A 57356-nucleotide genomic window follows, 5' to 3' on the forward strand; every position below is an offset into this window, starting at 1 on the left:
TACTGCTGGCTGACATTGTCGGACGCCTCGTCCTTTATCCCAATGAAATGGAGGCCGGCATCGTCACTGCATTCATTGGCGCGCCAGTACTGATTTTTCTGGCACGGCGCAGACAAGCGAGCGGGCTATGAGTATTACTCCTGCTCGACTAATCGCCTTTGACCGCGCTACCGTTACGGTTCGCTTACTTCGTGGTCGGGTGTCGTTCCGGCTCGACGGTCGCAGGCTTATCATGGCTTTGCTGCTTTTCTCGGGCTCTGCAGTCATAGCGCTCACCACACTTTTGACTGGTAAATATCCAATAGCCTTGCCTGACGCCCTCAATGCCCTGGTCGGGCAGGGCGACGATATGGTGCGCATGATTGTTTTAGAATGGCGCCTGCCGCGTGCAATACTTGCCTTTCTGCTAGGAGGTGCGCTCGGCATGAGCGGGGCTATTTTCCAGAGCCTTACGCGTAATCCGTTGGGCAGTCCGGACATTATCGGCTTCTCTGCTGGTTCCTATACGGGGGCGCTTGTTGCGATCCTTCTCATGTCAGGCGGATATTACGAGACAGCGCTTGGCGCGTTGGTCGGCGGTATCATTACTGCCATGGCAGTTTATATGCTTGCCTCGCGCCGTGGTGTCCAAGGCTTCCGACTGATCATAGTTGGGATCGGTGTTGCGGCGATGCTTTCAGCCTTCAATAGCTGGATGATACGTGAGACGGATCTTCAAGTAGCCATTGCGGCGGCAATTTGGGGCGCCGGATCGCTCAATGGACTTGGCTTCGAGCAGCTTGTGCCGGTTGCAATTGCGTTGTGCATCATCACGCCCCTAACGCTTCATTTCTCCCGACCAATGCGCCAGCTCGAGATGGGAGATGACGTTGCGATGGCCTCCGGCGTAAATGCCAATATGACGCGTGTTTTGTTGATCGTGTTTGGTGTGGCGTTAACGGCAATCGTAACTGCCGCCGCAGGTCCAATCTCTTTCATTTCCCTTGCTGCCCCGCAGATTGCGAGGCGACTGACACGATCGGCTGGTGTGGCGCTCATACCATCAGCTCTGATGGGAGGGCTGTTGTTGCTTTCCGCTGACTGGCTGACACAGCATGCCTTCAGTGTTCAACTGCCCGTTGGTGTCATGACAGTGAGTGTCGGTGGCGCATATTTTTTATGGATACTCGTCAAGGAGGCGCGCAAATGACTATTACTCGCTTTGACCGGACTCTCGCCCGCCTTCAGTCTGAGGATTTCCATCATCTGGGATCAGGTTTCCAAGATGTCGCCGGTCGCCCAAAAAAGGCGACGGGAAGTACGTGTCGAGCGATTGAACTCGTGCATTTATGTGAGAAAGGAGCGTTGTGGTGATTGGCCTGTTAAAGCGCTTTACTGCCTACTACCGCCCGCATCGTGGCCTTTTCGTGCTTGATTTTTCCAGTGCGATCGTAGCCGGCTTGCTAGAGCTGGCTTTTCCGATTGCTGTAACGCTGTTTATCGATCGGCTGTTGCCGTCGAACCAGTTTGGCATGATTGCACTCGCCGCGCTTGGTCTGTTTCTCATCTATCTGATCAATGCGGGTCTTCAGGTGATCGTCACCTATTGGGGCCACATGCTCGGCCTCAAGATCGAAACCGAAATGCGCCGGAAGGCTTTCGACCATCTGCAGAAGCTCTCCTTCGGATTCTTCGATAACCAGAAGACAGGCCATCTCGTAGCAAGGCTCACCAAGGATCTCGAAGAGATTGGTGAGATCGCCCATCATGGACCCGAAGACTTGTTCATCGCGCTGATGACCCTGATTGGCGCCTTTATGCTGATGATGTGGGTTCATGTACCACTTGCACTGCTCACCGCGACAATTGTTCCAATCACGGCTGTGTTCACCACGTTTTACGGCAAGCGCATGACTGCGAATTCACATCAGCTCTATAGCCGCGTTGGTGAGTTCAATGCCCGCATAGAAGAAAACATCGGTGGCATCCGCGTGGTTCAGGCATTTACCAATGAAGATCATGAGCGTGCTCTGTTTGCCGAGAATAACCGCAATTATCTTCTGACCAAACTCAAGGCTTACAAGGTGATTGCTGCATCTATGTCATTATCCTACCTCTCCATGCGCTTTGTGCAGGTGATCGTGATGTTGGCAGGTGCCTGGTTCGTCGTACGCGGCGAACTGACGGCAGGTGGCTTTGTTGGTTTTCTGCTGTTGGTCGGCGTGTTCTTCCGCCCCATCGACAAGATCAATTCGATTATCGAGACTTATCCCCGCGGGATTGCCGGCTTCCAGCGCTATACGCAGTTTCTCGACACCAGAGCGGATATTGCAGACCAGACGGATGCGCGGTCGGTCAAACGGCTTGAGGGAGACATCAACTATTGCGACGTTGATTTCGGATATACCTCTGGCAAGCCAGTCTTTGCCAAACTCGTTCTTGCAATCAAAGCCGGAGAAACAGTAGCTTTCGTCGGGTCCTCAGGAGCCGGTAAAACGACCATTTGTTCGCTGCTGCCACGCTTTTATGAGGTGACCGGCGGCGCAATTAAGATCGATGGTATAGACATTCGAGATATGACGCTTAGTTCGCTGCGTGCCAATATTGGTATCGTTCAACAGGATGTGTTTCTATTTGCAGGCACCATTCGCGAGAACATCGCCTATGGCCGCCTAGATGCGACTGAGGCAGAGATCATGGATGCGGCCCAGCGTGCAAGGCTGGATGGTGTGATCGCATCGCTTGCTGATGGGCTCGATACGGTCATTGGCGAACGCGGTGTGAAGCTGTCAGGCGGGCAGAAGCAGCGGATTGCGATCGCCCGCATATTCTTAAAGAACCCACCAATCCTGATCCTTGACGAAGCAACGTCCGCGCTCGACACTGAGACAGAGCGGGCTATTCAACAATCGCTCGCCGATTTGTCCGAAGGCCGCACCACGTTGGTGATTGCACATCGACTTGCGACAATCACGAATGCCGACCGCATCGTCGTGGTTGAGGATGGGCAGATTACCGAACAAGGCGATCATTCCGAACTCGTCGCTCGTAAGGATGGACGTTACCAAAAGCTTCACAGGGCGCAGCATGGGGGAGCCATCATTGTCGCTTATGATGAGATAATGCCGGCTGCGTCCTTCGTGACGAATGATAACAGGAAGAAAGGGCTTCTTTGAAGCTCATATCGTCATGAAATGAGCCGGCAGATTGCGGGTTCGTGCAATCAAAAATGTTCTTGATTGGAAATCTGAAAAGCGGATGGCTGCCGAGTATCCGAAACAAGGCAAGGTATTCGCGTCACCTAGCAGCGTCGTTTAAGCTATTGTCTTGCAAGTGTCGGACCCGATCTCCCGTCAACACCATGGGGGATTCTGCAATCTGCTCCGAGCGTACGGAGCAGGGCCAATGATGGTGTGGTGGCCATTCTGGATCTGGAAGACCAGATGAGCCTGGCTGATTGAAAGATCGGCAGTATCGTCAGGATACGCAAGTCCCATCTGTCCCTCGGAGCCAAGGAAATAAGCTCCATTGACGACGTGATTGATGGAAGTGCGCAAATCCGAAACAACATTACGAAACAAGCGCGGGTAGCCTGTGGGAAGCCGTGCACCGCTAAGCAGTGTAACTCGGTCATAGGCTAGACCTGCCTGAGACTGGCCGGGCCGCACGCGGCCCTAGTTTGCAAGATCCGTAAAGGCTCTTGTTGCGGCGAAGGGTGCAGTTAGCAAAGTGCACTAGGCCTCTCTCACTTCATCGAAACCCAATCTTCAAGACATTCGCAGCGAACTTTGGTCCGTCGCTGCAGTCGGGTAGATGCCTGTTTTGAGAGGTGTGGCTCTCTTTCATGAACTTTACGCAAAATTGCTCCAAGTGCTTTCCGGCTTTCGCCACACCATTTTTCACTCGAATGCGTCAGACTTCCGAAGTTGAATTATCCAAGCGATCGTGTTCGCGTCGCGGTTGTGTTAGGAAGTGACATTATATGACATTGTCCTTGCGAAAGAAGACGATAATACTACCTAACCTTGTAGGGATTGTTTGCATTTCGGCCGGTGCTTGAGGGGAATCGAGCCCATTGAAATCAGGAATAGTTGTCAGAAGCCTTTTGGGCTTGTTTAGATTGAGGACCGCAATAGCCAGTCAGTCGCAAATTCGGCGACGGGTGGGGGCGGTAAAGCTATTTCCTAAATTAGCTAGAGTGCACATTATGTCTGGAAAGACGCTTTTCAGGCCCAAGAATCCTGTCAAGCTCATCCAAACCCTCATCAGAGATAGCTTCCGCAAACTTTGCGCGTTGCAGGAGAAGCAATGTGCTGTTCGCGCCATCAGTTTTAGTGGTAGCGATCAAAGTTTTTCGCCTCAGTTTTCGGCTGCTATAGGATTGTTATTGAAGTGCTGTCCTGCGAGGGTGATGCATTTTTCAGTCTCTTTAGATCGTGATGCAATCAAGGTGCCGATGGATGGCTGGTTGTTGTGGTCCCTTACCCTTGTCTTAACCTGCTGTATTAATCGTCGTACTATGCCCGTTACCAACGGCATCAAACCTGCTTCCAGATTAACGGGGAAGCCCGGGCATTCAGCGGATTTGAGCCGGGCGATTGTGCCCACCCCTTATGCTTTAGGCGAGCTCCGCGTAGTCGCAGACGCATGGCGAATGATAGCGCCGCGGAAAATTGCCAGCTGTTCGATAATCATGCCTTCCCGCCGGAACAGTGGTCTTTTACTCGCTGGCCGGTGCCGATTGGAATAACCGTCCGACCAGAGTTGGTCGCATCCGCTCTGACTGTTGATAAACTTGGAGGAATTAATGAAAAAATCAAATCGCCATTCCCGACGGCAGAGTGCATTACCTGGGTTTTTCCCCGCTCTCATTGGGCTTGGAACTTATGGAATGGTGTCGATCTCAGGGGTCGCGTTGTTTCCTACAACAGCGCAGGCGGCTAACGAATGCGGTGTTGGCGCTGATGTGACTTGCGGACCAGGCGGCAATCCCTATGCTACAGGCGTCATCTATTCGAACAATGTCGACCAGACTGTGAGAGTGGGAGCCGGGGTCGTAATGGACACGCCGGGGTATTATGGTATTGCATTGACCGGCGCGGGCGCCCAAACTGTGATTTTTGAAGGCCCAGTCGAGCTTAATGTCGAAGGTGGTTATGCCACAACTTCGGGTGGAGTTTCATCATCATATGCAAGTCGATTTGATATCGACACGAGGCTCGGCACTATAAATATAAATCAAGTATCATCTGCTATAAATATCTTCTATCAAGGTGACGCGACCGACAATCGGGTTCTCACCGGAAATATTAATTCTTACCACTCTAATGCTCATGCAATTACCATTGCATCTCAATCTCCGTATTCCAAACTTCTACTTGATACCACAGGTGGAACTGTAAGTAGTGGGAGCGGAGGTGTTTATGTGTACTCGGCGGGAACAGCCGATGTATTCACTGGTGATATTACGACCGGCCTAGGTTACTACGGGAGGGCTCTCGCTCTACAAGGACGAGCCACGTCGGTACTGAATGTCGATACTACAGCAGGCAAGCTTGAAACCACTGGCGTTGTCTCGGACGCTGTCAGCATCGCCAGTAGCGGCACAACACGACTTACTGCTGGGAACATCATTACAAAAGGTCAAGGCTCCAACGCAATCAGCGTTACGTCTGAAAGTCAGTTTTTTTTCCCGTCTAGCGAGTTCCTCCCTGCTGGAGACGTGGCCATCGACACGACTTCCGGCGAGATCACGACTGAAGGTGATCAGTCGATCGGTATCCAGTTCACAGGCGAAATCGGATATATATATGATGCTGGATCTAACCTCTCAGGTTACACGGATCCGGCGGATCTGACCTTGCGCAGTGGCGCCCTCTCTACTACAGGCGATTTGTCTTCAGCAATTGTCGTGAATGGCGGCGGCATAGTTGACATTGATACGACTGCCGGCCAGATCAAGACCACGGGCGACGGTTCCGGTGGGGTTGTAATTTTTGGCGACCGCAATGTCGGTGAAAATGTGGCTGGAAGCTTGTCCGTCACGACTGGTCAAATAGAAACCTCAGGCAACGCAGCATTTGGCGTCGCTCACTACGTCTATGCGGGACTGGTAAGCACTGAAAATATATGGCATATCAACGCTCCCGGTGTTTTCGATACGCCAACAGTCATGAACCTCAACGGGGTAATCAACGCAAGCGGCGCTAATTCGGGCGGTGTGGTGTCGCTTCAAGCAGATGTCACGGCTCCGATCACCATCAATGCCAACGCCAACATTACAGCAAAGGGGCAGAATTCGGTCGGCATTGCCGCCGGATCCTATGATGGATCGGTAGAGATCAATGTCGCACAGAATGCCGTGATCGAAGGTGGTTGGTCGGCTACGCCCGGTGATCTGTCGCCAGGCTTCAGCGATACAGAGATTAATCAGACTGGTTTTCAAGCATACTTTGGATCGTATGGGGGGGTCGGCGGTGGCCTGCCGGCAGCTGGTGTCGTCTTGTGGTCCGGAGCAGAAGGAATATCTGCTGTTCTCAACAATAAGGGTACAATTGGCGCACTTAGCGATCTAGCAATCACCCAAGGCATCTCCTGCGGTAACAGCCGGTATGTTTCGCCACCTGCGCGCTTAGCGTCGCCTTCAGGAGGTGCCGCCAGGGCAATCCCGAGCAGCAACGGATGCACCACAAGCGGTGTCATCGAGGGATGGCAGGCGGATCTTCCTGTCTACGATGTTGCCTACCCAAGCACGACGGGTTCGGTTCACATCGTCAATGATGGTGAGATCAATGGCTTTGTGACCCTTTGGGGTGGCGCGCCTCACACGCTCGATAATGCGGGCAGTTTCAACATCCGCAATTTCTCCGATACCGACGGTGACGGCGTTCGTGATACCAAACGGGTCTCTGTCTCCGATTTCGGCGGACCGCAGGCTACCTTCAACAACCTTAATAGCGGTGTCGTGCAGCTCGCTGCGGTTAAAAATGCACCCGTGACGGACACAACTGGCAGCTATGTGCCAACGACCGGCACCGACAGCCGACCTTTGGATCCATCGTTTTACACAATCACTCGCGAAGGCGTGGCCCAGGGCCAGTTTGTCAATCTTCAGACCTTTAACAATGCAGGCACAATTGATCTGCGTGGAGAGGAAGTTGGCAACACGTTGATCATTACCGGCAGCGACACGGTTGGCGGTGCGGCAGGTGAAGGGGTCTTCGTGTCTCAAGGCGGCAGGTTCCTCACCAACGCCGTACTCAATGATGGCATCGCACCCGGAGGTGCATCGAACACTTTTGCAGATGTGCTCATCGTTGATGGCACGGCGCTTGGTTCTGCTGCAACGAGCATCTTCGTGGGCAACAAGGGTGGTACCGGCGACCTGACGCCTGGCAACGGCATCATGTTGGTTGAAGTGCGTGATAAGAGCCGGTCTGAAGATGGCGTCTTTGCACTTGGCGATCATGGTTATACCGTTGATGGCCGTTCCGCTGTCACGCTCGGCAAGTGGTCATACTTGCTCTATCACAACGGCGTTAATGCTGGTGGTGTCGATGATACCGCGGACGGTAACTGGTATCTGCGTTCTCAGCTTACTCCAGTCGATCCGAGCGACCCTGTTGAGAACCCGACAACACCTGTTTACGAGAAGATTCCTTCTCACCTCGAGCATCTCATCGCACCTTCAACTATGCAGCAGCGTGTGGGCAATCGCTACTGGAACAATCCTGTAGCACCGGCGGAAACCGTATTTTGTAAGGATCCATCAAAGAATTTTAAATGTGAGATCACATCCAACCAGGCTCAGTACTATCTCGATAGCAAGAACAACATTTTCATTGAGCAGAATGGTCTGTGGGGGCGTGTGGAAGGTGGCTATGGCCGGTTCAAGCCTAGCGTTTCTCATACCGCACAAGATAGCCGCGACAATTGGTGGAAGTTGCAGAGCGGCATCGACGGCCTGCTTTATGAGAGTGATGCTGGCAAGTTCATTGGCGGGATCAATGTCTCCTATGGCCAAGTTCGCAGCCGGGTGGATTCATGGCTTGGACGTCCCACCAATGGCGGTTCGACCGGCGAACTCAGCACAACAGGCTGGGGTGTAGGCGCTAGCCTGACATGGCTTGGTGAAAACGGCTGGTATGTTGATGGTCAGGCTTCCGCTACCTGGTTTGATATGGATCTCGATTCCAATGCACTTGGTATGACGCTGGTTGATGGCAACAACGGCATGGGTTACATGGCGAGTATCGAAGCGGGCAAACGTATTGCCCTCAACGAAGCTTGGACCCTTATCCCGCAAGCTCAGTTCTATTGGTCGCATGTTGATTTCGACAGCTTCACCGATCCACTGGGTCTGAATGTATCGATGGACCGTGGTGACAGTTTTGTCGGACGCTATGGCCTGGCGCTCGAGCAGCAGGAAACCTGGAAAGACAAGGACGACAAAACCCGTCGTTCCAGCATCTATGGTATCGTCAATCTCTATAACGAGTTCTTAGGCGAAACCCGTGTCAATTGGGCTGGAGAAACACTTGAACAGCGCGATGCCCGGTTCTGGGGCGGTGTCGGTCTGGGTGGCACCTATAACTGGAACGACGACAGGTATTCGATCTACGGCGAGCTTGCCGCTGAAACGAGCCTAGAGGACATCGGTGATAGCTATAAGCTTGGAGGCACCCTGGGGCTGCGCGTGAAATGGTAAGGCATTGCGGCTCGAACTGATCTCTTCTATTGGGGCGGAGCGGACAAGGCAAATGTGTCCGCTCCGCCCCAATAGGCGTTCTTCAGGCTGAAGGCAGTGAGGAGCCGACGAAGTTCGTAGCTGGATAGTTACTTGAGTTCTCGTGTCGACTTGATGTTAACGACAATCACTCAGAACATTTAATCGATCTCGCAAATAGGAGAGGCTGGAGCGGGCAACCTCTACTGGATCAACGTTTCTATCGCCAAATCCCGTTTCTACCGTGAAATAGCCTTTATACTGATGTCTCAGCAGCGCCTTAAGCAGACTGTCCCAGTCTGCTTTACCCTTTCCAATCGCGGTGCGTCCTGTGTCGGCTGCGTGAAGGTGTATCAATGCATCGCTCATCGCGTCGACATAAGACGACAGGCTTTGTCCTTCAAAGTCTACATGACAACTATCAAACATGAGCCCGACATTGGTGGCTTCGCACTCAGCCATCATGCGTCGCGCGTCTGCAGCGCTATCAATCAGATTGGTGTCTGCTGTGGTGGGTTCAATGGCAATCTGGATTCCGGCCGCATTTGCATAAGCCGCAACCTGTTGCAGACAATTCAGACTATACGCCCAACCGTCAGACCGCGACATGCCTTGCGCGCGCCAGCCGCCGATATAAAGAACCATTCCGGCATCAAGCTCATGTGCGAGATCGATGATTTTTTTGTAATGATCGATTGTAGCCTGTCGTTCAGCTGCCAGAATTGAACAAGGGTTGCAGCCGAACCCTCCGCCAATTGCCGGTAAGAGGCTTGATATGGCAATACCTTCACCCTTTGCGGTCTTGGCGATTTCCCTGCGATCATCATTGGAAAGGTGATCTGGCCAGGCGTGGGGCGCACAGCATCCTATCTCGATAGCATCATAGCCAATTGCGGCCAGGATACGGATCGTCTCTTGAAGCGAATAGGTTGGCAAAAATGTCGGAAAACTGCTGAACGCGAAACTATTGAAGCAAAATTTCAAGCTACACCTTTTAAGCACGCAAAGTTACGGATGCCGGGCACAACGTGTCGGGCGTCACGGATCAATTTAATGACGTCACTGCAGCATTTCAGATGAGGGTTGCATGGCGCCGGTCATCATTGCCACCACATCTGACATTGAACATTCCGTCGGGCGTACCACGGCTAGTCGTTTTCCCAGCCGATGGATGTGAATTCGGTCCGCCAGTTCGAAAACGTGGGGCATGTTGTGGCTGATGAGCACAATTGGTACCCCGCGCGAGCGCACGGTCTTGATCAATTCAAGAACCTTTTGAGATTCCTTGACGCCGAGCGCTGCTGTCGGTTCGTCCATAATGATGACCTTTGACCCGAAGGCTGCGGCGCGTGCAACTGCAATCCCCTGACGTTGACCTCCCGAAAGCGTTTCGACGGGCTGAGCGATATTCTGAATTGTCATCAGGCCCAGCTCGTTGAGCTTTTCGCGTGCTACACGGTCCATTGTTTGGCGATCAAGTTGTCGAAAGTACTTGCCCATCAAACCCTTGCTGTGAATCTCGCGGCCAAGAAACATATTATCGCTGATCGACAATGCAGGTGACAATGCCAGTGTCTGATAGACCGTTTCAATTCCTGCATGACGAGCTTCCATCGGGGATGAGAAATTGATCGGCTTGCCATCTAACAGGATCTCGCCACTATCGGGTTTAAGTGCACCAGAGAGAGCCCGGATCAGACTCGATTTGCCCGCACCATTGTCGCCGATGACTGCCAGAATTTCTCCCGGCATAAGCTCGAAATCTGCTCCATCTATGGCGACAACGCGTCCATATTTTTTGGATAGGCCTTTTGCCTGCAGTACCGGAGTGAGGGTCATGCTGATACCTTTCTGATCCACTGGTCGACAGCCACGGCAAGCAGGATCAGCCAGCCGATTGCGAAGAGTTGCCAAAGCACGTCGACGCCCGCAATGCGTAGTCCAGATTGGAAGACGCCTACAATGAGAGCTCCAATCAGGGGACCAAGGATGGAGCCGCGACCGCCAAAAAGGGATATTCCACCAATTACTACGGCGGTAATTGACTGCAGATTGCCCTCGAAGAAGCTGGTAGGAGATACTGAGCCCACACGCCCGATGGCAGACCAGCCAGCAAGGGCACAGATGAAGCCAGCAACGCCGTAAACTGAGATCAGGACGCGATCAGTGCGAATGCCAGCCAGCTTTGCAGCCTCAGGATCGTCACCCACTGCATAGACATGACGTCCCCAGGACGTACGTGAAAGCGCGTACCAGAGTATTGCAAACAGGGCGATCAGCAAAAGGGAACCGTAGCTGATCTGTGCCCCGAAAATAGAAACGGTTTTTCCAAAGAATTTGAGCGCTGGCGCTGCAGCGTCAATTTCAGTTCCCCTGATAGACTGCGCGCCGGATAAGTAAAGATTGAGTGCATAAAAGATGTTCCAGGTACCCAACGTCGCAATGAAAGGCGGCAACTTGACTTTGGTGATGAGAAATCCGTTGAAGAGACCAATTGCCGTGCCACACATAAAGGCGATCAGGAGTGCAAAACTGATGGGAACGCCGAGCTTGACAGCAAGATTTCCAGCAATAACGGAACTAAGAACCATAACAGCTGCAACAGATAAATCGATGCCAGCAGTCAAAATGATCAAGCTTTGGGCGGCTGCGAGAATGCCAATAATCGAGACTTGCTGCACAATCAGCGACATGTTGTAGGCGGAAAAAAAGCGGTCCCCAGCCACAATTCCAAAGCCAATCAGGGCCAGAATGAGTACGACGAGTGGTACTGAAGTAGGGTAGCTGTGGAAGAACCGCTGGAGGCGGGTGAGAAGCCCGGCATTGGGTGTTTCAAACCGCGCATGATCTGGTTGATCGGTTGCGACTTTAGGCAGGACTTCCTGCGATGTCTGGGCGTTTGACATGACAACCCTCTGTGTTCATGGCCTTGGCGATCGCGGATGGCCGTTGAAAAACCACCCGCATTCGTCGTCAGAATTTTATGGAATACCGGACTAACCCCAGCATTTTTTGAGCGCTTCTTCCGACGAAATCGATTTCGTACCTTCGACAGGATGGTCGGTAACAAGCTCGGTGCCAGTGTCGACAAAATCCAGTCCATCTGAGGCTTGTGGCTTCTTTCCACTATCGACGTATGTCTTGATAGCTTCCACACCCATCGACGCCATCTGCAATGGGAACTGCATAGATGTCGCTCCGATAATGCCTTGTTTGACGTTATTGACGCCAGGGCAACCACCATCAATGGACACGATGGTAATCTGGTCTTCAAGCCCTGCGGCCTTGATCGCTTCATGTGCGCCGGCTGCAGCGGGCTCGTTGATAGTGTAGACCAGATTTATCTCCGGATTGACTTGTAACAGGCTCTCCATAGCCGTGCGTCCACCCTCTTCGTTGGAGTTACTGGCTTCATTTCCAACAATCCGGCTGTCGTCCTCATCGCCAATACGGGTCTTGTCTTTGATGTCGATCCCGAAACCAGACATGAAGCCCTGATTACGCATGTAATCGACTGTAATTTGTTGGGCATTAAGATTGAGAAGGGCAATTTTCGCATCGCTGGCTTTCTCTCCCATACGACCTTTTGCCCATTCACCGATCAGGACACCCGCTTTAAAATTGTCGGTAGCGAAGGTCGCATCGGCTGCGTCGGCGGGTGCGAGTGGTGTGTCGAGTGCGACAACCAATACACCTTGATCGCGCGCCTGCTTTACCACAGGTACAAGTGCACTTGAGTCATTTGGCACCAACAGGATGCCTTTTGCGCCCGCCGCAATGCAGGACTCAATCGCTGAAATCTGTGTGTCGACATCTCCTTCCGCTTTGCCCGCATAGCTGAGTAGTTTCATACCCAGTTCTGCAGCCTTAGCGGTCGCGCCTTCCTTCATTTTTACGAAGAAAGGATTGTTCTCTGTTTTCGTTACTAAGCAGACGCTTGTTTCGTTGGCGTGGGCATTGCCATAACAAAATGTGGCGATCGCCAGGGTCGAAGCGATAAGTGTGAAATGTTTGCGCATCATTCCTCCCAGTGCCGGTGTAGCCGGCTTCAAAAAATTGCGACCAGACTGACAGTGCCTCCTCCGCAGCGCTGGCTCCTAAATGCAATCAGCTATCTCCATCTCTGTCAATATATAATACCGGATGATTTAATAAAAAGCGAAACAGTATGAAAAAGCGCCTATATAGGAGCTTCTAATCCGCCAAACGCGTTAATAATCACACCGGATGATTTAAATATTGACGTGTTGATGGAAATCTCTAATTATCGATGCTAACATTGAGATCGGTAAAAACGTGAGGTTAGTCGCGGGTCGCGGACCAAGAGGATGGTGCACGAATTTGCGCAATCGGCTTGTATGATGCGATTTTTGAACGGGGAGGTGGCATTGTTTAAGATGGATGGACTTGAAGAGTTTCAGCCAAGCTTGAGTGATCCGAGCCGGGGAACAAATCAGACCGGGATGAAGCTTTATAATGAGCGGCTGGTGCTTTCGCTCATACGCTCTCATGGACCCCTATCGAAAGGGGAGGTTTCACGCATGACCGGGCTTTCCGCGCAGGCGAGTTCGGTAATCATGAGCCAGCTCGAAAGTGATGGCTTGCTCTTGCGTGGCGAGCCACAGCGCGGCAAAGTTGGCCAGCCGTCCGTACCAATGTCGCTTAATCCAGAGGGTGCCTTTTCGATCGGTGTGAAAGTTGGGCGCCGGACAGCTGAGCTCGTGCTAATGGATATGGCTGGACAGGTGCGTCGCCTAATCAGTCTTAATTTTGCTTATCCCACACCCTCATTGCTGGTCAATTTCGTTGATAAAGGCATCAACGAAATCATCGATAACATGACGCGGATTCAGCTGGGGCGAGTACGGGGCATCGGAATTGCGATGCCATCTGAAATGTGGAGCTGGGAAGAAGAGGTTGGTGCGCCCCACGCCGTTGTTGACGCTTGGAGGGCCTTTGATCTCAAGACGCATATTGAGCAGACCTTCTCTATGCCGGTTCATGCCTATAACGATGCCACAGCTGCATGCGCAGCCGAGATGGCCTTTGGTGTCGGCCGAAAGTATCAGGATTTTCTTTACGTGTTTTTTGCCACGCTTGTTGGCGGTGGCGTGGTGCTCGATGGTGCTTTGTATCCAGGGCGCCGTGGTTATGCGGGATCAATCGGTTCCGCGCCTGTGCCTTCACCTGTTGCAGGCGAAGCACCAAAAAGGCTCATACAATGCGCTTCAATCTATCTGCTTGAACGCATGATCGTCGAGGCGGGTGGAGATCCCAGCTTGATCTGGCATAAATCGGAGGATTGGAGCCATCTGGGTGTGGTGCTGGATCGTTGGACGGAACAGGCCTCTGACAGTCTTGCCTTTGTGATCGCTTCAGCAATTTCGGTAATCGACTTCCACAATGTGGTGATCGACGGTGGGTTCCCGCCCCATGTGCGTGCTGAGCTTGTCCGCCGGACCCGCGAGAAAGTCGCGCTGATGGAAGTTCAGGGGGTTGCGCCGGTTGAAATAGTTGAAGGCAATATTGGCAGTGACGCTCGTGTGTTGGGCGCGGCGAGCTTGCCGCTTCTTGCCGAATATGCCCGGGACAGGGATATTCTATTTAGTTAGCCGGCAATTATAAAATTTTATAAGTCTGCGGCAGTTGGAGGTGCAACTGCGGGAAGGGAGGAACATGCTGATTGGAATTGACTGGGGTGGCACTAAGATTGAAGGTGTCGCTATGGAAAGAGATGGTCAGGAGCTTTTGCGCCTGCGTGCCGATACGCCACGTCACGACTATTTTGGCTGTATCAGCGTAATTAAGGATATGATTTCCGCCCTGGAACAGCAGACAGGAAAAAACGGGTCCGTGGGCATCGGTATTCCTGGATCACTTGAGCCAGTCAGTCGTGTCGGCAAGGGAGCAAGCTCAACTTGGTTATTGGGCAGACCGGTCGAGAAGGATCTTCATGATTGTCTCAAGCGTGATCTCAGAGTTGAAAATGACGCGGATTGCTTCGCTGCTTCAGAAGCAATGGACGGGGCGGGCGCTGGTTACAACGTAGTTTTTGCAGTCATTTTGGGATCCGGCGCGGGAGCAGGTATTGCGGTCGCAGGAAAAGCCCATCACGGACCCAATAATAGTGGCGGCGAGTGGGGACATAATCCGCTGCCGTTTCCTGATGTAACGGAGTTGCCAGGTCAGCCATGCTATTGCGGCCGCCATGGATGCATGGAGACTTGGGTTTCTGGCCGTGCGTTTGAGGCTGAATACCGCCGCCACACTCAAGAGGAATTGAAAGCGCGTGAAATCATAGAACGCAAGCGTTCAGGGGATCGTTTAAGCGGCATGTTATGGTCACGTTATATCGACAGGGTTGCCCGTGGACTTGCGACTGTCGTCAACACACTTGATCCAGATATTCTTGTTATGGGTGGCGGCATGTCGAATGTGGACGAACTTTACGAGGATCTGCCCGCGGCGCTTGCCAAGCGGACTTTTTCGACGGTGTTCCACACCCCTATTCGCAAAGCGATCCACGGGGATTCCAGCGGCGTGCGCGGAGCCGCCTGGCTCTGGAAAGATTGAAAAATTGCCCATGTCGCACTTCAAAACAAGGGAAACCAATGTGACCGACTCTCATGCAATCGATGAACGTTATAAGTTTTCACTCGCACTAATCCGCGAGGCTGGCGATCTTGCAAACCAGTATTTTAGCAATCGGGAGGCACTGACAATTCAGAGCAAGGGTCTTCAAGATATGGCAAGTGAAGCCGATCTTCAGACCGAACTTCTCATCAAAGAAAGACTTGCTAAGCATTTTCCCGAGGATGCCTTCCTCGGAGAGGAAACTGGCATCACTGCCTTCGAACCTAGTCAGGGTATCTGGGTTGTAGATCCGATTGACGGCACGCAACCGTTTATTTCCGGCATGACGAGTTGGTGCGTCTCGATCGCTTTTGTCAAAGACGGAGCGCTCAAGTTTGGGATGGTTTATGCACCCGCGAGAGACGAACTGTTCGCTGGCGGCGAGAGCTGGGCTGCCACACTGAACGGTAAAGAAGTTGAGCGACATCCAGCGCGGTCTGTTCGTGAAGGAATTGTGGGTGTTGGTTATTCCCCGCGTGTTACACCCGACGAGTTTCTGCCGATGTTTGAGCGGCTGCTAAAGGCAGGGGGAATGTTCAGTCGCGAGGGTTCGGGCGCTTTGACGCTCTGTTATGTTGCAAGCGGTCGCCTGATTGGATACATCGAGCCACATATTAATTCCTGGGATTGTCTTGGCGCGATCGCAATAATTCGTGCAGCCGGGCTTATCACCAACGATTTCCTCGCTGGCGACGGTCTGAGGAAAGGAAATCCTGTCATTGCCGGGAATGAAGCTGTCTATGCTGAACTTTCAGACATTTTCGAGGGTAACTAGGCGCTCATGTAAATAAGTTAGCGACTGGGATCTCATCAATGAATTAGTTCAGCGGGGGGCGATCAAGTTGAGCAACTCGGGTCCTGACGGGCAATCAGTTGAATGGATAGTCTCGTTTCATAATGAATTGTGAAGCGGCTCGTAAAGGTGCACGCCGGCTTTCTCAGCCGCAACCTTTAAGCTCTTGTCCCGTGTCCATAGTGATGTTCGCTAGTCGAGAAGAACTGAGGCCAACAGATGGGCATCTGTATAACCAATGCCCAAGCTGAAAATGCAGTGCTTTTCAATCATGGCCATGACTTCGTCATGCGTTGCAACTTGAGCTTCCCGCGGCGCATTAAAAAAATCCAAGACACTAGTGATGTCTCGGAGACTGCCCAACGCAAGTTCGCCAATAATCATTGGATGGCAAACCAAAAGATCATCTCCGGTAATCTTAATCAGCTCATCATCGCCGCCGCGAAAATGGTCAATCCAAATTGAAGTGTCCGCCAATATCACTTCTTTACTGAGCTCCGGCGGCGAGGAGCTGCTTCAACGTCAGGCATTGTGCCTCCAAGGGCGATAAGACGTTTACCAGTCTCCAGTCGCACAAGTGTTTCTAGCGCTTGTCGGACTAGAGCGGCTGTCTCTTTCGTGCCGGTCAATAATCTGGCTTTTTCTAAGAGATTGTCATCAAGGTTGATGGTTGAGCGCATAAACTATGCCAATATCAACATGCGTCTATTTGCGCACTCTGACGATCATGGTCCGCGATTTCAAACATGCGCACTCAACTGCTTACAGTCGCCCGAACTAGTTATCAGCACACCGTTCAACGACAAGGGAAAGAGGGTCGTATCCTTCTAAGACGAAAAACGCATCGGCCTGGCGCACACGGAAATCTTCTATAGATGACGTCATTCATATGCATTACAAACGACATTAAGTAGGAGATGCCTTTGGCTTCGAACGCACTAGTTCAAACTCGCATTTATGCTGAAGTTCGGGGTCGTGCCGCCGCGGTGCTTGAAAGTATGGGCTTACGGTTTCGGACGTAGTTCGTATCTTACTCACCCGGACGGCGAACGAAGGGGAATTGCCGCTCGAACTTATATAAGGCAGCGAAGCGCATGATGCTTGGTTTCGCAGCAAGGTCTTTGAAGCAATTAACGACGAACGACCGGACGTTCCAGATGATGAAGTTCCGGTACATTTCGAAAAACAGCGAGCGAGCCGTGAAGCTCACCTGGTCCGCGGTTGCGTTATCAGACTGAGATGCCATCTCCACCTTTATCGAGGTGGATACCTGACACGGCGTTGCCAAATGTAGGCGTCTTTTCTGCTAAGGTCATATTACTAACTCCTGTCGCATTTTCCTGTTCCAGTGCGCGGGAAGCAAAGTGGATACGAAGGCTTCGGACAATAGGATTTGATATTTTGTGGCCAGAAGCCATATCTGACGGACTTCAAAGGTAAACAATATCGGAGATCGGTTCTCCGACTTGGGCAATGTTCCTCATCTGACCCACTGCCGCAAGCGGGTAGTCTTGGCGGGCCATATCCAAGGGCGGTTGACCTGGATGGAACCTATAACGACGCCCATTAATGTAGCTTGGACTATTTTTAACCCTGCTTGGATGGTTCCAACGTTGCTCGTTGGCGGGTTTTCCGGTGTACTCGAACCGATCCACTCCCAAAAGTTCCGAGGGAACAAGGTTTCTGCCGGGCCAGCGGGATGCGTTGAATGCTTTTTCAGCGACATTGCTACTCGGCCGGTAAACTTCAGTGAGAAATCCGTCGACAGTGGTTTTCGTTTGTGTTGCCAAATGGGCTGCGAAGCTTTGGTCCCCACTCATTGCTGTCCAGGGAGCGTCGAGATTGATCCGATCTACATTGGATTGTATCCTCCAGCCGAGTTCGCGTGGGGAATAGTTGATACCATTTATCTGTATTTCTGACACGTAACGTTGGCCTGCCGCACGGAATGAACGGGCTGCGATATGCAACACGTCCACAACCTTGTCAGGCGTTTCAGCTTCCCATGACAAATACACGTGCGTGTTGTCGGGAAATGCATGGAAGTACTCTACATAAACCAGATTTCCGGGATCTGTGCTTCGGGTTGAGGTCGCAAACGGCGGTGCTGCCGGATGCATATTAGAGCTGGAGGGCGTATCGAAGAGTTGCCATGGCCCCTGGCTTGTTTCAAACGATGAGACAAAAGCCTTCCATTCCCAGTCAAACATGCGCTGCTTCTCCTCTGACGGCCATGCTGGACTATAGATTGTTCTGAACGGCTAAACAGCTGTCAGTTCTAGCAGGCCGGTTCCAATTGCCTAGACGATGCACCTTGTTGAGCGCGCCAGCGAGCAATGAGACGAGAGCTCCGATGATCGTTTGTTCTGAATGAAAAGTAGTGTGATGGAGAGAGATGGGTTCAATGTGTTGCATGTTATTGCCTGCGGGATAACTTACAAAACTTTCCGATTTCCTGGTCGCAGGATCACGACAAGGCTTGTTTGCGGCTATTAAAGTGGCCGCATACGCGGTTGCGGCTTGCCTATTGTGCGTTGACTTTTTTATTCGCACTACAGCGTGCAGGTCTCTGAGGCAACGCAACTTAGCGAAACTGATCTTGACCAAGCTGCTTGTGATCGTTCACATGGCGTCAAAACATTCCAGCGATAGGACTTTTTTCTAGAGGTTCAATCCAAGGCTCACGGAAACGAATATGCACGAAATTATCTGCCCGCATTGCAAAAAGGCTTTTAAGATAGACGAGGCGGGTTACGCCGATATTCTTAAACAGGTGCGGGATAGTGATTTTGATAAACAGTTGCATGAGAGGCTAGAGCTAGCCGAGCGCGACAAACAGAACGCCGTTGAACTTGCCCAAGCGAAAATCGCCAGTCAGTTGCAGAAAACAACGTCGGCAAAGGACTCTGAAATTCAAGAGCTGAAAGCAAAACTTGAAGCCGGCGAAGTTGCCCGGAAATTTGCAATTGCCGAGGCTTTGAATGGTGTTGAAAAGCAACGCGATATGCTGGCGAACGAACTTGAGAGCGCGAAACGGGATCAGGAAGCAATGTCGAAGCTGGCTGAGGCTAAGCTCGTTTCTGAATTGCAGAGAGCTGCCTTAACGAAGGACGCCGAAATCCAAAGCTTGAAGGCGAAGCTCGACGCGGGTGAGCTGTCACAGAAACTCGCCGTCACTCAAGCTGTCAGCGCAGTCGAGAAAGAACGCGAAGAACTCAAGAATGGACTTTCTCGCGTTGCACTCGAAAAGCAGCTGGCCGAAACAGCGCTCAGGGACAAATACGAGACACAGCTTAAGGATCGTGACGACGCTATTGAACGCTTGAGGGATATGAAGGCGAGATTGTCGACAAAGATGATCGGCGAGACGCTCGAACAACATTGCGCCACCGAGTTCGATCGGCTTCGCGCGACCGCATTCCCGCGGGCGTATTTTGAAAAGGATAATGACGCGCGCAACGGCAGCAAGGGCGACTTTATCTTCCGAGATTTGGACGATTCGAATTCGGAAATCGTTTCGATCATGTTTGAGATGAAAAACGAGAACGATGAGACGGCCACCAAAAAGAAGAATGAAGACTTCTTCAAAGAGCTCGACAAGGATCGCAGTGCGAAGGGATGTGAGTATGCGGTGCTGGTTTCACTGCTTGAGCCTGACAGTGAACTTTATAATACGGGTATCGTAGACGTTTCACATCGCTATCCGAAAATGTATGTCGTGCGGCCGCAGTTCTTTATTCCCATCATCACGCTTCTGCGCAACGCCGCGATGAACTCGCTAAAATACAAGACGGAGCTGGCGCTGGTGAAAGCGCAAAACGTTGATATCACGAACTTTGAAACCCAGCTTGACGACTTCAAGTCGGCATTCGGGCGCAACTGGCGCTTGGCTTCTGATGGCTTTGAGGAGGCAATCAAACGTATTGATGAAGCCATCAAGGATCTGGAAAAAACGAAAGAAGCGCTCCACAAATCCGCCAACAACTTGCGGCTTGCGAATGACAAGGCTGAGGATCTAACAGTTAAGCGACTGACACGCGGCAATCCGACTATGGCGGCAAAATTTGCTGAACTTGACTAGGCAATGGGCTCCGTTCGCGCAATGGAAACTCATCCACGAAACTGACTGGGCCTAGAAGGCTCTTCAATTTCCTTTTGAACTAAAGAAAATCATCATTCAACATCCCGCTGGGGGCTAAATTTTTAACCAGCTCTAAATCACAGGCCCCCGACAAGAAACCTTACCGGCTTTGCCCCGAGCGATAGAGCGCGGTTCTATGGCTCGGATATGGCAGAGAAAATGAGCTATAGAAGTCGCGCCTATCGCTCATGCATTGTCGCTCCAATAAGCGTTAGCATGGCTCTTTACGCGGATCTGCGCAAATGACGGCTGCAGCGCTTACAGGCAAGATTGGTCTTGTTACAGCGCTCATGCGCGCAAACCTATTGTGGATGAGAAAAGTGATAAGGCGAGCGAGCGCGTTAAGTGAGGCGGCAGGGCTGGGCGGGCAAATGTCGACTGTAGTTGCGTTCGCCCAGTTAAAGGCGCATGGTGTTATTCTCTGCGGCAATTGATAAGGGCGCTACGGAAACGGGCCAGACCCAAGCCCCTAAATGAAGGAAGACCGTTATGCCTTCCAGTGCCTATAGACGTTTCATGCAAAAGTTGGATTTAAAGTCGTCGAGAGAGGCAATCCTCCGCGCGCGAGCTCCGAGCTCATCGAGGGCGGCAGCGGTAAAGCGCCTATCCAAGGACGAAGGAGGATTGATGTCGGCTTTTCTGGCGACCCGACGAGATCCGATCAAAATGCTGGACCTTTTAAGCTTTGAAAAAATCGAGAAAGCTGATCGTTTGCAAACTAGTTTACCAGGCGCAATAGAAAAGGCAGGGCGAGCGATTAAACCGCGCCTGCCTATTCCAAGTATAATTGTTGAACGCATTGTCAGAAAAGCGCGACGCGGTCGGGGAGGAGAAGCAAGAGACCATCAATCTCACTGATGTGCAGAGTTTTCTGGGCAGGACGTTCATTCCTAGCCCAAACAGCGGCACAAGCCTCAATGTGCGCTCTGGGTTGCTTGCTCTCTTGTCCTCTCTGCTTCCAGGACATATTGCAGCCTTAGTTGCTTTCTCTTCACAGATAGCGCAAGGTGTTTATCTCGGCAGCATTTGAAACGGGCGCTGTCGATTGCGGGTGGAAACTCGCCCCCATGAAGGAGGCATTATGTCTTCCAAAACTACCAAACCTTATCGGGGCCCTTCCGATTTCCGCATGATGCGAGAAATAGTGAGACGCGCTGGCTATCGGCTCAATGATACTGCAGTGAACAGAGCCGCCCATCTCGCTGCAGCAAAGATGCTTATTCTAGAGTTCCGATTGGTCCGCCGACCCTATCAATCCTTCTTGACGCATCCCGAGCCGCCAAAGGTGGATAATCTGGCCTTTTTTGCAACTGCAAACTAATCCCTTCGAGGAGCGGTTTCATTCTCACGAACTCATAATTAACGTTAAAGAAGGAAGTATAAGTATGGCCAAAGGTCAAAAGAAGAGTAATCGAGAAATCCGAAAGCCAAAGCAGGATAAGTCGAAGGCCAAGGCGGGAGTCGCTGAAGGCGTCGCAGGACGATTTGCTACACCTGCAAATGACTTGGCTAAATCCAAGCGGAACTAGAGCGAACCTCTTTAGTTTTATGTCACAACCAACGCCGCGAAGTTTTTTGCGGCGTTATTCATTTCGATCAATCAGCCGACTTGTACGAAAATAACTCCTGGCCATCGGAGACTGTACTCTTTTTTTGCACGTAGATGCGCTTTCGATCTGTCTACTTGTGCTGACGTTCGCGCCGAACCCTCATTTCTTGGGGTCCAGCCCGCAGATCCCGCACAGAGCATCGGGGTCCTGAAAGTCTTGGCAACCGGATGTGCGACCTCAGAAGGCGACCATGGGCCTGCCTTTAGTCATGCTATTTTTGTGAGCGCTATGCCCTGATAATACCCTCCTTTCCTCATGCTTGCTGGAATTTGACTGAATGAAACTCTAAAATTCTGCGCTTAGGTGTTCACTTTGAGCTCAGGAAAGCCAGTCCGCCAACATAGGCGTTGTATTTTGTTTGATTTCTTGCGAGAAAATCATCAGCCGGCAAGGGGGACGCAATGCAATGGCCAATATTCCTTTGACACGTGGCCAGTTTCTTCTTCCCTTCATCGGAATACTCGATGAAATGGGCGCACCCACTGGTTCATTTTTAAGGAGATCTCAGCTGCCTTCGTCGCTTGAGGCGAAAAGCGAGCTTTACGTTCCGGTTTTGCCGGCTATACGGTTTATTGAAACTGCTCAGAAATCCCAGGACATTACGGATTTCGGTTTCCTAGCCAGCCAACGTCTGCATTTCTCACATTTGAGAGAAAAAACCAGAGCGTTGATCGCGCATGCACCGACATTACTGGTTGCGTTGCGGCACGCCTGCACCGAAGCTTCAAGGGAAGATACGATCCTCAGTATGTGGATCGAACACGATGATGATCATGTGCGGGTTTGCAGCAAACTCGCAATAGCCAAAACACTGCAGAATCTGGAACATGCCCAGTGGCTCCAAAACATTTTCACGATTTATATCGTGCGACAATTTACTGGTCCAGACTGGAATCCACCGGCAATGGCCTTTGAAGCTCATTACACTCCGAGTGAAGCCACGCAATCGTTCTGGCCAAATGTGCGTTTTCTGTCGGGTCAGCATGCGGCATGGATAAGCATACCGACTAAATTCTTAAGTCTCACTAATCGGTCTCCCCGCTCATTTAACGCGCTTCAGATCATCGAGGATGGACCTTCGGGTTACGATATTGTTGAGCTGCTCAAACTAATGTTACCCTCCTATCTTGACGGAGGTGTCCCCACACTTGCACAGATTGCGGAAATGGCAGGGGTTAGCGCACGTACGTTCCAACGTAAACTCGCGAATGTTGATTTTGTATACTCGGATATCTTGGACACTGTTAGATTTGAACGCTCAAGCCGCCTATTACGCGAGACCAATGCCAAGATAATCGATATCGCCTTTGCGTCGGGTTATTCGGATCCTGCGCATTTTACACGCGCTTTCCGCAGGATTTCCGGGGTCTCCCCCAGTCAATTTCGGGAACAAATGCAGTCGGTGTGAATGCTTTGCGCGGCCTTAACCATTGGACTAGCCTTTGGCACGAAATGGCAAGACTGATCAGCGGTAACTGCTAAAACCATTCTGAGCAGAGCGTGACGCTCACTAATCCGAGCACTTGTTAAGTTCCGTTAGCGGTTACCAACGCTTGCTCTACGAAACGACTTCGACTTGCGAATGGACGGCAAGATCGGAGTTTGCTTAAAGGGGGCAAAATGCAAGAGATAAACCGACCGTTCAAGGCACATAAGCAGGCCGGGGCCGCGATCATTTCATTCTGCAGCTTCTTTATGTTGCATGTCGGAGCCGCATGGTCCCAGTCGTCGGCTGACGATCTTTCTCAACAGCTCGCTAATCCTCTCGCCAGCCTGATTAGCGTGCCTTTGCAGAGTAACTTTGATTTTAGAGCCGGTGCTCATGAAGATGGTTTTGCGTATGGTCTTAATATTCAGCCGGTAATTCCGTTCAGTTTGAACGACGACTGGAACGTAATATCACGTACGATCATCCCGATCGCCTATCGAGATTACATGCCCGGTGGCAGCGTGTCTGGACTTGGCGATATAAATGCGAGCTTCTTTCTGTCTCCTAAAAAAGCGGGGCCAGGTGGCTTGATTTGGGGCATTGGGCCGGTGTTTCTGCTTCCAACAGCCACCGACGACTATCTGGGGAGCGGTAAATTCGGGCTTGGGCCGACAGCAGTCGCGCTCGTTCAGGAAAATGCCTGGACATTGGGCGCGTTGGGCAATCATGTTTGGTCCGTCGCAGGTCCGTCTGGCAGGAAAGACGTAAGTGCCAGCTTATTACAGCCATTCGTGTCCTATAATTTCGGCCACGGGCGATCGATGTCTGTGAGCGTGGACTCGACATATGATTGGGAAGCAGAGCAGTGGACCGTCCCAATCAATGTGGGTGCTACTCAGGTCTTCAAAGTGAACGATCAAGCGATGAGCTTCCAGCTGGGTGGGCGTTACTACGCGGAAGGCCCCGTGGGAACTCCGAAATGGGGACTGCGCACAACTTTGACGTTTATGTTCCCAGAATAGCAAAATTGCGCCACCTAACGGAAAATGTCACAAAATGGCAAGACGAGTAATTCGACAATGCTAGAAGATCTGCGTCACATCCTGCAGCTGGTCGACTAGTCGTCCGTTGAAGGTATTTGGATTGGTCCCCGCTGCATTCTGCAAAGGGTGGTGTTGTCGTAAGACGAACAAATGAAAGGTTTGCCATGTTCCGTTCGGTTGGAATCAGTCTCGCAGTTGCCGCGGTTGTGTGGAGTGGTGGCGCATTTGCCGAGACGTCTGGTGCCGGCATTCCGGTGACTATTGATAGTTTCATCCGCGCCGAGACTGACCATTATCTTGCCGCCAATGCCAAGGACATAGGCCAACTTGGCCAGTTTAAGCATTCTCGGGAACCTGTGCCGATTGATAAGCAAACTGTCATTCGCATGAACCGTGATACGCTTTACTCCTTTGCTGTGTTTGACCTCGCTGCAAGCCCAGCAACAATTTCGCTGCCTGATACAGGCAAGCGATATATGTCGATGATGGTTGTCGATCAGGATCACTATCTTCCTATTGTAGCTTATGGAACGAAGCCAGTTACGCTAACCCAGAAGTCGGTTGGAACCAGATATGCTTTCGTCGCTATTCGTACTCTGGTGGATCCGAATAATCCAAAGGACCTCGACGAAGTCCATAAGCTTCAGGATGCGATTGAGGTGCAGCAGAACCAGCGAGGCGAACTCGATCTTCCGGACTGGGATGGCGAGAGTCTCACCGACATCCGTACCGCGTTGCTCGGCCTAGCAAAACATCAGACTTCGTATAATGGTTCTTTTGGAGCACGCGGCCAGGTCGATCCGATCCGGCATTTGATTGGTACGGCTTCAGGATGGGGTGGTATTCCGGAAAGGGATGCCATGTATCCGAGTTTCACGCCTGAAAAAAATGATGGGAAAACGGTCTATACCCTAAATGTCCCGAAGACAGTTCCGGTGAAGGCTTTTTGGTCGATTAGTGTCTATAATGCCAAGGGGTTCTTCGAAAAGAACGAGCACAACGCCTACTCGATCAATAACCTTACGGCGACAAAAAATGCGGACGGCTCGGTGACCGCACAGTTTGGTGGTTGCGATGGCAAAATTCCGAACTGTTTGCCTATAGTTGAAGGTTGGAACTATACGGTGCGGCTCTATCGCCCAGATCAGTCTGTCGTGAGCGGTGATTGGACGTTCCCAGAAGCCAAAGCAATTAATAATTGATCCAAGAGATCTCGCGGTCAGGTGGAGTGAAAGCGGTCAGCCCTTGCCCGCTCCACTGAACGCCAACGCTGCGACCGGCTGTTTTTCCGGCAAATGTTGAAAGCGTAAGCGTTGGTTTTGCGCGATGGCGGCACCTTATTTTAGGAGAAGTTTGATGTTTAACAGTATCTACCGGGTCGCCCTCATTGGCGTTGCTGCAATCTTTGCCCCGGTCATGAGTTCGGCATCAGCACAAGATAGCGTTGGTCCGAAGGTGACAGATCCGCATTTTCACCTTGCTCCGGGCTATCTCAAGTCCAATGACCTACCCAATAGTCTTGTTTTGCTCGGCGCACCGCCCCAGGGTGGGAGTGCGGCACTGGCGCGTGATGAAGCGGCAAGAGAGGCTACAATCGCACTGCGTGGCAAAGCACGCTGGGACATGGCCCGAACGGATGCGGATTTGCAATTCCCTCAGCCTGCCAAGAATTTCTCCTGCGCTATGGGCGTGGACATTAGTGAAAAGAAGACGCCACGACTTTATAGTTTGATGCAGCGCGTGCTCACTGATGCCGGACTTTCGACTTATGGCGTCAAGAACAAGTATAATAGGACCCGGCCGTTCGTAGTTCATAATGAAGGGACATGTCAACCAGACGAAGAGTCCGTTTTGCGTCAGGATGGCTCGTATCCATCCGGACACACTGCAGCAGGTTGGGCATGGGCGCTCACCTTGGCAGAAGTGAATCCAAAGCGAAGCGATGATCTCTTGAAGCGCGGGTTATCATTTGGGCAAAGCAGGGTGATCTGTAACGCCCATTGGCAAAGCGATGTCGACGCTGGACGCATTATGGGTGCGTCCACGGTCGCTAAACTGCACAGTAATCCCGAGTACCTCGCTGATATTAAAGCTGCGCGCACGGAAGTGGAAACTGCTGATAGACCTTCTGTCGATTGCGATGTTGAGGATCGCGCGCTCGCAGAGCAAATGCAATAACACTCAAGTATACGGCTGATCATAAAACAAAATATCGGGACGGGGTTGATGTATCACTATAGATCTTGCGCAATCGTGCTCATTGCTTTGATCGCTGGCCAGACTGTGGCCGCCGCGGCAGACAGTTCCTCGCTAGCCTCCGTGTCCCAGCCACAAAGCGAGGAACTCAAACCGGCCGGGTGGAGCTTTAATGCTAGTCCTTATTTCTGGGGAGCGGGGATCAGCGGCACCGTCGGACAGCTTGGGTTACCGCCCGCAAAGATGACCTCCGACTTCAAGAGCATTTTCAAAGAGCTTGACTTTTCGTTCATGGGAGTCATTGAGGGTCATTACGATCGTTATAGTCTGTTCAGCGATATTATCTACACAAAAATATCGTCAGGTGGCCAATCCCCCTACGGCGTTTTGAGCAACAGTATCGACATTAAATCTGAGACGTTCTCTGGCTTTTTCGGTGGTGGTTACAGTGTGTTTGAAGCGGGTTTGAACCGGCTTGATATTGTGGCAGGAGGGCGCGTTTGGTACGCGAGTACGGAAATTTCATTCGAGGGTGAAGTGTTCGACGGCCACAGCAGACGTGATAGTGCCACATGGGTCGACGCGGTAGCTGGATTGCGGGGTAAATATTTCTTGACTGACTCCTTTTATGTCAGTGGCTGGGGCGTCGTGGGCGCTGGGCAAGCAAAGATTGACTGGGATGTAGCAGGAACGTTTGGGTACAAGCTCAGAGACAACCTCTCTGCAGTTGCAGGTTATCGCGCGCTGGGCGTCAATTATAATCACGATGATTTCGTCTATGATGTAGTTCAAAAAGGCCCAATATTGGGGCTGGTGATGCATTTTTAGTAGGAGTGCAAAGTTGAATGAATATTGAGATCGACCTCAACTATCTGATACGTAAAATTCGGAATGAATCCTTGCCCCAGTAATGCAATGCATTGACTGCATCAGCAGCCACGTGATTGGCCGTGACTGGCTGGTCGAAATGACATTCACGCGATGTGCCTCGTTGCCGAGCGCCAAGTGATCCGACACTTCCAAAGTGAGAATCGACCCTTGAGAGAGCCAAGTTACCGTCGAAAGAATTTAGCCTTCACTTGATGGACTTGGGTTATTCCGAGTGATCTGCGATCGCGCCGGATATAAAACAGAGCAAAGATTGCCAACCCCGGTGCGCCGGCGCCGCCCCCTTCGTCATAAACCTGAGTGATTGCTTTGACGCAGGTGCCATTTCTCTTCGTTTTTGAAAAACATAAAGAGAAAATTTCTGCTTCTGAAAACCTTTCTCACAAACACGAACGGATGCGCTTGCGGCTTTTTCTGCAGTCGAATGTCAGAGATGAAAAACATCGATCCCACCCAAAGCGTTTTGGCCTGGTGAGAAGCACGCCTAAAAAGAACAACCGCAGGTCGCGGTATTGGATTTATTGCGTTCAGGAAGGGGGCTGACTAGTGCGTAGCGATCTGCCATAAGGTGGCTTAATTGCTATCTGCGGACAGTGTCTGCGGCAAAATGTTATGTGAAATCAGAGGCGCGGGAATGACGGAGAGCAAACGACGAGGGCCGAGATTCAGCCGTGAATTACCAGCTGTACGTCGACGCATGCTGGTCGAAGCTGCGACTCGTTGCCTTTCCCGGGGCGGAATTACGGCACTGACGACAGATAATATTCGGAAGGAGGCGAAAGTCTCCATTGGCCTTGTTGCGCATCATTTCTCAGGTAAGGATGAAATCCTTTCCGAGGTATACCAGGTTTCTCTTTATGATGATGTTCATCGTCAGATTCTAGAAGCAGCCAAGAGCCGTGCCAATGCTTCGAACAACCCGGAACAGCGGCTATGTGATCTCATTCAAGCCCAATTCTCCGAGAAGCATTTTAGTAAGGATAACCTTCATATTTGGCTGTCGCTTTGGGGCGAGATCGATAAAAATGAAACATTAAGGACCCAGCATAGGCAGCTTTGGCGCTCGTATCGAGAGGCGCTTGAGTTGGATATAACAGCGCTCGCAATTGAACGTGGCCTCATTGTTAAATCAGGACAGCTTGCAATAAATTTCATTGCCCTTTTTGACGGTTTGTGGCTCGAATGGTGCCTTGACCCCACAGCGGTCTCTCGAGAAGACGCGGTTGAGGGGTGCTATTCTCTTCTGGAAGCGCAACTCGGACCGTTAGTCCGCCCCATACCGGCACTACAGCAGGTAGCTGTTCCTAATCCTGAGATTAAATGAACTGTTCATTTTTATCAGACGCGCCAACAATCTATCTCATTTGTTCAGTCGCTGATTGGTGAGAGGGCAACTGCCGTGTCGATAATGGCTCGTCGCTGTGACGTATGCTTTGAAATCCAGATCAACAGCACCACTACGCATTAACCTCCGATAGTAATCCCTTCAAACTTCCCCATTTTGCGGACACATTTTGTTTTTTTCGGTTACTCGAGCACTTGCAAAAGTCTCGTTGCGACCCGGCTCAGGCGGAAGTGATCATCACGTAGTCGTTGTCCTTTCAGGAATGTGATCGAGCGGTCCGAGGTCGCGGTGGGTTCCCCATCCTTGCGAAGTGCCCTACGGGTGATGCCCCGGTGGTCAGCCTTTCTATATCAGCAAATATATCAGGAGCTCACCCACGGGGAAACTGCTGCCAATTGTTACTGATTATGGCTCAGAAAAAGGGCGCCGCACATAAAACGCTGGCGTGGCGTTGGGGCAACTATTCAAACAAAGCCGCGCTAACGGATGGCAAAAAGCGCGTCATCCCTCTGTAATATCAGTCTATTTCTTAACACAAGCTTCTTCCGCGTTCTGGCCGATTTGGCCATATAAACGCAAGGCATATTTTCTTATTGAAAAAGTTTTCAATAAGCGCTATTAGGCCTATTACCGGCTCAAAAACCTGCTTGCAGGAGGCCTGAATTGGAGGATCATAAAAGCTCGAAAGCGACTGTTTTGAAGTGAAACGAGACATCTTCGAGATCAGCAAGCTCTAGGTCAATCACCAGCAGTTTCACTTTAAATGGAATTTCGGCAGGAACAGTACAGCCGCACGCAACAATAATTTGCAATCCACTCCATGAAAGTCTTCATCACAATGGTCAGCGCGTCCACTATGAACATTTCCTTTGAGGATGCATCGTCCCTCCTGCCATTGCCTCAGCTGATTGAGCAATTGCGAAAAGCGTTTATCGCGGGGTGCGTAGCACCTCAGCGCCACCACCATAAAATTTCGGTTCAAGATCAACCGGATGCTACGTTGCTGTTGATGCCGTCCTGGCAGACAAACGCAGCAGATGGCGGTTATCTTGGTGTCAAGGTCGTTACTGTCTTTCCGGGCAATACAAGTCGAGGGATTCCTGGTCTCACGTCCAGCTATCTGCTTTTTGACGGTGGCACTGGAGTTCAACTCGCCACAATCGACGGTAATGCCATAACCACCCGGCGTACCGTTGCGGTGTCAGCGTTGGCAGCATCCTTTCTCGCGCGAAAGGATGCAGAAAACTTGCTTGTTTTGGGTTCTGGTCGGGTAGCAAGTCTCTTACCCGAAGCCTATTCAGCAGTCAGAAAAATACGGCGCGTGGGTATTTGGGATATAAACTTGGAAAGTGCGGATGTCATGGCAAAGCGCCTGCAAGCGGTTGGCTTTGATGCGTATGTTGCTTCAAAATTGGAGCACAGCGTGCGCGACGCCGATATTGTTACGTCCGCTACATTGGCTACGACACCGATTATCAAGGGAGAGTGGCTAAAGCAAGGTGCCCATGTGGACTTGATAGGTGGATTCACTCCGACAATGCGCGAAGCGGATGATGAAACCCTCGAACGCTCAAGTGTCTATGTCGACACTGAGGCCGCTCTTCATGAGGCGGGAGACTTTACTCAGGCTATAGAGAGCGGCGCGTTCGTTGCATCCACGCTCGCAGGTTCGCTAAGGGAACTTTGCACTGAGGGAGTTTGCGGGCGAAGTGCGCCGGAGCAAATAACAACCTTTAAGGCGGTTGGGACGGCGTTAGCAGACCTCGCAGCAGCGACGATGGCATACGAAACTGCCCGAAGTTTTCGCACGTGCGTGTAGCACTGCAAGAAAGCATAATAAACAACACAACAAGCAGAGATTTTCAGGATCTCTAACAAGGGGAATCTTAAATGGGAATATCTAGAATAGTATCGCTCTCACTGGTCGCGTTGGGTTTAGCGTTATCTGGCATGGCATCAAAAGCTGACGATCTTGAGAAAATCCAATCTGCGGGCAAATTATCGAATGCAGTGTCTGGAGTATTCCCACCTTTCAGTTTTGTCGATGAAACGAATACATTGGTTGGATTCGACGTCGACATCGCTGCGGAAATCGCCCGTCGATTAAAGGTTGAACCCAATACAATCACGACATCGTGGGACGGAATTATTGCCGGTTTGGTCACAGGGCGGTATGATACCATCATCGGATCTATGGGTATCACAGAAGAGCGCAAGAAGGCAGTTGACTTCGTTGGTCCCTATTATCGCACAGGATTGGGAATATTCGTTCGTAAAGGTTCATCGGCCCGAAGTGCTGCGGAACTTGAGGGCAAGACGGTTGGCGTGACGCTTGGTGAGGCTGCTGAAAAATGGGTTCGTGACGAGAACAAATTTGTCGTCCGTACCTACAAAGGTCTCCCGGAGTTGCTCCTTGACCTAAATGCGGGTCGAGTTGATGCAATTGTCGCCGATGACATACCTGTTTATGTGGCGATCGCCAAAAGCAATGCTCCCATTGAGCAGCTCATGGAAGAGCAGATGCCGCGCTTCGATGTGGGGTTCGCTATTCGAAAGAATAATCCCGAGCTTGCTGCTGCTCTAAAGGCAGCTCTTGACGAGATCATGGCGGATGGCACTTATGATGCTATCGCTAAAAAATGGGTCGGCAGAGACATTAGATAGTTTGGCCCCAAGGGTCGCCGCGCGGAGGCGCCCCAAACCGTTCTTTAGGAATTGGTGGGCTTCATAGCCCGCCAATCCAAACGCTGTCGGCGTTTGGTCTCAGGAAAGTCTGCACATGGATATTGGGCTGGTCGTACGGATCCTACCGTTCATAGCTGATGCCGCTCTCATGACGATTGCTTTGACGATCGTTTCGCTGGTCATAGGGCTTTTGGTAGCTGTCTTTCTAACATGGTGTCGATTCTCGCCGATTGCAGTGCTTCGTTGGCTAGCGGCAGCTTATGTAAGCGTGGTGCGGGGAACCCCCCTGCTCGTGCAGCTGTTTCTGGTATATTTCGGAGGGCCCCAGTTTGGTCTAGAAATGACGCCCTTTGTAGCGGCGGTGCTAACTATGGGTTTTAATATCGGCGCATACATGTCCGAAGGGATGAAAGGCGCAATCCTCTCCGTTGACAAAGGGCAAAGTGAGGCAGCCCGATCGTTAGGCTTCAGTCGGTTCGACACAATGAAATTGTTTGTCTTGCCTCAGGCAGCACCGCTGATGGTCCGTTCATTAGGGGTCAACACTATCATCCTATCGAAGGGTACAGCATTGGTCTCGACGATTGGCGTCGTAGAACTTACCTACAGTGCACAGCGATTTGTCACCTCTACCTATAAGCCTTTCGAAGTCTTTGCTCTCGCAGGCGCTGCCTACCTCCTTATAATTGCAGCCATCTCAATCGTCATCCGCTTTCTAGAAGGCCGATTCGTTGCAGAGCAGGGAGCGAACGCATGAGCCTCGACTTTAGCGTGGTTCCTTCCTATTGGGGTCTATTGCTCACTGGACTGACATGGACTGTCCTTATTACGCTGCTTGCTGGTACAGTGAGTGTTGTCTTGGGAATGGTCATCGCTGTAACGACATTATATGCGCCGAAGTTTGCAAGCTTGCCAATTCGCGCAGTGATGTTTCTCTTCATGGGAACTCCCCTTCTTCTCCAACTTTATATGCTTTACTATGGTCTTTCACAGATCGGTGTCATGCTTCCCGCATTTTGGACTGGTGTGATTGGCTTGGGTTTCCATTATGCCGCGTACAACGCTGATATTTTCCGTGCATCCTTGAAAGCTATCGATCATGGTCAGACGGAAGCAGCACGAACGCTTGGTTTTGGTAGGATTGCTACTTTGCGCCACTTCATTGTTCCCCAAGCAATTCTTACAGCCTTGCCGCAAGTTGGGAACAACAGTATTATCCTTCTAAAGGACACCGCTGTCCTTTCAGTGCTTGGAATCACGGAGCTAGTCCTCGCTGCACAGCGAGGTATTAGCGAGACATATCGCCCATTCGAATTCTACTTTGCCGCCGCTGTTCTCTATTACATCGTGAATCTCGCGATGGAATTCGTCCTGAGCAAGGCCGCCAAGAAAGCGGAAGCTATCCGATGAAGCATCAAGAACCCATGATTGAGCTGCGGCATATCCGCAAGTCTTACGGACAACATGAAGTCTTAAAGGGCATAGATTTAAGTGTCGCCCGTGGGAAGATTGTATCGATTATCGGACCGAGCGGGTCCGGCAAGAGTACACTGCTGCGATCGATCAATATGCTTGAAGAGATCTCGGGCGGTGAGATATGGCTTGATGGAAACCAGGTTAATCGACCTTTGAAGGGGCGAGCTTTTGAAAGACACATCAATCGCATACGCCAGGAAATGGGAATGGTCTTTCAACAATTTAACCTGTTTCCTCATCTCGATGTCCTCAACAATATTATGATAGCTCCCATGCGGCTTAAGGGATTGAATAAGGTTGAAGCACTAAACCTCGCTAATGGAATGCTTGAAAAAGTTGGTTTGGCGGATAAGGGCAAAGCATATCCGGCGCGGTTATCAGGCGGTCAAAAGCAGCGGGTTGCGATTGCGCGCGCTCTCGCGATGCAGCCCAAAGTCATGCTGTTTGATGAAGCAACATCAGCGCTCGACCCGGAGCTTGTCGAGGAGGTTAACTTGGTCATGAAGCAGCTTGCGGCTGAGCACATGACTATGCTCATCGTGACCCATGAGATGCGCTTCGCATCTGAGGTGTCTGATCACGTGATGTTTATGGATGGTGGTGTCGTCGTCGAGCAGGGTGATCCAGCTCAAGTCTTTGTAAACCCCACCGAGGAACGAACGAGATCATTCTTACGCAAGCATTTGTCGCAGTAGTTCAAAGTCGTAATCGCTTCGCTACCCGGCATGCGGGTGCAGCTTCTTTGAAGCAGGGAATCCTATGTTTTTAAATGACGATCAATTGTCCGATATTGTTGCATTTCGCCATGCATTGCACCGACGGCCCGAAATTTCAGGTGAGGAATCAGAGACAGCCGGTAAGGTAATTGAGGCGCTGGAAAAAACTGGCGCTGATGAGATCATCTCTGGACTTGGGGGGAATGGTGTCGCTGCGATCTATCGCGGTTTGGAAGAGGGCCCGACAGTGATGCTCCGCTCCGAACTCGATGCGCTTCCAATTCAGGAATTATCTAGCCTACCTTACCGATCGGAAATTCCGGGAAAAGGCCATCTTTGCGGTCACGATGGTCACAGCGCAACGCTTCTTGCAATCGGCGTTGGGCTCGGTGAATCCCGACCAAAACGCGGGCGTGCCGTTCTGCTGTTCCAACCTTCGGAGGAAAATGGAGCAGGTGCGGCTGCCGTGATTACCGATCCGAAATTTGCATTGATCAAGCCTGACATGGTGCTGTCGCAGCACAACTTCCCGGGGCTGCCTTTGGGATTTGTTGCCCTCAAAGATGGGGCTGTAAATTGTGCGACGAGGGGCATGAAGATTGCGTTTGATGGTAAGACTGCCCACGCGGCCTCGCCGGAGGAAGGCGTTGCGCCAACATTAACGATCGCGCGACTGCTCAGTACTTTAACAGCAGTCGGCACTGCAACCGTAGTTAATGACGATTTCAGGCAGGCCACAGTCACACACGCTTTTATTGGAGATGAAAATTTCGGGATCAGTCCTGGCCATGGCGAGATATGGGTAACGCTTCGCACAATGACCGACGGAAAAATGGCGGAACTGATGGCGACGGTTGAAGGAATGGTGCATGAGCTAGCGGAAGCCGCTAGTTTGAATGCTGTTGTGTCATACCATCAGATATTCCGACAGTGTTTCAATTCACCAGAACCTGTATCGGCCATCCGTCATGCACTGGATGAATTAGGTATTGCGCATGGTGAAAGCAGAGATATTCTCCCGATCAGGCCCGGTGAAGACTTCGGCCTATTTCGGAGTGTCGCCCCGTCCGCAATGTTTTTTCTCGGAGCAGGGGAAGGGCATCCAGGTTTGCACAATCCAGATTACGACTATCCAGATGCTCTAATTGGTATAGGCGCTCGAATCTTCATGAAGACCATCCGTAAGATAGTCGGATGATTTGTTAACCAAATCAAACACATGGGGCTCGTAATCGACGAGCTTGCGTAACGATCGTGCACGGCTGGTTAAGGCGTGTCGATAAGTCGTGGAGAAAACTATGCAGATGGCTCCTAAATATAAATCGGGGTCTGGCTGGAACGCGCTTCTGCCGCCTCGGGTGGCCCAAACGGTTCTTCCAAAAACCCGGCGCTTTCGAAACATTGTCGTAGGGGCCGGCTACACTGGCCTTGCAACCGCGCGGCGTTTAGCGGAACTAAATCCCGATGAACCAATATTGCTTCTGGAAGCTTCGACAATTGGGGAGGGTGCCTCTGGTCGAAACTCGGGTTATTTGCTGATCAATCCAGGTGAACCGAGTGCCAACGCAGAGGGTTTTGCAGCTGACTGGGCCTTAAGGCAGATGAACATTGTCCAGGCTGGTCTGGACGAGCTTAAGAAACAGGTTTATCGCTACTCGATCGATTGCGACTGGGATGAAAACCCGTTGGCAATTACGGCCGCCGCCACGCCGCGTGTAGAAAAAAGCGCTCGGGCGACGGTTGCTACCTATCGTAACTGGGGCATTAACCCTAGGGAGTATTCTCCAAATGAATTGGCTCAAATCATTGGAACCAAATACTATCGTTACGGTCTAGAGTCGTTAACAAAGGTTCTTATTCAACCCGCAGCTTTGCACAGAGGACTGGCGGACAACCTCCCTTCGTCTGTGCACTTAGTTGAGAACATTGTCGTTCAGTCCGTCTCAAAGAGTTCGCCGTTCTGTCTTAAGACGAACCAGGGTGATTTTATTGCTGATCGGGTATTTATCACTAACAATCTTCATGCTCGTGAGCTGGGCGTTGTTCGCAATAGAATGATTGGAATCCTGACATATGGAGCCTTCACACCTGAACTAGACGAAGGTGAACTAGCAAATCTAGGTGAGGCATCCAAATGGGGAATACTACCTGCCCACCGCATGGGCACAACTATGAGAAAGACAAGCAGAAGGCTGTTAATCCGCAGCGGTGACTCATACGAGACCGAGCTTGCTCCCGAACGAGCAAGAGCGATGCTCACCAGTTTGTATAAAAACCGGTTCCCGCATATGCGAACACATGAATTTGAATTTGTATGGGGCGGATTTACAGCTGTAACACACAATGGTGGCTTCTATTTTGGAGAGGCCTATCCAGGAATGTTTGTATCAGTCGGTTGTGGGGGAGCGGGCGTCCTTCGGGGAACAAGCCAGGGCGTTCTGCTTGCCGATTTGGCATCCGGTGCGGGTTCTCAACTCCTGACTGACCGCCTGAGTATGAATGGCCCGAGCTGGATACCACCCGAACCTTTCGCCATGATAGGTGCAAAATTGCAGATTGCCTTTGAGGAGTTGCAGGCCGGAAAAGAACGTTGATATCGTTGGGGAGGGATAAATGATCCCTCCGTCTCATTCGCATCGGCATTGCGAAGAGGGGGGAAATTGCGAAGAGGTAGGAAATTCCGACGTAAAGGGCTGTAGCGAAAGCGCAGCCGCCCATGCTCAAGTCATAGGCCGCTGGGAGCTGGCGTGGCATGGGTTGACCAGAAACTGTCAATCAACGAGACGGAATTGGGGATTATCGTCTGTTCCCTGATGAAAACTTATTCTAAATTGACGGATACTCGATCCTCGAATCTGACATCCAGCGACATTAATTGACAGGGCTTCGAAGCAGCAAATCGTCAATGTAATATCTATGTGGCGGCGCGGCTAGTGCCGCGCGCCTGCAGAATTACTAAGCTTCTTTTTGCTGCTCTGTCGGCTGCTGTGTAGGCGACTTTCGCAAAAATGGCTTCTTCTTCGGCTTCGGAAGCAACCCCTCGCGCTGAGCTTTCTTTTTTGCCTCTTTGCGCGCACGACTTATAGCCGCTTCTTTTTCCCGATTGCGCTTCTCAGATGGCTTTTCGTAAGCGCGGCGAGCCTTCATTTCCCGAAAGACGCCCTCACGCTGCAATTTCTTTTTAAGGACGCGGAGCGCCTGATCGATGTTGTTATCACGGACTAGAACTTGCAAAATATCTCCTTTGATTGTTATGGGTTTTCATCTCGAGCAATCCTGGCGGCTCTCAGCCGCAGAGTTTTTGCGTCTTTTGCGCTTTTTTCCTGATTAAGAATTGCCTTCGCTGACTTATCGGTCGCAGCTTTTTGCGCTTCCATTCGAGAAAGTATCGGCTTGAAAATCGTGTCTTTTGGATCTTTAGTGGTCACCGCTTCGGTCTCCATAGCTTGGAATGGTTGGCAGACAATTTTGCACGGATTGTCGAGAATCCCCCGCTCCGTTAAAAATGATTTGAAATTTTTACCTCTCGCATCACTATTTCCTTGGAGATTGGTTTGGTTCAATGGTGGCCGCACATCAGATAAGAGGCCTTTATTATGGCGCGTCGGGTCAATTTTGACCGGCTCTTCTGTGGCAGTGTTCAAAGATAACGCATCAGCAACTGTTTGTTTCCCACAAAAGACTAATAAAAAGGGCCGAGCGTGCACTCGACCCTTTAAAAGAAATCCTCTAGTCCGTTGCCAGTACATCCGTGGTCAAGGATTAGAAGATAACTTCATTAAACGGCCTGAAGGTTACAAGCCGACATTTTTCCAGATCTGCGATCCTCTTCCAGCTCATAGGTCAGTTTCTGGCCCTCATTAATTGAAGACATAGCAGAGCGCTCGACCGCTGAGATGTGAACGAAGACATCTGCGCTGCCATTATCGGGCTGGATAAAGCCAAAGCCCTTCGTCGTATTGAACCATTTAACTGTTCCAGTGGTCATGCTGAACCCTTTCAATGAAATATAGTCAACGGCATGCCGAGGCATGCCGAAAGTGATACGATTTTCTAAAAGGGGGTTCGATCAGCGCACGGTGCTAAATGTGCAGTAAGCAAAAACTCTTTAGCAAAATATCGATATCTGATATTTATCCTATTTATTCAGACTTTTCAAATTTTATTCGAATTAATATTTTTCTTTCCAGATTCTTGTCCGCGTCTCCATCTGATATACGTTAGATGTATCAATCGTTTTGTTCAAAATGGCGCGTTTCTCGAAGCCCGCTTCGCATTGGACGGACGTGGGGAAACATTGAAACGTTTTAGTCAATTTGTTTCATGAACGCTTGATTGATCAAGCATCCAGCTGTCATAGCAGTGATGACTTTGGGCTCAATGGAGGAGCCGTTTTGCTTTCGATAGCGGATAATTGCTCCATCGATCGTTGGTGACTGAAAAAAAAGTTAGTCCTATAACTGTTCGTTCTGAAAGACGTAATGTCCGCTCCTCAGTTCTTCACCATGGTCTCGCGCCGATCGCGGGGGTTAAGATTGGCGGGGGCGTCGGGTCGACCGCTTGACATACGCGCATAATTAGTTTGATATCAATGTATCGTGGACGGTGATCGCTTTAATGGGTGCGGTCTAGGCAGTGTAGAAACGGATGCGACCGCCGCATTAACGCAGTCCTCTCCCCGTTCCCGGCAAGATAAATCGGAGGAGGGTGTGCCAAGTTGGATTGGTGTGGCCACATTACTTGACGCATTGCATTTCAATGGGAGAGACCATCATGAAGATTGTGACAAGCCTGAGCTTTCAGGGCCAGTGTCGTGAAGCGTTTCAATTCTATGCCAAGGTCCTCGGTGGAGAGATTACCGCCGCAATGCCCTACGGCGATGGTCCTCCAGACATGCCCATTACAGATGAGAAGTACAGAAACTGGCTGATGCACTGTTGGCTTCAGGTCGGTGATCAGGCCTTGATGGGTGCAGATATGGATGTTGAATGGTCGCGCAATATCGACAAGCCAAAAAATGGTTTTGATGTGACTTTGCACACCCAGGATAAAGGCGAGGCCCAGCGCTGGTTCGAGCAGCTCGCTGAAGGTGGCAAAGCCGTCATGCCCTTCGGGGAGACCTTCTGGTCACCTGGTTTCGGTTCCCTTGTCGACAGGTTCGGAATTCCGTGGATGATCAACACCATTCCTTCATCCGATTGGAAGCCGTCGCAGGGCTGAGGCCGAAGCACCGGTCAGCGACGCCGTCGATGGCTTGGCAGCACGGATCACAGATATTGCACGTCTGTCATGCGTCCTGATCGAACTTCTGCATGTTGCGAATGGACTTATTGGGGAGCAATATGAGCGTTTCCTATCGCTGGGTCATCGTGGCTTCAGGTGGTCTTTTGGGGTGTGTCGCCGTGGGAGCCATGTTTTCGCTGCCGGTTTTCCTACGGCCAATGGCGCAGGACACCGGCTGGTCTGTCACAGGGATTTCCACGGCAATGACCGTTGGCTTTCTAGCCATGGCAGCGGCGAGTTTGCTATGGGGTAGCCTGTCCGACCGGTTTGGGCCGCGTCCAGTGGTTTTGACAGGCTCGCTCGTTTTGCCATTGAGCCTGGCTCTTGCCAGCCGGGCGGGGTCACTTACTGAATTCCAACTTCTTTTCGGTGTTCTCGTGGGTGCTGCGACCGCGGCCGTCTTCGCGCCGATGATGGCCAGCGTCACAGCCTGGTTTGACACGCAGCGTGGCTTGGCGGTCTCGTTGGTTTCTGCGGGTATGGGCATGGCTCCGATGACCATGGCACCGTTTGCGGCCTGGCTTGTGAGCATCCACGATTGGCGTACCGCAATGTTGATCATTGCGGGATTTTCGGCGGCATTGATGATCCCGGCAGCACTTCTGGTGCGCCGCCCGCCTTCAATCGACACTGGATCGCAAGAAATGGCTGCAATCGCACCACAATCGGATATGACGGTTCGACAGGCTTTGAGATCTCCCCAATTCATCACATTGATGTTGGCTAACTTCTTTTGCTGTGCAACACATTCCGGGCCGATCTTCCACACAGTAAGCTACGCGGTGACATGCGGTATCCCTATGATTGCTGCGGTGTCGATCTACAGTGTGGAGGGACTGGCCGGCATGTTTGGTCGTATAGGATTCGGCCTTGCAGGTGACCGCTTTGGCGCTCAGCGTGTCCTGGTGATTGGGCTTCTCGCACAGGCTTTCGGAGTGCTGGCATATTCGTTCGTCTCGACGCTAGGCCTTTTTTATGCGGTGGCTGCACTTGTTGGCTTTATCTACGCAGGAACTATGCCGCTTTATGCCGTGATCATACGGGAGAATTTTCCTTTGAAGATGATGGGCACCATAATTGGGGGAACGGCAATGGCTGGCAGCCTCGGGATGTCAACTGGCCCGCTTCTGGGCGGGTTCGTCTATGATCGCTTTAACTCTTATGCCCTGATGTATGTCGGCTCATGGGGAATGGGACTGGTAGCCGTCCTAATCTTGCTGACGTTCCGTCCATTTCCAGGAAGACTGAGTCAGATGGCACCAAACTAAGCAGCATCTTGGCCACTTCATGTTTGTTCCCCACAGGCAAGGTCGACACTCAAGATTAAAGTTCAGACGGACTGTTCAATCCTCGGGCTGCTGGACGACGGCATCTAAATGGCGCGTTTAGACTAATTTTTGCGCCACATTTCTGGACACCCCAGTTTTTTTAAAAAATTCGTTGAAGCCAACTCGATTAAAAGACGCAATTGATGGTCGCGTTCAACCCGCAACGATATTCTTGCGCGACAGTGGATAAAAAATCTGTAAATAAGCCCGCATTCTGAGGAGGACGGATTTTTGAATCAAGCTGCACTTCGGGTCGTGGTGGTCGGGGCTGGTGTCATGGGAGCGTCAGCCGCTTGGCATCTCGCGCGCAATGGCGCGCGCGTGACGGTTCTCGAGAAGGATGCTTCTCCCGCCAGCGGCGTCACACGTTGGTCCTACGGTTGGGTCGGCACAAACAGCAGCTTACCCTCGGACGATCCGTCAAATTTTGCGTCCAAAGCTCAAGCGGCTATGGAGTTCAATCGCCTTGAGCGCGGGCTTGGGCCTTTACCGATCGCAGCTCGCGGCTCGCTCGTCTGGTTGGACTCAGATGAGGAGACCGCCGCCCATATTGCCGAGCAACAAGCTTTTGGTGTCCGTATTGCAGCACTAGATCGTGCTGGCGCAGCAGCAATGGAGCCACGGCTTGCCACATTGCCGGCTCTTGCCGCCTGGGCCCCAGACGATTTCGCCGTTGAGCCACGCGAATTCACCCACCAACTGCTGGATGCCGCACGCGAAGCGGGTAGCGAAATCATTTGCGGGACCAGTGTAGAAAGCGTCGAGACCCGGGGAGGCCGTGTTGCCGGTGTAAGGACGACGAAAGGTGTCGTTGCCGCCGATATCGTGGTGTTGGCGAACGCCAGGGCGGCCGCATTCTTGACCGAATCTTTCGGAATTGCACTGCCTCTGCGTGAGGAGCCAGCTGTATTAATGCGTTTTGCGGGCGGGACCGGCGTTCTGCGTCATCTCATTTGTGGCGTAGGAGTGGAGCTTCGTCCAGGCCTTGCCGGCGATTTTGTTTCGGCGGAAGATTACCCTTTTGATGGAAAAGCAGGCCTTCCGGCGCTTGCCGACAGGACGTCCTCGACGATCGCTCGGATGTTCGCTCTCTCTGAGAGACCAACTCTTTTGTCGGTGAATGCCGCGTACCGACCCATGACAGAGGACGGAGTGCCGTTGCGTCGATTTCTCACTGACGTCGAAGGCCTTTATGCCATCGTTGCCCATCCAGGCGTCATCCTCGCCCCTCAACTCGGCCGGCTAGCTGCCGAGGAAATGTTGGGCAAGGTCTTGGGTTGCTGAGCACGATGGTGAAACGTAGGATTGCGCGACAACAATCAGGCTTGGCCCTCCTTGCTCCATGGCCTTGCCCGACCGGCCTTCGACGGTCGCAGTTATCTCACCGAACGATACCTGATCGTTAGCGCGCTGTCGGGCCACGCTGCACTAATGTAGGCTTCTATTGTTCAAAACCGCTCTGTTCTGCTGATACTTCTTTGCATTTACCGCTATCCTTCACTCCAACCATCCTCATGTCGCGGACGATAGTCCGATTGGACAAATCAATCTCCCAAGCCACCGAACCCTCATTCAAGCTCACTTTGTTTGCCGTGAATACGCTCTGCGATGTTCTTTGACTTCCGCTGCTGGGCACATAGACCCCAACCGTGCCAGCAGATTCATCCAGCACGAAATTGAAAACCTGAGGTTTTCCAGAGGGTTGTTTGAACTCGCAAGAAAGATATAAAGGGCTCGCAGCCAAGGCACCAGAGATTGGCCATATTGCCATGCCGGCGACTAAAATTTTCCTGGCAATCCTCATATTGCGATCTCCAACTCGGGGCTGCTGATATCGGCTGCAACTTATAGGCTTCGAATGATTAGAAACATGCCATTGTTATCGTATGGAACCCTCGCTTCGGTTTTAACACGATATGTCAGGGGGACGACAAGCCTATGATTGATGAATTTCGACCATCCTTACAGAGAGGATCAATGGGTGGCAGAGCTTGAATGTGGCTCGATGGAAGCTATGGTTTTTGCGATCCCGGGACGTCACCGGGTAGCAGGTGGGCTAAGCATCTACGCGGTGTCAGTCACTTGTTTATTTCGCCACCTTGCGGAGAGTCACCCAAAAGCCTAGGCGAACAATCAGAGTTTGGTCGGATTGAAGCTATGTGTACAAGACGGGGAAGTGCCTCCCCTCAGAGGCAAGCGGTCGCGTCCCAGCCTTCCACGATCTTCAGCAGGTCTGCAAACCGGCGGCCCCGATCTGTCCCGCCCCTGTGACTAGGGCGGGTTTCAGGCTTAAGGTGGGTATCCCAGCGTCGAATTTAATCCACGAGTTTCGCGATCAACCTATTGAAGCCGGGGAGTCGTCAGGATGTGACCAACAAAGCCACGATCGCAATCAAGGCAAATGGGATGACTGCCCAATAATACTCCCGTCTTAGCATTCGAAAGGTCACTAATAAGGCAATAATCATTGCGGCAATGATCGGAGCTACAACAAACAGTATTTCTGTTAAGGTCATCCGTAGCTTTCTTGAAGGTGGGTTGTGGGATGCGTTTATTTCAGTTCATTGATTTGTCAGCGCCGCGAACTGAGCGCAATGATCCGCAATCGAGGTTCCGGTACCATTGGCTATGTCCTGCATTGAAGTGCGGTTCTCGCCATCGAAGCTGTAGCCTTGTTCACCCGCGCTTTCGTATTGATCGCCCTGGGAAGCATCTGCAGGTGCAGGGAGCATCGTGATAATCTTCTCATAAGCCGAAACAACGTTATCTGAGATGTGACCTTCCGCGACGCAATATTTGATCAGACCGAGCTGGTTGCGCGATGAATTAAACAAAAGCTGCGTATCATCGGCAAATGCAAAAGATGACGTGATGATGAGGGGCATGGATAGTAAGACGGCGAGCGGCTTTTTGTGCATGGAAACAGTGCCTTGAATGGATTGAGTTTGCATTCCGCAGACAGGAAGAACTATTGGCTGGATTTGTTTTTAGCCATCATACGGCCAAGCATTACCTGCGATTTGTACTGCTCGCAAACCTCCTTGACATCGACTTCATTGGCCGCGGCGAGGTCTTCGAGGGATTGTTCATCACCTTGCAAATAAGAGATCCCATCGCGCCCCTTTTGTTCATGCAGGTCAGCCTCAGCCGAACTCTCCACCTCACCAAAAATCGCTTCAGTGCCGACACGGAAGAATTTCTCGGAATCGGGCTCGAGAAACCCAAGATCACTACAATATGCAACAATGCCCTGATCATTGAGCCTTTCCAGATAGGCTGGGTGCTCATTGTTCTGAGCCAGGGTTGTAACAGAGGAGAGCAACAGAGCTGATAATGTGGGAAGGGCCAAAGATCTGATTTTGAGGTTCACTTCAGGTCACCTGTACGTGGCATAGATTTATAATGCGGGTTCGATTACACTTAATATTGCAAGTGCGCGAGGCTCAACATCATCGACATTGGTATAAGGTTTCCAGTTTATATTCAAAATGCCATCTTCCATCGTTACACCATCACTATAGTTGCTTGAAGGTGCGCTTGCCTCATCATAGCGGATGACGATGGATTTCAGGCCGTCTTTGAGAGCGGCTCTGCCGATCTGTGTTGCAGTGATTGTTCCAATCGCTTGGAGTATCGGGTCAATGATCGGTTTACGCAAGTAATCGTCACTTGCGTATGAATCTGCAAGTCCGGGTAGTGCCAGACTTTGGGTATCTAGATTGATGGTAACCGGAAAACCGGCAAGATCCTGAATTTCTAGTTGGTATTTCGGCCAGACATCTGTCGCATAAGCCGCAATGGCACGACGTTCGGCCAGCCCCAAGCCCTCAGCAAGTGCTCCAACGGGTGCAGACAAACAGAACATGCCGACCAGTGACACACAGAACAGTTTTTTCATGACGTGGCTTCTCGGGTTTGTCGGGAATAAGCGACGGATTGTGATTTGAAAGAATTTGCTTTGAGTATCATTCTGTTCCGAATTTGGAACCATCCAATTCTTGCTTATATTTCAGACCATTTCATCATCTGAGCACCCCGCAAAATTAATGGTTGCACGTGAGCAAGCGGGTTTTTGCGATTTGACATTCTCAATGAAGAAAATGTCCGGCTTGTGCGCGGATTGGAGCGCGCAATTAGATCCAAACCATAAAGCGCTGCGTTGAGCAAATATAGCTGCAAGAGGCCAGGAAAGCTGTGACATGCAGTGAGCGATTGCGGCAACGTTTAAGCGTGCAGGCAACGACAATTGGATCTACAGAAAATCAACGGCAATGACCGAGATATGAAAAGCCGCTGACCATCTGGCAGTCAGCGGCTTCTTATCTCAGAAATTCAACGCGGCCTTTTCAGTATTAGTTATTTATACGCCGAAACGACGATCTCAATCAGCGTGTCGCCGCCCAGATCTGCGACGCCAACTGTTGCGCGGGTTGGTAGCAGCGAAGGATCGATCCACTCTTTCCAGACTTTGTCCATTTCTGGCTTCATGCTGAGATCCGTTACAAAAATAGTAGCTGCCAGCAGCTTGGTCTTGTCGGTGCCTGCCTGGGCGAGATAGCTGTCGATTTTGGCCAGGATTTCCTGGGTCTGACCAGCCATATTGAGACTTTCATCATCACAGGTGGTTCCACCGACATAGACAATGCCATTGTGTTCGACGACGCGATGCATGATAGGTGTCTGAATGAAACGTTTTGCCATAGTTTAATCCTTTAAGATTGTGTGGGAATTTTCTGCGGGCTCGCCGGTAACGGCGAAGACGGCATCGGGGCTTTGAGGTAATGCTGCGATTTCGCTGAGCGCCAACGGTTTAACCGGAGCACGCAGGCGATAGAAACCGACTGCTTGGGGGGGGCGGTTTTGCACCTCCGCCAGGATTTCTGTGACGGTTGAACTGCACAAGCGGCCCTGACAAGGACCCATGCCGCAACGAAACATGGTTTTAAGCTGGTTGGGACCAGCAATATCGCTGGCGGCTGCGTCGCGGATTGCGCCCGCGTTCACTTCCTCACAACGGCAGATAATCGTGTCACGATCGGATGGTGCGCGAAACGTTTGGGCAGGCAGATAAAGTGCATCGATAAAGGCGCGGCCGCGTTCGAAGAGCAGTTTTTGCGCCCGCGCCTCTTCAATCTTCTTCGTCAACACCGTCGCCATTGCCGGAAAGATATCCTGACAGGCCGCGAGCGCAGCGATGCGCCCGCTCTGTTCGGCAACCAATGCTCCGCCAATACCGCTCCCGTCACCAGCGATATAAATCGCTGGAACAGACGAACGCCCGCTCTCATCAACCTTGGGCTGAAAGCACTTCTGGTCATCGTTCCAAACGAGTGCGCAGCCGGAAGCGTTCGCGAGGCTATTATTGGGGATCACACCTTGATGCAGGAAGATGCTATCTACAGCCAGTCTATGTGTCTTGCCTTTTGCCGAAAAGCAGACGGCTTCTGCTTCGCCTTCGCCTTCAACGACGATATCGGTGATACCCGAATATACGGGTATCGACTTGCGCACCTTGAAAAGGAGGGAAAGCCCCTTGATAGCATAGGGCGAGCGAAGGAATGAAAGCAGGTTGGGCGCGGCTTTGGCGTAATTTCCAACGGGCGTTGTATCAAGCAGAGCAGCAACCTTGCCGCCTGCCTTCAACAACTGTGCGGCAAACATGTAGAGCAGGGGGCCTGTTCCCGCCAGAACCACACGCCCGCACGGCAGGAGACCTGAAGCTTTTAGTGCAATTTGCGCGGCGCCGACCGTCATCACACCTGGCAATGTCCAGCCCTTGACCGGCATGGGGCGCTCCATGGCGCCGGTCGCGAAAATCACACGGCGCGCGAAAGTAATACCGCTTTTGCCGCTTACTGATACGCGAAGTTCGACACTGTTGCTTTTGTCGCTATCCCGCGGTTCGACGCTCCAAACAAAAGCTTGCGGCACATAGGTTGCGTTGCTTGTGAGAAATGCATTGAGTAGGTCTTTGCCGCGCCAGTAGTCGTCGCCGAGAAATGGCCTTCGAGCACTGGTATTTTGTTCGATGCCACGGTAAATCTGGCCACCGGCGGCAGGGTTCTCGTCGAACATAACAACGCTCGCCCCAGCGGCGCTCGCCTCCGCGGCTGCGGACATGCCTGCTGGTCCAGCGCCGATAATGGCGAGATCGTAGAACGCGTTGACCGCATGAATGTCGGAAATTCGCTTGAGCATTGCCGTCACGATCCCACCCGACGGGCGCCCGATTGGGAAGTAATGACCATTCCATTGGCTACAGGCATCATGCAGGCTTGACGGTTCTGAACACCATCAATGGTGACCAGGCATTCAAAACAGATACCCATCAGGCAATAGGGTGCGCGTGGCTTATCACCAACGACGCTGTTTCGGAGCCGGTTGATACCCTCTCCGAGCAGTGCCGCGGCGACAGTAACATTGGCAGGCACCGTCAAGGTATGCTCATCAAATGTGATCGTCACAGTTTCCTCAGGTGTTTCAGTTTTTTGGAAGATTCTAGCAGACATGAAACCTCCGGCCATTGAACGCATCGCCAGCAAGTTGTTTAGCGCCGACAGCAATTTCCTGCGCCACGATCAGGGCGTGGTTTGCCGCAAGTGTGACGCCGGAATGACACATCACGACGTAAGCGCCTGGGTGAGTTTCGGATTGTTCGTAAATTGGCAAGCCGTCTGGTGTTTTCACTCGAAACCCAGCCCAACTGCGAATAACATTGACCTGGGCGAGATGGGGGAATGTCCGAACTGCTCTGTTAGCCAGAACCGCACTAATATCCTGATTGGTGGTGATTTGGTCGGTATGGCTTTCTTGGCTGTCGCCGATCATGACGCCGCCTTCGTCAGCTTGCCGCAGCGTTGCCGCTGTAAAGGGGAAGAAGGGCGCGCATTTCTCCGTTACTAGGATTTGACCTTTGCTGCGTACAACGGGAGCATCCAGACCTACAGATTTGGCAAGTTCAGCATTGCCGTTACCTGCAGCCAGAATGATACGCTCGGCAAAGACCTCACCCCATTTGCCACTCAGAAGAAAGCCGCCATTCTTTGGGGTGATGGACGAAACTTCACAATGCGGTTTGTAGCAAGCGCCAAGTTTCATCATGCCGGTATGTAATGCGCGAAAAAGGCGAAGCGAATTCACGTCGCCGTCCATTGGTGAATAGATCGAACCAAGCACGTCCCGGCCGATCAATGGTAGCATTCCCGCTGTTTGCTGATGGTCAAGCACGACGTGTTCGGGAGCGTCGTTGCCTAGCTCGTGCGCAACGTTTTCGACGTCTGCAGAAAACATTTCTAGTTCACGCTCGTTGAGGCAGAAGGTAAAGGCTCCCGTCTGTCTGAGCGCTACATCCAGACCCGTGACATCGTGTAACTCATCTGCAAAAGTCGACCAACGGCGTGCAGATTGCATTGTCCAACGGGCATAGTGTGGTGCACCTAAGCCCTTACCCTGTACCCAGATGAGCGCGAAATTGGCCCTCGATGCGCGCACGGACAAGTCCTCTCCATCGAGAAGCATCGGGCGCAGCCCGGACCGGGCGAGACCCCAGGCGATGGCAGAGCCCACCAGTCCCGCTCCGATAATGACGATGTTCTGATCCGGCAATCTGCGCATTCTTAGTTTCAATCTGTTGTCACAGTGTGGGAGAGGCGGGCCTGACAATTGTCAGGCCTGATTGCTTCGGCTTAGTTTTGCGGGCTAACGTCCACCTTGAACCACTTTTCGGACAGCTTTTTCACCGTACCGTCAGCAATCGCTGCCTGGATAGCAGTATCGAAGCGCTCCTTCAGCTCCGTATCTTTCTTGCGTAAACCGATGCCGATCATGCCGAAGACTTTGCCGGAAAACAGCGGCCCAGCCAGCTTTGCGCCCTTCATGTCATCCTTTTCGAGCGATGCAGCAAGAACTGTCGCATTGGCAACAACCGCATCCACACGACCGCTGGTCAGGTCGAAATTGTGTTCCTCCGCGGTCTTGTACTCACGTACATCCGCGCCATCCTTGAAATACTGCTCCATGAAGGCGGAAGCGGTCGTCGACCCCTGAACGCCTACGGTCTTGCCCTTGATTTTCTTGCTGATTTCTTCGAGTACTGGTTTGGCTGCATCAGCATCGACATTGAGTGGCTTGCCGCTTTCCGGCAGATCGGCAAGGTCGCTGTCTTCCATGACTGCGAAGGAGTTGATGGCAGCTGCATAAGGAGACGAAAACGCGATCACTTCCTCACGCTTGGGCGTGATGCTCATGCCTGCCATGATGGCGTCATACTTGCCGGCGGTAAGCGACGGAATGATGCCGTCCCAGTTTTGGGCGGTGATTTCGCATTTCGCTTTTATGCGCGCGCAAAGGTCATTGGCGAGATCAATCTCGAAGCCATCCAGAACACCATTCGGTCCAGAAAAATTCCATGGTGCATAAGCACCTTCGGTTGCGATGCGCACGACATCTTCTGCGTGCGCGGCTGTTGCTATGGCGAGACCACCAAGGAAAGAAAGGACGAATTTCAGTTTCATCTGTTCACCTCTGTTAGAAAACCGATTGATCGGTTCAATTGTTTTGTTTGGAAATGAATTGCCGCAACCGTTCGCTTTTGGGGTTGCCAAAAACTTCTTCGGGCGTGCCTTCTTCTTCAATCACGCCCTGACGCAGAAAGACGACACGGCTGGATACATCGCGGGCGAAGCCCATTTCATGGGTAACAACCAGCATTGTGCGGCCCTCTGCAGCCAGATCACGCATGACTTTGAGCACCTCAGCTACCAGCTCCGGGTCTAGCGCGGAGGTAGGTTCGTCGAACAGCAAGATCTTCGGACGCATCGCTAACGCGCGGGCAATCGCCGCGCGTTGTTGCTGGCCGCCGGAAAGATGAGCCGGATAGAAGTTACGCTTTTCGGCGATGCCAACACGCTCCAGCAGTGCTTCAGCTTCCGCAATGCATTCGGACCTGTTTCGCTTTTGCACAAAGACAGGTGCTTCGATCAGATTTTCCAGGATAGTCAGATGGGACCACAGATTGAACGATTGAAACACCATCGTCGCCTGACCGCGTAACCGCTGAACCTGTTTCGCATCACTGAGATGCGGTGCGCGACCCGGCTGTTGGTCGAGCTTATATGTCTCGCCGTGAATAGCGACGCTACCTGCATCCGGCACCTCCAGCATATTGATGCAGCGCAACAATGTGGACTTGCCTGAACCAGATGCTCCCAGAATGGAGATGACATCCCCTTGGTGTGCCTGCAACGAGACGGAGTGCAGAACCTTGTGCGCCCCGTAGAATTTCTCGAGTTTTTTGATCTCGACTGCAGGCGTTTTTACAGTTTGCATTATGAGTTTCCTAAGGAAGCATGCACGACCGCAGGCTGACGCTGGTGCGCTGACAGGCGGTATTCCAACAGTTTGAAGATTCTGGTGACCACAAAATTCAACAGGAGATAGATCGCACCTGCACAGATGAAGACTTCGACAGGACGATAGGTGGCCGAGATCAGCTTGGCCGCCAGACCTGTTACTTCCATCATCGTAATCGTCGATGCCAAGGCGGTGGATTTCACCATCAAGATGATTTCATTCGAATAGGCGGGCAGCATCTGGCGCAGGGCCTGCGGGGCCAGAATACGACGGACGAGGGTGAACCCACTCATGCCATAAGCGCGAGCAGCTTCGATCTGACCGGTTGCAACCGACAAAACGCCACCGCGAATGATTTCGGCACTATAGGCTGCAGTATTGAGCGCCAGAGCCAACACCGCGCACCAATAAGGTTCCCGCAAAAACGGCCAGAGAAAGCTCTTGCGCAGTTCGGGAAATTGGCTGAGACCGTAGTAGATTATGTAGAGTTGGACGAGCAGGGGGGTGCCGCGCAGCACAAAGATGTAGCCCCTCGCAATAAGGTCGAGTACCAGATTGCCCGACAGACGCATTGCGGCCAGTATGAGAGCCAGGACCGCGCCGCTGATAACCGATAGCCCCATCAGTTGAAGCGTCAGCGGGATGCCACGACAAAGCTGTAGGAAACTGTCGAACATGAACGGAAGGTCGATGAAGCTCATACCGCCCTCCGGATGCCGCGCATGGCGTGCTTTTCTGCTTTCTTGAACAGAAGGCCTGATGCGAATGTGATGACGAGATAAAGAAGTCCGGCGGTCAGAAAAAATGTGAACGGCTTGCGCGTCGATCCCGCGCCGATCTGTGCCTGACGCATCAGTTCCACCAATCCTACAACTGAAATCAGCGCGGATTCCTTCAAAACGAGCTGCCAGACATTGCCGATGCCAGGAATGGCGAAGCGTGCTGCCTGCGGTACCATGATGCGACGAAACAGCAGACGCGTTGGCATACCATAGGCTTTGGCAGCCTCGATCTCGCCTTTTGGAAGTGCCAGCACAGCCCCTCGATAGACTTCCGCCTGATAGGCGCCCGATACCACACCGATGGCCAGTGCCCCGGTGATGAAAATTGGCGCGCTGACGAAACCTTGCCCACCAAACAAGGCTCCGACCTGGCTTAATATGGCGCTGCTACCGAAATAGAACAGGTAAATGACCAGAAGATCAGGGATGCCACGAAGCACAGTAGAGTAACCGTCAGCTGCCATTCTGAGAATACGTTGCGATGAGAATGAAGCGGCGGCTGCAATGGTACCGAATACCGTGCCTGCTGCGAAGCCGCAAAAGGCTACTGCAAGTGTCATGCCCGTAGCGCGAAGCATATCGTAGCCCCAGCCGTCTTCGGCAAATCCCATTAAATCCAGATATGCGCTGATCGCACTCATCTGCATTGTTCCCTTTTTATGTCCGGTACTTTTGTAGCGCCGGTACGTTTATGGGAGTGGTTTGACAGCGGGGCTGAATACAGTCAAATTCGAAATAAAGCCCAGAGCATAACCAAATATTATGGTGAAACATGAACCTGCGTCAGGTAGAAGCGTTCCGAACTGTCATGCTAACCGGAAAAATGACCGCCGCAGCGGAGTTGATGTCGATCACTCAGCCTGCGGTAAGTCGCTTGATCCGCGATTTTGAGATCGACACGAAACTCAAACTATTCAACCGTCGCGGAAACCAGTTGATTCCCACGCAAGCAGCAATGACATTATTGCAGGAAGTCGAGCGGGCCTATGTCGGGCTCAATCGCATCAGGAGTTTTGCTGATGAGATCCGCCGCCAGAATGCTGGCATGCTGCGGATTGCCGCCATGCCTGCACTTGCAAATGGGATCATGCCGCGCTTCCTCGCCCGTTTTCTTAAAGATCGCCCTAACATCCACGCCTCTCTCAACGGCATTCCCTCCGCTTTAGTCGTGGAGGCCGTCGCATCAGGTCAGGCGGATATTGGTTTTGCCGACGGCCCGCTCGACCGGCCCGGTTTTATAATTGAGACCCGCGCGATACCGGCTGTTGTGGCCGTCCCTCTGGAGCATCGACTGGCCGACTATCCAGAGGTTTCACCGGATGATCTCGCTGATGAACGCATGATTACGCTCGAACCGGGTTCGTTGTTTGCGATGCGAGTAGAAGTTGCCCTTGCTCGAATTCCACGCTCCGCTACCATTGAGACGCGCCTGTCACACACAGCTCTGACACTTGTGGCCGAAGGTGTCGGCATAACAATCATCGACCCATCCTCAGCAACGGATTTTCGCGGGCGTGGCGTAGTGATCAGGCCATTTACAAGCTTTGTCGATGCGGGGTTTTTGGTCATTCGCCGCAGTAACGGCCCTGACAACAGTCTGGCTCAGCGTTTCATAGATGAGTTCTGGGCCTATCATGAAACGCTGCTCGCGCAGCCGTGAATGTGTGGAATGCGATGAGGCAATCCTTCAATCGTTGTAAATGCGTTCGTCAAGCGGCGTTGAAGCGATGATAGATTTCAGCCCAGCAAGCATGGCGTTTTCGGCCTTGTTGAGATTGGCCTCAGGGTTGTGGATCAGGAAAACATCAATTGCCGGAGGGTTATCGTAAGGGGGCAGACGCCAAAGAAGGCCGTCATCAATCTCGCGTCGCACCACATGCACTGGAAGCGGCCCGATGCCAAGTCCGGTGATGATCATCCGGCGGACCTCCTCGAGGCTCGACGAAGTGCCGACCACATCCGGAGAAAGTCGGGCTTCACTGCGCAATAGGGCTACGGGTCGCAGCGCGTCAGCAATATGGTCGGTCTGAAATGAAACCGATGGTTCTCCTTTCAGATCGGCAAGGCTCAGACCGGACTGGCCGAACATCCGGTGCCGCGGTCCACAGAAAAAGCCAAAGAACTCCCGATAGGCCATGGTGTAATCAAGCGCAGGATCGCGATTGCTTACAAGGCCAAGGCCAAAAGAGGCGCGTTTTTCTCGTACAAGGCGAGCGACTTCGGTGCTGGCGGATACGGTGATCGTCAGTGTCGCGTTGGGATGGTGTTCATGAAACAGCGCGAGCGCCTGGTCGAAGAGAGGGGATACGATGTGGCTGGCTACAGAAATAGTAACATGGCCGGTCACATTGTCACCGACACCGCGCACCAATTGCGGCAGTTGCGAGATAGCACCGAATACCTCGATGCTCTGTTCGTAAAGCAGTTTGCCGACTTCCGTCAGTTCAAACCTAGTAGCATCGCGCTCCACTAACCGCTGGCCGATACGCTCTTCCAATCGACGCAACGCGTTGCTTACGCTTGGTTGTTTGAGGTTGAGGCGTTCTGCTGCGCGGGTGATGCTTTTGACTTCGGCAATCACCACGAAACAGCGCAGAAGGTTCCAATCCAGATCCCAGACGAGACGCTCAGGGCGATGTAGCGACATGATATCTTCCATTCATGAAATCTATGCAATCTATTCCCATTATCTATTTGCGAAATGTATCCAGAAAAGCAATCATGAATAGGGGAAGGCAACAAAAAGCCTCTGAAAAAAACAAAAGGAAGTCGGGAACAGCATGTTTAACAGAATCACAGGTTTCATTGCCGCTGCAGCGATCGCCACCACCGCACTCTTGGCGGTTGCACCTGCACATGCGGACGATCTTGAGAAGATCAAGGCAGCTGGCGAGCTAAAGATTGCGATGAGCGGTCAGTATCCGCCGTTCAATTTTGTCAATGAGAAGAACGAAGTCGTGGGCTTCGATGCCTCCATAGGTTCGGCTATTGCCGAGCGCATGCAACTCAAGCCGCAGCTTATCACCACCGCTTGGGATGGTATTGTTGCTGGTCTTCGGGCGGGCAAGTTCGACACGGTGGTTGGCTCCATGACGATTACGCCGGAGCGCGAGAAGGCCGTGGACTTCGTCGGACCATATTATCACGCGGGCCGCGCGGTTTTCGTGAAGGAAGAGACTGCCTTTCAAAAGCTCGACGACCTCAAAGGCAAAACTTTGGGCGTCACGCTCGGTGAAACCCATGAAAAATGGGCACGCGAACAGGGCGGCTGGAGCATCCGCACCTACAAAGGTTTGCCAGAGCTGATGCTTGAACTCAATGCAGGCCGTGTCGATGCCATCGTTGTCGATAACATCCCGGTCATGGTTGCGATCAAGGAAACCGGCCAGAAGGTCCGCAGGCTTGACACGCCGGATATTGAAGGCGGCAGCGTTGCCATCGGCATCGCCATTCGCAAGAACAATCCGGAGTTGAAGGCTGCAATGCAGAAGGCTCTCGACGAGATCATGGCCGACGGTACTTACGAGAAAATCTCGATGCAATGGGTTGGCAGCGATATTCGCTGATATGTCATCACGGCCCGGCTTATGTCCGGGCCGGTTGAGAACCGATAGACCGGAGTTTTCCGATGGATTTTGCGTTGATGCAGCGCGTCCTCCCGTTTTTTCTGGAGGCGGCATGGGTGACTGTGCAAATTTCTGCTCTAGCCTTGGTGCTGGGTCTTGGCGTCGCGGTTGTACTCGTTAATGGGCGCCTGTCTCGATCGGTCATCCTGCGATGGCTTGCGGCAGCCTATGTAAGCATCTTTCGCGGCACGCCCTGTCTTGTCCAGCTCTTTATTCTCTATTTCGGCGGTCCGCAGATCGGCATCAATCTTGAACCCTTCGCCGCTGGCGTCATCGGACTGGGCTTGAATATCGGCGCATATATGTCTGAATCGATCCGTGGTGCAATTCAAAGCGTCGATCGTGGCCAGACGGAAGCGGCCCGTTCCATTGGCTTTGGGCGCGGCCAGACCATGCGGTTCGTCGTGCTGCCTCAGGCGGCTCGAGTGATGATCCGCCCTCTCGGCGTTAATACGATAGCGCTCCTGAAGGGGTCGGCGCTGGTTTCCACCATTTCGGTGGTTGAACTGACTTATACCGCGCAGCGCTTCATCGGTTCGACTTACAAGCCATTTGAGATTTTCGGCGTTGCAGCTGTTCTCTACATGATCATCATCTATATCGTGGCGCGAGGGGTGGATCTTCTCGACGCGCGCTTCGCGGCGAAGTGAGGACTAAATGCAAGCTCTCGATTTCAGCATCGTCGCCCCCTATACGGAACTGCTGTTGACCGGACTGTGGTGGACGCTTGTTCTGACGGTTGCTTCGGCTTTCCTGAGCTTCGTGCTCGGCATCGTATTTGCTCTGGTTGTGCTTTATGCGCCAGCGATCCTCGCATGGCCGGTGCGGTTCTTTATGTGGCTGTTCATGGGCACTCCGCTTCTGCTGCAGCTCTTCCTTATCTATTTCGGACTAGTTCAAATCGGTATCGATATTCCAGCTCTTGGCGCGGGCATTATCGGCCTTAGTTTGCACTTTGCCGTTTACAATGCCGATATCATTCGCGCGGGTATTGTCGCGGTCGATCCGGGTCAGATGGAGGGAGCGCGGTCTATCGGCTTCAGTCATGGACAGGCGTTGCGCTACATCGTCATCCCGCAGGCCGTGCGCAATACGATACCACCCATCGGCAACAATATGATCGTTCTTCTGAAGGATACATCGCTGGTTTCAATCATCGGCATTGCCGAGCTGGTGCACAGCGCGCAACTGGCAATCAGCGAAACCTTCAGCCCGTTCGAATTTTATATAACCATCGCCGCCATTTATTATTTGGCTAATCTGGTTCTGGAAGCCGGCTTGCGGCGGATTGAAAGAAAAGTGGAGGTAACGCGATGAGCACCCCCAACCCCGTAAGGCCAATGGTCGAAGTGAAGGGCGCTTGCAAAGCCTATGGCGAGCTGGAAGTGCTAAAAGGTATCAACCTGTCGGTGGCGCGTGGCCAGATCATCGCTATTATTGGGCCTAGCGGCTCAGGTAAGAGTACGCTTCTGCGCTCGATTAATCATCTGGAAACTCTGAATGGTGGTGAAGTCTGGCTCGATGGGGAGCAGGTCAATCAACCTATCGCCGGACAGGCATTCGAGAAACACATCAATGCCGTGCGCCAGCAGATGGGTATGGTATTCCAGCACTTCAACTTGTTTCCGCATCTCACTGTGCTCGAAAACATCACGCTCGGGCCCGTCAAACTTAAGGGTATGACGAAAGATGTTGCACGCACGCTGGCCCTGGAGCTTCTGAAAAAGGTTGGGCTCGCCGACAAGATCGACGTTTACCCTTCGCGTCTTTCAGGTGGTCAGAAACAGCGTGTGGCCATTGCACGTGCGCTCGCCATGCAGCCGAAAGTGATGCTGTTCGACGAGGCGACTTCAGCGCTCGATCCAGAGCTTGTGGACGAGGTCAATGCGGTGATGAAGCAACTTGCCGCTGAACATATGACGATGTTGATCGTCACGCACGAGATGCGATTTGCTGCCGAAGTCGCCGACCGCATCCTTTTCATGGATGGCGGCGTGGTGGTGGAAGAGGGGCCGCCGGATCAGATCCTGCGCAATCCTGTAGAGGAGCGTACCCGCGCCTTCCTCAAGAAATATCTAGCCGCGTGAGGTCATGACATGAACGTTAGAAACGTCACTGAGTTTCCCGATTTCGGGCTGACGCCTGCGCAAAGGCGTGAAGCGGTGCTTGGCCATTATTATGAATATCCCGGCATGGATGGGGCGCAAGGTGAAATCTGGTGTTACACCGACGCCTATTCTTATCTGCCGGGCGCAACGGTGCATCTGCAGGTGAGCGCGACTGCCGCGCGTTTCGATATTGATATCGTTCGGGATGGGGCGATTGAAACGCCAGTTTTTTCCAGACGCGGGATCGATTGTAAATGGCAGGAAACACCAGCCCAATCTTCAGTCGTTGGCTGCGGGTGGGAGACTACATTTTCGTTTAAGACGGATGAGAACTGGCCTTCTGGCGCGTACCGGATCACGTTGAATGCCGAAGGCAATAACGGTCAGCGGATTCAATGCTACCACTTGTTCATCCTGCGCCCTGCGGCGGGCCGCAAACCTGGTCGTATCCTCCAGGTTGCCGCGACTGGCACGTGGACGGCCTATAATACCTGGGGCGGCTCCAACCATTATCAGGGCATTACCGGACCGCATGCCGATCAATATGCGACGACGGTAAGCATCGAGCGTCCGTTCTGCCGCGGCTTTGTGTTGTTGCCGGCTGACGCGCCCCGTGTGCCGCTTGATTTTGTGACGCCGCCCGCAGCGCCCCCACGCTATCCGCATATGGAATGGGCTTTTGCCAATGGCTATTCCAAGAAATATGCGTCCTCCGGTTGGGCAAGCTATGATAGCCTGTTCTTCCGGTGGGCTGAACGGGAAGGCTATGCGGTTGATCTTGTAAGCCAGCACGATCTGCATTTCTCCCCAGAAATCCTCAACGGTTATGACTGCGTCGTCTTTGTCGGCCATGACGAATATTGGACATGGGAGATGCGAGACGCTGTCGATCAGTATGTCGATGGCGGCGGTCATGCGGCGCGTTTTGCGGGCAATTTCATGTGGCAGACCCGGCTCGAGGACGATGGTAAGCGCCAGACCTGCTATAAGTATCGTGCCCGCGCTGAAGACCCGGTCTATCGCTCTGCAGATCGGCGTCGCACTAGCGGTTGCTGGGAAGCCGCGGAAACCGGACGGCCCGCAGCAGAGACGTTCGGTCTCAATGCGTTACGCGGTCTTTATGTCGGCTGGGGTGGTTGCGCCCCGCGCGGCGTGCGCGGCTTTCCGGTCTATCGCCCCGAACATTGGGCCTTTACTGGTACTGGCATCTATTACGGCG

53 protein-coding genes and 2 pseudogenes (2 of these 55 cut by a window edge) are annotated in these 57356 nt (G+C 52.1%); 32 read left to right on the plus strand and 23 right to left on the minus strand.

Annotation, left to right across the window (positions count from 1 at the left end; translation table 11 throughout):
- The 4 genes from QSJ70_RS21335 to QSJ70_RS21350 form a co-directional block, all read left to right on the plus strand.
- Positions 1–131: the final stretch of an iron chelate uptake ABC transporter family permease subunit gene (locus tag QSJ70_RS21335; RefSeq protein WP_285539413.1), read on the plus strand. The gene continues 892 nt to the left of window position 1, outside the view; 131 of the gene's 1023 nt are visible here — the last part of the coding sequence; its start codon lies off the left edge, out of view; it ends in the stop codon at positions 129–131.
- Positions 128–1189 (plus strand): FecCD family ABC transporter permease, encoded by a 1062-nt coding sequence (locus QSJ70_RS21340; protein WP_285539415.1) that lies wholly within the window; start codon positions 128–130, stop codon positions 1187–1189. The genes QSJ70_RS21335 and QSJ70_RS21340 overlap by 4 nt, the downstream gene beginning before the upstream one ends.
- A gap of 160 nt (positions 1190–1349) precedes the next feature.
- Positions 1350–3155 carry an ABC transporter ATP-binding protein gene (locus QSJ70_RS21345; protein WP_285539417.1) on the plus strand — a complete coding sequence of 602 codons (1806 nt, stop codon included), beginning with the start codon at positions 1350–1352 and terminating at the stop codon, positions 3153–3155.
- A gap of 1631 nt (positions 3156–4786) precedes the next feature.
- The gene (locus tag QSJ70_RS21350) at positions 4787–8686 is read left to right on the plus strand and encodes an autotransporter outer membrane beta-barrel domain-containing protein (RefSeq protein ID WP_285539419.1); all 3900 of its coding nucleotides are present in this window, start codon (positions 4787–4789) and stop codon (positions 8684–8686) included.
- A 156-nt stretch (positions 8687–8842) separates the two neighbouring features.
- Here the strand turns inward: QSJ70_RS21350 and QSJ70_RS21355 are convergent, their stop codons facing one another.
- The 4 genes from QSJ70_RS21355 to QSJ70_RS21370 all read right to left on the minus strand — a co-directional run bounded on the left by QSJ70_RS21355 (position 8843) and on the right by QSJ70_RS21370 (position 12723).
- A complete protein-coding gene (locus tag QSJ70_RS21355; RefSeq protein ID WP_285539421.1) occupies positions 8843–9688 on the minus strand; it encodes a sugar phosphate isomerase/epimerase family protein in 846 nt (281 codons plus the stop codon).
- A 75-nt stretch (positions 9689–9763) separates the two neighbouring features.
- Positions 9764–10543: an ATP-binding cassette domain-containing protein gene (locus QSJ70_RS21360; RefSeq protein WP_285539423.1), complete on the minus strand. Its 780-nt coding sequence runs from the start codon at positions 10541–10543 to the stop codon at positions 9764–9766.
- A complete protein-coding gene (locus QSJ70_RS21365; RefSeq protein WP_215779380.1) occupies positions 10540–11610 on the minus strand; it encodes an ABC transporter permease in 1071 nt (356 codons plus the stop codon). The genes QSJ70_RS21360 and QSJ70_RS21365 overlap by 4 nt, the downstream gene beginning before the upstream one ends.
- 90 nt (positions 11611–11700) lie before the next feature.
- Complete coding sequence (locus tag QSJ70_RS21370) at positions 11701–12723, minus strand: substrate-binding domain-containing protein (protein WP_252349234.1); 1023 nt, start codon at positions 12721–12723, stop codon at positions 11701–11703.
- 378 nt (positions 12724–13101) lie between these two features.
- Between QSJ70_RS21370 and QSJ70_RS21375 the strand changes: the two genes are divergently transcribed.
- From QSJ70_RS21375 to QSJ70_RS21385, 3 genes are all read left to right on the plus strand, one after another.
- Positions 13102–14316 carry an ROK family transcriptional regulator gene (locus QSJ70_RS21375; RefSeq protein WP_252349233.1) on the plus strand — a complete coding sequence of 405 codons (1215 nt, stop codon included), beginning with the start codon at positions 13102–13104 and terminating at the stop codon, positions 14314–14316.
- 64 nt (positions 14317–14380) lie between these two features.
- Positions 14381–15277 carry an ROK family protein gene (locus tag QSJ70_RS21380; RefSeq protein WP_215779374.1) on the plus strand — a complete coding sequence of 299 codons (897 nt, stop codon included), beginning with the start codon at positions 14381–14383 and terminating at the stop codon, positions 15275–15277.
- A 40-nt stretch (positions 15278–15317) separates the two neighbouring features.
- Complete coding sequence (locus QSJ70_RS21385) at positions 15318–16112, plus strand: inositol monophosphatase family protein (RefSeq protein ID WP_215779373.1); 795 nt, start codon at positions 15318–15320, stop codon at positions 16110–16112.
- Between the two features lie 117 nt (positions 16113–16229).
- Here QSJ70_RS21385 and QSJ70_RS21390 read toward each other — a convergent pair.
- Both QSJ70_RS21390 and QSJ70_RS21395 read right to left on the minus strand, forming a co-directional pair.
- Positions 16230–16613 (minus strand): annotated as a pseudogene (locus QSJ70_RS21390) (PIN domain-containing protein).
- Positions 16610–16810, minus strand: a complete 201-nt coding sequence (locus tag QSJ70_RS21395) for a type II toxin-antitoxin system VapB family antitoxin (protein ID WP_200637042.1) — start codon at positions 16808–16810, stop codon at positions 16610–16612. Before QSJ70_RS21395 ends, QSJ70_RS21390 begins: the two are co-directional and overlap by 4 nt.
- A gap of 243 nt (positions 16811–17053) precedes the next feature.
- Between QSJ70_RS21395 and QSJ70_RS21400 the strand changes: the two are divergent.
- Positions 17054–17328, plus strand: a pseudogene (locus tag QSJ70_RS21400) (type II toxin-antitoxin system RelB/DinJ family antitoxin); the annotation flags it as partial.
- A gap of 232 nt (positions 17329–17560) precedes the next feature.
- Here QSJ70_RS21400 and QSJ70_RS21405 read toward each other — a convergent pair.
- Positions 17561–18340 carry a hypothetical protein gene (locus tag QSJ70_RS21405; RefSeq protein ID WP_215779371.1) on the minus strand — a complete coding sequence of 260 codons (780 nt, stop codon included), beginning with the start codon at positions 18338–18340 and terminating at the stop codon, positions 17561–17563.
- 485 nt (positions 18341–18825) lie between these two features.
- On the opposite strand from QSJ70_RS21405, the gene QSJ70_RS21410 reads away from it, so the two are divergent.
- The 15 genes from QSJ70_RS21410 to QSJ70_RS21480 all read left to right on the plus strand — a co-directional run bounded on the left by QSJ70_RS21410 (position 18826) and on the right by QSJ70_RS21480 (position 36253).
- On the plus strand, positions 18826–20211 hold the full coding sequence (locus QSJ70_RS21410; RefSeq protein WP_215779369.1) for a DUF2130 domain-containing protein: 1386 nt from the start codon (positions 18826–18828) through the stop codon (positions 20209–20211).
- Positions 20212–20898: 687 nt separating this feature from the next.
- Positions 20899–21129 carry a hypothetical protein gene (locus QSJ70_RS21415; protein WP_285539428.1) on the plus strand — a complete coding sequence of 77 codons (231 nt, stop codon included), beginning with the start codon at positions 20899–20901 and terminating at the stop codon, positions 21127–21129.
- Between the two features lie 1158 nt (positions 21130–22287).
- Positions 22288–23289, plus strand: a complete 1002-nt coding sequence (locus tag QSJ70_RS21420; protein WP_285539430.1) for a helix-turn-helix transcriptional regulator — start codon at positions 22288–22290, stop codon at positions 23287–23289.
- A 212-nt stretch (positions 23290–23501) separates the two neighbouring features.
- Positions 23502–24332, plus strand: coding sequence for a transporter (locus QSJ70_RS21425; protein ID WP_285539433.1), 831 nt, complete (start codon positions 23502–23504; stop codon positions 24330–24332).
- 185 nt (positions 24333–24517) lie between these two features.
- On the plus strand, positions 24518–25555 hold the full coding sequence (locus QSJ70_RS21430; RefSeq protein ID WP_285539435.1) for a DUF1254 domain-containing protein: 1038 nt from the start codon (positions 24518–24520) through the stop codon (positions 25553–25555).
- Positions 25556–25709: 154 nt separating this feature from the next.
- Positions 25710–26531, plus strand: coding sequence for an acid phosphatase (locus tag QSJ70_RS21435; protein WP_252349149.1), 822 nt, complete (start codon positions 25710–25712; stop codon positions 26529–26531).
- Between the two features lie 48 nt (positions 26532–26579).
- Positions 26580–27377 carry a hypothetical protein gene (locus tag QSJ70_RS21440; RefSeq protein ID WP_285539437.1) on the plus strand — a complete coding sequence of 266 codons (798 nt, stop codon included), beginning with the start codon at positions 26580–26582 and terminating at the stop codon, positions 27375–27377.
- A gap of 694 nt (positions 27378–28071) precedes the next feature.
- Positions 28072–28761: a TetR/AcrR family transcriptional regulator gene (locus QSJ70_RS21445; protein ID WP_285539439.1), complete on the plus strand. Its 690-nt coding sequence runs from the start codon at positions 28072–28074 to the stop codon at positions 28759–28761.
- Positions 28762–29620: 859 nt separating this feature from the next.
- Positions 29621–30601 carry a bifunctional Delta(1)-pyrroline-2-carboxylate/Delta(1)-piperideine-2-carboxylate reductase gene (gene lhpI / locus QSJ70_RS21450; protein ID WP_215780585.1) on the plus strand — a complete coding sequence of 327 codons (981 nt, stop codon included), beginning with the start codon at positions 29621–29623 and terminating at the stop codon, positions 30599–30601.
- Positions 30602–30672: 71 nt separating this feature from the next.
- Positions 30673–31446, plus strand: a complete 774-nt coding sequence (locus QSJ70_RS21455) for a transporter substrate-binding domain-containing protein (protein ID WP_215779357.1) — start codon at positions 30673–30675, stop codon at positions 31444–31446.
- A gap of 115 nt (positions 31447–31561) precedes the next feature.
- A complete protein-coding gene (locus QSJ70_RS21460) occupies positions 31562–32224 on the plus strand; it encodes an amino acid ABC transporter permease (protein WP_215779355.1) in 663 nt (220 codons plus the stop codon).
- Positions 32221–32877 carry an amino acid ABC transporter permease gene (locus QSJ70_RS21465; protein ID WP_215779353.1) on the plus strand — a complete coding sequence of 219 codons (657 nt, stop codon included), beginning with the start codon at positions 32221–32223 and terminating at the stop codon, positions 32875–32877. The genes QSJ70_RS21460 and QSJ70_RS21465 overlap by 4 nt, the downstream gene beginning before the upstream one ends.
- Positions 32874–33638, plus strand: coding sequence for an amino acid ABC transporter ATP-binding protein (locus QSJ70_RS21470; RefSeq protein ID WP_285539443.1), 765 nt, complete (start codon positions 32874–32876; stop codon positions 33636–33638). The genes QSJ70_RS21465 and QSJ70_RS21470 overlap by 4 nt, the downstream gene beginning before the upstream one ends.
- Before the next feature lie 64 nt (positions 33639–33702).
- Positions 33703–34857 (plus strand): amidohydrolase, encoded by a 1155-nt coding sequence (locus QSJ70_RS21475; protein WP_285539445.1) that lies wholly within the window; start codon positions 33703–33705, stop codon positions 34855–34857.
- A gap of 100 nt (positions 34858–34957) precedes the next feature.
- The gene (locus QSJ70_RS21480; RefSeq protein ID WP_285539446.1) at positions 34958–36253 is read left to right on the plus strand and encodes an NAD(P)/FAD-dependent oxidoreductase; all 1296 of its coding nucleotides are present in this window, start codon (positions 34958–34960) and stop codon (positions 36251–36253) included.
- 361 nt (positions 36254–36614) lie between these two features.
- Here QSJ70_RS21480 and rpsU read toward each other — a convergent pair whose 3' ends face one another.
- From rpsU to QSJ70_RS21495, 3 genes are all read right to left on the minus strand, one after another.
- Entirely contained in the window at positions 36615–36893 is a 279-nt protein-coding gene (gene rpsU / locus QSJ70_RS21485) for a 30S ribosomal protein S21 (protein WP_215779347.1), read from the minus strand.
- Positions 36894–36910: 17 nt separating this feature from the next.
- On the minus strand, positions 36911–37102 hold the full coding sequence (locus tag QSJ70_RS21490; RefSeq protein ID WP_215780583.1) for a hypothetical protein: 192 nt from the start codon (positions 37100–37102) through the stop codon (positions 36911–36913).
- Positions 37103–37437: 335 nt separating this feature from the next.
- Positions 37438–37647, minus strand: coding sequence for a cold-shock protein (locus tag QSJ70_RS21495; RefSeq protein WP_215779346.1), 210 nt, complete (start codon positions 37645–37647; stop codon positions 37438–37440).
- Between the two features lie 785 nt (positions 37648–38432).
- Between QSJ70_RS21495 and QSJ70_RS21500 the strand changes: the two genes are divergently transcribed.
- The 3 genes from QSJ70_RS21500 (at position 38433) to QSJ70_RS21510 (ending at position 41554) form a co-directional block, all read left to right on the plus strand.
- Positions 38433–38879, plus strand: coding sequence for a VOC family protein (locus QSJ70_RS21500; RefSeq protein ID WP_215779344.1), 447 nt, complete (start codon positions 38433–38435; stop codon positions 38877–38879).
- Between the two features lie 122 nt (positions 38880–39001).
- Positions 39002–40210, plus strand: coding sequence for an MFS transporter (locus QSJ70_RS21505; RefSeq protein WP_285539453.1), 1209 nt, complete (start codon positions 39002–39004; stop codon positions 40208–40210).
- 291 nt (positions 40211–40501) lie between these two features.
- Positions 40502–41554, plus strand: coding sequence for an NAD(P)/FAD-dependent oxidoreductase (locus QSJ70_RS21510; RefSeq protein WP_285539455.1), 1053 nt, complete (start codon positions 40502–40504; stop codon positions 41552–41554).
- A gap of 157 nt (positions 41555–41711) precedes the next feature.
- Here QSJ70_RS21510 and QSJ70_RS21515 read toward each other — a convergent pair whose 3' ends face one another.
- The 12 genes from QSJ70_RS21515 to QSJ70_RS21570 all read right to left on the minus strand — a co-directional run bounded on the left by QSJ70_RS21515 (position 41712) and on the right by QSJ70_RS21570 (position 51044).
- Positions 41712–42074 carry a hypothetical protein gene (locus tag QSJ70_RS21515; protein WP_285539457.1) on the minus strand — a complete coding sequence of 121 codons (363 nt, stop codon included), beginning with the start codon at positions 42072–42074 and terminating at the stop codon, positions 41712–41714.
- A 757-nt stretch (positions 42075–42831) separates the two neighbouring features.
- Complete coding sequence (locus QSJ70_RS21520) at positions 42832–43188, minus strand: hypothetical protein (RefSeq protein WP_215779339.1); 357 nt, start codon at positions 43186–43188, stop codon at positions 42832–42834.
- A gap of 50 nt (positions 43189–43238) precedes the next feature.
- Positions 43239–43640, minus strand: coding sequence for a hypothetical protein (locus QSJ70_RS21525; RefSeq protein WP_285539460.1), 402 nt, complete (start codon positions 43638–43640; stop codon positions 43239–43241).
- 27 nt (positions 43641–43667) lie between these two features.
- On the minus strand, positions 43668–44168 hold the full coding sequence (locus tag QSJ70_RS21530) for a hypothetical protein (protein WP_252349146.1): 501 nt from the start codon (positions 44166–44168) through the stop codon (positions 43668–43670).
- Between the two features lie 458 nt (positions 44169–44626).
- Positions 44627–44971, minus strand: coding sequence for a RidA family protein (locus tag QSJ70_RS21535; RefSeq protein ID WP_215779337.1), 345 nt, complete (start codon positions 44969–44971; stop codon positions 44627–44629).
- Between the two features lie 3 nt (positions 44972–44974).
- Entirely contained in the window at positions 44975–46468 is a 1494-nt protein-coding gene (locus tag QSJ70_RS21540; protein ID WP_285539577.1) for an FAD/NAD(P)-dependent oxidoreductase, read from the minus strand.
- A 5-nt stretch (positions 46469–46473) separates the two neighbouring features.
- Entirely contained in the window at positions 46474–46779 is a 306-nt protein-coding gene (locus QSJ70_RS21545; RefSeq protein ID WP_285539463.1) for a (2Fe-2S)-binding protein, read from the minus strand.
- Positions 46769–47884, minus strand: coding sequence for an NAD(P)/FAD-dependent oxidoreductase (locus QSJ70_RS21550; protein WP_215779333.1), 1116 nt, complete (start codon positions 47882–47884; stop codon positions 46769–46771). The genes QSJ70_RS21545 and QSJ70_RS21550 overlap by 11 nt, the downstream gene beginning before the upstream one ends.
- Before the next feature lie 71 nt (positions 47885–47955).
- Positions 47956–48783: a lysine/arginine/ornithine ABC transporter substrate-binding protein gene (locus QSJ70_RS21555; RefSeq protein ID WP_285539466.1), complete on the minus strand. Its 828-nt coding sequence runs from the start codon at positions 48781–48783 to the stop codon at positions 47956–47958.
- A 34-nt stretch (positions 48784–48817) separates the two neighbouring features.
- Positions 48818–49597 carry an ABC transporter ATP-binding protein gene (locus tag QSJ70_RS21560; protein ID WP_285539469.1) on the minus strand — a complete coding sequence of 260 codons (780 nt, stop codon included), beginning with the start codon at positions 49595–49597 and terminating at the stop codon, positions 48818–48820.
- Entirely contained in the window at positions 49597–50322 is a 726-nt protein-coding gene (locus QSJ70_RS21565) for an ABC transporter permease (protein WP_285539471.1), read from the minus strand. The genes QSJ70_RS21560 and QSJ70_RS21565 overlap by 1 nt, the downstream gene beginning before the upstream one ends.
- Positions 50319–51044: an ABC transporter permease gene (locus QSJ70_RS21570; protein WP_285539473.1), complete on the minus strand. Its 726-nt coding sequence runs from the start codon at positions 51042–51044 to the stop codon at positions 50319–50321. The genes QSJ70_RS21565 and QSJ70_RS21570 overlap by 4 nt, the downstream gene beginning before the upstream one ends.
- Before the next feature lie 131 nt (positions 51045–51175).
- Here QSJ70_RS21570 and QSJ70_RS21575 point away from each other — a divergent pair, with 131 nt between their 5' ends.
- Positions 51176–52063, plus strand: coding sequence for a LysR substrate-binding domain-containing protein (locus QSJ70_RS21575; protein WP_215779326.1), 888 nt, complete (start codon positions 51176–51178; stop codon positions 52061–52063).
- Positions 52064–52090: 27 nt separating this feature from the next.
- On the opposite strand, the gene QSJ70_RS21580 is transcribed toward QSJ70_RS21575, so the two are convergent.
- Entirely contained in the window at positions 52091–53050 is a 960-nt protein-coding gene (locus QSJ70_RS21580) for a LysR family transcriptional regulator (protein WP_285539476.1), read from the minus strand.
- A gap of 133 nt (positions 53051–53183) precedes the next feature.
- On the opposite strand from QSJ70_RS21580, the gene QSJ70_RS21585 reads away from it, so the two are divergent.
- The 5 genes from QSJ70_RS21585 to QSJ70_RS21605 all read left to right on the plus strand — a co-directional run.
- Complete coding sequence (locus tag QSJ70_RS21585) at positions 53184–53969, plus strand: ABC transporter substrate-binding protein (protein ID WP_215779323.1); 786 nt, start codon at positions 53184–53186, stop codon at positions 53967–53969.
- 62 nt (positions 53970–54031) lie between these two features.
- Positions 54032–54679: an amino acid ABC transporter permease gene (locus QSJ70_RS21590; RefSeq protein WP_215779321.1), complete on the plus strand. Its 648-nt coding sequence runs from the start codon at positions 54032–54034 to the stop codon at positions 54677–54679.
- Positions 54680–54686: 7 nt separating this feature from the next.
- A complete protein-coding gene (locus QSJ70_RS21595) occupies positions 54687–55346 on the plus strand; it encodes an amino acid ABC transporter permease (RefSeq protein ID WP_215779319.1) in 660 nt (219 codons plus the stop codon).
- 23 nt (positions 55347–55369) lie between these two features.
- Entirely contained in the window at positions 55370–56116 is a 747-nt protein-coding gene (locus tag QSJ70_RS21600) for an amino acid ABC transporter ATP-binding protein (protein ID WP_285539579.1), read from the plus strand.
- A gap of 9 nt (positions 56117–56125) precedes the next feature.
- On the plus strand, positions 56126–57356 hold the 5' portion of the coding sequence (locus tag QSJ70_RS21605) for a N,N-dimethylformamidase beta subunit family domain-containing protein (RefSeq protein WP_285539479.1). It continues 410 nt past the right edge of the window; only the first 1231 of its 1641 coding nucleotides appear in the window; it begins with the start codon at positions 56126–56128; its stop codon lies off the right edge, out of view.

This window comes from Brucella sp. NBRC 12950 (assembly GCF_030268145.1).
In the GTDB taxonomy this organism is placed as follows: Bacteria; Pseudomonadota; Alphaproteobacteria; order Rhizobiales; family Rhizobiaceae; genus Brucella.

What these genes read in the sequence shown, in the direction of transcription:
- QSJ70_RS21455 (WP_215779357.1), top strand. Translation starts at nt 30,673, where the DNA reads ATGGGAATATCTAGAATAGTATCGCTCTCACTGGTCGCGTTGGGTTTA.
- QSJ70_RS21600 (WP_285539579.1), top strand. Translation starts at nt 55,370, where the DNA reads ATGGTCGAAGTGAAGGGCGCTTGCAAAGCCTATGGCGAGCTGGAAGTG.
- QSJ70_RS21515 (WP_285539457.1), bottom strand. Translation starts at nt 42,074, where the DNA reads ATGAGGATTGCCAGGAAAATTTTAGTCGCCGGCATGGCAATATGGCCA.
- QSJ70_RS21370 (WP_252349234.1), bottom strand. Translation starts at nt 12,723, where the DNA reads ATGCGCAAACATTTCACACTTATCGCTTCGACCCTGGCGATCGCCACA.
- QSJ70_RS21420 (WP_285539430.1), top strand. Translation starts at nt 22,288, where the DNA reads ATGGCCAATATTCCTTTGACACGTGGCCAGTTTCTTCTTCCCTTCATC.
- QSJ70_RS21365 (WP_215779380.1), bottom strand. Translation starts at nt 11,610, where the DNA reads ATGTCAAACGCCCAGACATCGCAGGAAGTCCTGCCTAAAGTCGCAACC.
- QSJ70_RS21490 (WP_215780583.1), bottom strand. Translation starts at nt 37,102, where the DNA reads ATGGAGACCGAAGCGGTGACCACTAAAGATCCAAAAGACACGATTTTC.
- QSJ70_RS21405 (WP_215779371.1), bottom strand. Translation starts at nt 18,340, where the DNA reads ATGTTTGACTGGGAATGGAAGGCTTTTGTCTCATCGTTTGAAACAAGC.
- QSJ70_RS21480 (WP_285539446.1), top strand. Translation starts at nt 34,958, where the DNA reads ATGCAGATGGCTCCTAAATATAAATCGGGGTCTGGCTGGAACGCGCTT.
- QSJ70_RS21505 (WP_285539453.1), top strand. Translation starts at nt 39,002, where the DNA reads ATGAGCGTTTCCTATCGCTGGGTCATCGTGGCTTCAGGTGGTCTTTTG.
- QSJ70_RS21500 (WP_215779344.1), top strand. Translation starts at nt 38,433, where the DNA reads ATGAAGATTGTGACAAGCCTGAGCTTTCAGGGCCAGTGTCGTGAAGCG.
- QSJ70_RS21495 (WP_215779346.1), bottom strand. Translation starts at nt 37,647, where the DNA reads ATGACCACTGGAACAGTTAAATGGTTCAATACGACGAAGGGCTTTGGC.
- QSJ70_RS21340 (WP_285539415.1), top strand. Translation starts at nt 128, where the DNA reads ATGAGTATTACTCCTGCTCGACTAATCGCCTTTGACCGCGCTACCGTT.
- QSJ70_RS21435 (WP_252349149.1), top strand. Translation starts at nt 25,710, where the DNA reads ATGTTTAACAGTATCTACCGGGTCGCCCTCATTGGCGTTGCTGCAATC.
- QSJ70_RS21465 (WP_215779353.1), top strand. Translation starts at nt 32,221, where the DNA reads ATGAGCCTCGACTTTAGCGTGGTTCCTTCCTATTGGGGTCTATTGCTC.
- QSJ70_RS21590 (WP_215779321.1), top strand. Translation starts at nt 54,032, where the DNA reads ATGGATTTTGCGTTGATGCAGCGCGTCCTCCCGTTTTTTCTGGAGGCG.
- QSJ70_RS21540 (WP_285539577.1), bottom strand. Translation starts at nt 46,468, where the DNA reads ATGCTCAAGCGAATTTCCGACATTCATGCGGTCAACGCGTTCTACGAT.
- QSJ70_RS21575 (WP_215779326.1), top strand. Translation starts at nt 51,176, where the DNA reads ATGAACCTGCGTCAGGTAGAAGCGTTCCGAACTGTCATGCTAACCGGA.
- QSJ70_RS21395 (WP_200637042.1), bottom strand. Translation starts at nt 16,810, where the DNA reads ATGCGCTCAACCATCAACCTTGATGACAATCTCTTAGAAAAAGCCAGA.
- QSJ70_RS21445 (WP_285539439.1), top strand. Translation starts at nt 28,072, where the DNA reads ATGACGGAGAGCAAACGACGAGGGCCGAGATTCAGCCGTGAATTACCA.
- QSJ70_RS21425 (WP_285539433.1), top strand. Translation starts at nt 23,502, where the DNA reads ATGCAAGAGATAAACCGACCGTTCAAGGCACATAAGCAGGCCGGGGCC.
- QSJ70_RS21595 (WP_215779319.1), top strand. Translation starts at nt 54,687, where the DNA reads ATGCAAGCTCTCGATTTCAGCATCGTCGCCCCCTATACGGAACTGCTG.
- QSJ70_RS21440 (WP_285539437.1), top strand. Translation starts at nt 26,580, where the DNA reads ATGTATCACTATAGATCTTGCGCAATCGTGCTCATTGCTTTGATCGCT.
- QSJ70_RS21380 (WP_215779374.1), top strand. Translation starts at nt 14,381, where the DNA reads ATGCTGATTGGAATTGACTGGGGTGGCACTAAGATTGAAGGTGTCGCT.
- QSJ70_RS21470 (WP_285539443.1), top strand. Translation starts at nt 32,874, where the DNA reads ATGAAGCATCAAGAACCCATGATTGAGCTGCGGCATATCCGCAAGTCT.
- QSJ70_RS21545 (WP_285539463.1), bottom strand. Translation starts at nt 46,779, where the DNA reads ATGTCTGCTAGAATCTTCCAAAAAACTGAAACACCTGAGGAAACTGTG.
- lhpI (WP_215780585.1), top strand. Translation starts at nt 29,621, where the DNA reads ATGGTCAGCGCGTCCACTATGAACATTTCCTTTGAGGATGCATCGTCC.
- QSJ70_RS21550 (WP_215779333.1), bottom strand. Translation starts at nt 47,884, where the DNA reads ATGCGCAGATTGCCGGATCAGAACATCGTCATTATCGGAGCGGGACTG.
- QSJ70_RS21585 (WP_215779323.1), top strand. Translation starts at nt 53,184, where the DNA reads ATGTTTAACAGAATCACAGGTTTCATTGCCGCTGCAGCGATCGCCACC.
- QSJ70_RS21580 (WP_285539476.1), bottom strand. Translation starts at nt 53,050, where the DNA reads ATGTCGCTACATCGCCCTGAGCGTCTCGTCTGGGATCTGGATTGGAAC.
- QSJ70_RS21570 (WP_285539473.1), bottom strand. Translation starts at nt 51,044, where the DNA reads ATGAGTGCGATCAGCGCATATCTGGATTTAATGGGATTTGCCGAAGAC.
- QSJ70_RS21350 (WP_285539419.1), top strand. Translation starts at nt 4,787, where the DNA reads ATGAAAAAATCAAATCGCCATTCCCGACGGCAGAGTGCATTACCTGGG.
- QSJ70_RS21535 (WP_215779337.1), bottom strand. Translation starts at nt 44,971, where the DNA reads ATGGCAAAACGTTTCATTCAGACACCTATCATGCATCGCGTCGTCGAA.
- QSJ70_RS21520 (WP_215779339.1), bottom strand. Translation starts at nt 43,188, where the DNA reads ATGCACAAAAAGCCGCTCGCCGTCTTACTATCCATGCCCCTCATCATC.
- QSJ70_RS21565 (WP_285539471.1), bottom strand. Translation starts at nt 50,322, where the DNA reads ATGAGCTTCATCGACCTTCCGTTCATGTTCGACAGTTTCCTACAGCTT.
- QSJ70_RS21410 (WP_215779369.1), top strand. Translation starts at nt 18,826, where the DNA reads ATGCACGAAATTATCTGCCCGCATTGCAAAAAGGCTTTTAAGATAGAC.
- QSJ70_RS21530 (WP_252349146.1), bottom strand. Translation starts at nt 44,168, where the DNA reads ATGAAAAAACTGTTCTGTGTGTCACTGGTCGGCATGTTCTGTTTGTCT.
- QSJ70_RS21560 (WP_285539469.1), bottom strand. Translation starts at nt 49,597, where the DNA reads ATGCAAACTGTAAAAACGCCTGCAGTCGAGATCAAAAAACTCGAGAAA.
- QSJ70_RS21375 (WP_252349233.1), top strand. Translation starts at nt 13,102, where the DNA reads ATGGATGGACTTGAAGAGTTTCAGCCAAGCTTGAGTGATCCGAGCCGG.
- QSJ70_RS21430 (WP_285539435.1), top strand. Translation starts at nt 24,518, where the DNA reads ATGTTCCGTTCGGTTGGAATCAGTCTCGCAGTTGCCGCGGTTGTGTGG.
- QSJ70_RS21360 (WP_285539423.1), bottom strand. Translation starts at nt 10,543, where the DNA reads ATGACCCTCACTCCGGTACTGCAGGCAAAAGGCCTATCCAAAAAATAT.
- QSJ70_RS21460 (WP_215779355.1), top strand. Translation starts at nt 31,562, where the DNA reads ATGGATATTGGGCTGGTCGTACGGATCCTACCGTTCATAGCTGATGCC.
- QSJ70_RS21475 (WP_285539445.1), top strand. Translation starts at nt 33,703, where the DNA reads ATGTTTTTAAATGACGATCAATTGTCCGATATTGTTGCATTTCGCCAT.
- QSJ70_RS21555 (WP_285539466.1), bottom strand. Translation starts at nt 48,783, where the DNA reads ATGAAACTGAAATTCGTCCTTTCTTTCCTTGGTGGTCTCGCCATAGCA.
- QSJ70_RS21415 (WP_285539428.1), top strand. Translation starts at nt 20,899, where the DNA reads ATGTCGGCTTTTCTGGCGACCCGACGAGATCCGATCAAAATGCTGGAC.